Origin of the sequence: Halomonas jincaotanensis (assembly GCF_018448785.1) — a bacterium.
Classification (GTDB): Bacteria; Pseudomonadota; Gammaproteobacteria; order Pseudomonadales; family Halomonadaceae; genus Halomonas; species Halomonas jincaotanensis.
Window position 1 is genome coordinate 341937 of sequence record NZ_JAHCLU010000003.1, and the last position, 57671, is coordinate 399607.

Annotated in this window: 45 protein-coding genes (2 of these 45 cut by a window edge); 30 read left to right on the forward strand and 15 right to left on the reverse strand. The window is 62.0% G+C overall.

Annotated features, from left to right (window positions below):
- From KG088_RS04855 to KG088_RS04870, 4 genes are all read left to right on the forward strand, one after another.
- On the forward strand, positions 1-371 hold the 3' portion of the coding sequence (locus tag KG088_RS04855; RefSeq protein ID WP_213824360.1) for a phosphatidylglycerophosphatase A family protein. Its footprint begins 103 nt before the window's first position; the window shows 371 of its 474 coding nt (coding positions 104-474); its start codon lies beyond the left edge, outside the window; its stop codon occupies positions 369-371.
- 91 nt (positions 372-462) lie between these two features.
- Complete coding sequence (locus KG088_RS04860; protein WP_213824361.1) at positions 463-1704, forward strand: DUF945 family protein; 1242 nt, start codon at positions 463-465, stop codon at positions 1702-1704.
- A gap of 105 nt (positions 1705-1809) precedes the next feature.
- Entirely contained in the window at positions 1810-4254 is a 2445-nt protein-coding gene (lon, locus tag KG088_RS04865; protein WP_213824362.1) for an endopeptidase La, read from the forward strand.
- Positions 4255-4329: 75 nt separating this feature from the next.
- Positions 4330-5370 (forward strand): oxidoreductase, encoded by a 1041-nt coding sequence (locus KG088_RS04870; RefSeq protein ID WP_213824422.1) that lies wholly within the window; start codon positions 4330-4332, stop codon positions 5368-5370.
- 63 nt (positions 5371-5433) lie between these two features.
- Here the strand turns inward: KG088_RS04870 and nudE are convergent, their stop codons facing one another.
- Positions 5434-6045, reverse strand: a complete 612-nt coding sequence (gene nudE / locus KG088_RS04875; RefSeq protein WP_213824363.1) for an ADP compounds hydrolase NudE — start codon at positions 6043-6045, stop codon at positions 5434-5436.
- Between the two features lie 102 nt (positions 6046-6147).
- On the opposite strand from nudE, the gene yrfG reads away from it, so the two are divergent.
- The 13 genes from yrfG (at position 6148) to KG088_RS04940 (ending at position 21573) form a co-directional block, all read left to right on the forward strand.
- On the forward strand, positions 6148-6846 hold the full coding sequence (gene yrfG, locus KG088_RS04880; protein ID WP_213824364.1) for a GMP/IMP nucleotidase: 699 nt from the start codon (positions 6148-6150) through the stop codon (positions 6844-6846).
- On the forward strand, positions 6839-7225 hold the full coding sequence (hslR, locus tag KG088_RS04885) for a ribosome-associated heat shock protein Hsp15 (RefSeq protein ID WP_213824365.1): 387 nt from the start codon (positions 6839-6841) through the stop codon (positions 7223-7225). The genes yrfG and hslR overlap by 8 nt, the downstream gene beginning before the upstream one ends.
- A gap of 19 nt (positions 7226-7244) precedes the next feature.
- Positions 7245-8120: an Hsp33 family molecular chaperone HslO gene (gene hslO / locus KG088_RS04890; protein ID WP_213824366.1), complete on the forward strand. Its 876-nt coding sequence runs from the start codon at positions 7245-7247 to the stop codon at positions 8118-8120.
- 302 nt (positions 8121-8422) lie between these two features.
- A complete protein-coding gene (locus KG088_RS04895) occupies positions 8423-10009 on the forward strand; it encodes a phosphoenolpyruvate carboxykinase (protein WP_213824367.1) in 1587 nt (528 codons plus the stop codon).
- A 171-nt stretch (positions 10010-10180) separates the two neighbouring features.
- Positions 10181-10678 (forward strand): peptide-methionine (R)-S-oxide reductase MsrB, encoded by a 498-nt coding sequence (msrB, locus tag KG088_RS04900; RefSeq protein ID WP_213824368.1) that lies wholly within the window; start codon positions 10181-10183, stop codon positions 10676-10678.
- 56 nt (positions 10679-10734) lie between these two features.
- On the forward strand, positions 10735-13122 hold the full coding sequence (locus tag KG088_RS04905; protein ID WP_213824369.1) for a Tex family protein: 2388 nt from the start codon (positions 10735-10737) through the stop codon (positions 13120-13122).
- A 121-nt stretch (positions 13123-13243) separates the two neighbouring features.
- Complete coding sequence (gene gshA, locus KG088_RS04910; protein WP_213824370.1) at positions 13244-14854, forward strand: glutamate--cysteine ligase; 1611 nt, start codon at positions 13244-13246, stop codon at positions 14852-14854.
- Positions 14854-15387 (forward strand): disulfide bond formation protein B, encoded by a 534-nt coding sequence (locus tag KG088_RS04915; protein WP_213824371.1) that lies wholly within the window; start codon positions 14854-14856, stop codon positions 15385-15387. Before gshA ends, KG088_RS04915 begins: the two co-directional genes overlap by 1 nt.
- 99 nt (positions 15388-15486) lie before the next feature.
- On the forward strand, positions 15487-15984 hold the full coding sequence (gene rsd, locus KG088_RS04920; RefSeq protein WP_213824372.1) for a sigma D regulator: 498 nt from the start codon (positions 15487-15489) through the stop codon (positions 15982-15984).
- A 99-nt stretch (positions 15985-16083) separates the two neighbouring features.
- Positions 16084-16779: a hypothetical protein gene (locus KG088_RS04925; RefSeq protein WP_250148066.1), complete on the forward strand. Its 696-nt coding sequence runs from the start codon at positions 16084-16086 to the stop codon at positions 16777-16779.
- Entirely contained in the window at positions 16776-18269 is a 1494-nt protein-coding gene (locus KG088_RS04930) for a complex I subunit 5 family protein (protein ID WP_213824373.1), read from the forward strand. Before KG088_RS04925 ends, KG088_RS04930 begins: the two co-directional genes overlap by 4 nt.
- The gene (locus KG088_RS04935; RefSeq protein ID WP_213824374.1) at positions 18266-19771 is read left to right on the forward strand and encodes a complex I subunit 5 family protein; all 1506 of its coding nucleotides are present in this window, start codon (positions 18266-18268) and stop codon (positions 19769-19771) included. The genes KG088_RS04930 and KG088_RS04935 overlap by 4 nt, the downstream gene beginning before the upstream one ends.
- On the forward strand, positions 19768-21573 hold the full coding sequence (locus KG088_RS04940) for a complex I subunit 5 family protein (RefSeq protein ID WP_250148067.1): 1806 nt from the start codon (positions 19768-19770) through the stop codon (positions 21571-21573). The genes KG088_RS04935 and KG088_RS04940 overlap by 4 nt, the downstream gene beginning before the upstream one ends.
- A gap of 31 nt (positions 21574-21604) precedes the next feature.
- On the opposite strand, the gene KG088_RS04945 is transcribed toward KG088_RS04940, so the two are convergent.
- The 7 genes from KG088_RS04945 to KG088_RS04975 form a co-directional block, all read right to left on the reverse strand.
- Complete coding sequence (locus KG088_RS04945; RefSeq protein WP_213824375.1) at positions 21605-23014, reverse strand: PhoH family protein; 1410 nt, start codon at positions 23012-23014, stop codon at positions 21605-21607.
- A 328-nt stretch (positions 23015-23342) separates the two neighbouring features.
- The gene (locus KG088_RS04950) at positions 23343-24374 is read right to left on the reverse strand and encodes a patatin-like phospholipase family protein (protein ID WP_213824376.1); all 1032 of its coding nucleotides are present in this window, start codon (positions 24372-24374) and stop codon (positions 23343-23345) included.
- A gap of 76 nt (positions 24375-24450) precedes the next feature.
- A complete protein-coding gene (gene nirD, locus KG088_RS04955) occupies positions 24451-24876 on the reverse strand; it encodes a nitrite reductase small subunit NirD (protein WP_213824377.1) in 426 nt (141 codons plus the stop codon).
- 14 nt (positions 24877-24890) lie between these two features.
- Complete coding sequence (gene nirB, locus KG088_RS04960; RefSeq protein ID WP_213824378.1) at positions 24891-27392, reverse strand: nitrite reductase large subunit NirB; 2502 nt, start codon at positions 27390-27392, stop codon at positions 24891-24893.
- A complete protein-coding gene (locus KG088_RS04965) occupies positions 27389-28753 on the reverse strand; it encodes an NAD(P)/FAD-dependent oxidoreductase (protein WP_213824379.1) in 1365 nt (454 codons plus the stop codon). The genes nirB and KG088_RS04965 overlap by 4 nt, the downstream gene beginning before the upstream one ends.
- 284 nt (positions 28754-29037) lie before the next feature.
- Positions 29038-30096 (reverse strand): CmpA/NrtA family ABC transporter substrate-binding protein, encoded by a 1059-nt coding sequence (locus KG088_RS04970; protein ID WP_213824380.1) that lies wholly within the window; start codon positions 30094-30096, stop codon positions 29038-29040.
- Between the two features lie 10 nt (positions 30097-30106).
- On the reverse strand, positions 30107-30706 hold the full coding sequence (locus tag KG088_RS04975) for an ANTAR domain-containing response regulator (RefSeq protein ID WP_213824381.1): 600 nt from the start codon (positions 30704-30706) through the stop codon (positions 30107-30109).
- Between the two features lie 402 nt (positions 30707-31108).
- On the opposite strand from KG088_RS04975, the gene KG088_RS04980 reads away from it, so the two are divergent.
- Both KG088_RS04980 and cobA read left to right on the forward strand, forming a co-directional pair.
- Positions 31109-33874, forward strand: a complete 2766-nt coding sequence (locus tag KG088_RS04980) for a nitrate reductase (RefSeq protein ID WP_213824382.1) — start codon at positions 31109-31111, stop codon at positions 33872-33874.
- Complete coding sequence (cobA, locus tag KG088_RS04985; RefSeq protein WP_250148068.1) at positions 33831-34757, forward strand: uroporphyrinogen-III C-methyltransferase; 927 nt, start codon at positions 33831-33833, stop codon at positions 34755-34757. Before KG088_RS04980 ends, cobA begins: the two co-directional genes overlap by 44 nt.
- 161 nt (positions 34758-34918) lie before the next feature.
- Here the strand turns inward: cobA and KG088_RS04990 are convergent, their stop codons facing one another.
- On the reverse strand, positions 34919-35731 hold the full coding sequence (locus KG088_RS04990) for a formate/nitrite transporter family protein (RefSeq protein WP_213824383.1): 813 nt from the start codon (positions 35729-35731) through the stop codon (positions 34919-34921).
- 242 nt (positions 35732-35973) lie between these two features.
- Here KG088_RS04990 and KG088_RS04995 point away from each other — a divergent pair, with 242 nt between their 5' ends.
- Entirely contained in the window at positions 35974-37881 is a 1908-nt protein-coding gene (locus KG088_RS04995; RefSeq protein ID WP_319941382.1) for a bifunctional protein-serine/threonine kinase/phosphatase, read from the forward strand.
- 28 nt (positions 37882-37909) lie between these two features.
- Here KG088_RS04995 and KG088_RS05000 read toward each other — a convergent pair whose 3' ends face one another.
- From KG088_RS05000 to KG088_RS05020, 5 genes are all read right to left on the reverse strand, one after another.
- Positions 37910-38632, reverse strand: coding sequence for a Crp/Fnr family transcriptional regulator (locus KG088_RS05000; RefSeq protein WP_213824384.1), 723 nt, complete (start codon positions 38630-38632; stop codon positions 37910-37912).
- Positions 38633-39132: 500 nt separating this feature from the next.
- On the reverse strand, positions 39133-39819 hold the full coding sequence (locus KG088_RS05005; RefSeq protein ID WP_213824385.1) for an SDR family oxidoreductase: 687 nt from the start codon (positions 39817-39819) through the stop codon (positions 39133-39135).
- A gap of 132 nt (positions 39820-39951) precedes the next feature.
- Positions 39952-41304, reverse strand: a complete 1353-nt coding sequence (locus tag KG088_RS05010) for a NarK family nitrate/nitrite MFS transporter (RefSeq protein WP_213824386.1) — start codon at positions 41302-41304, stop codon at positions 39952-39954.
- Positions 41305-41593: 289 nt separating this feature from the next.
- A complete protein-coding gene (locus KG088_RS05015) occupies positions 41594-43444 on the reverse strand; it encodes an ABC transporter ATP-binding protein (protein WP_250148069.1) in 1851 nt (616 codons plus the stop codon).
- A 95-nt stretch (positions 43445-43539) separates the two neighbouring features.
- Positions 43540-45237, reverse strand: coding sequence for a peptidoglycan DD-metalloendopeptidase family protein (locus tag KG088_RS05020; protein WP_213824387.1), 1698 nt, complete (start codon positions 45235-45237; stop codon positions 43540-43542).
- 366 nt (positions 45238-45603) lie between these two features.
- Between KG088_RS05020 and KG088_RS05025 the strand changes: the two genes are divergently transcribed.
- From KG088_RS05025 to KG088_RS05035, 3 genes are all read left to right on the forward strand, one after another.
- Positions 45604-46518, forward strand: coding sequence for a LysR family transcriptional regulator (locus KG088_RS05025; protein WP_213824388.1), 915 nt, complete (start codon positions 45604-45606; stop codon positions 46516-46518).
- An 81-nt stretch (positions 46519-46599) separates the two neighbouring features.
- Positions 46600-47613 (forward strand): glutathione S-transferase family protein, encoded by a 1014-nt coding sequence (locus tag KG088_RS05030; RefSeq protein WP_213824389.1) that lies wholly within the window; start codon positions 46600-46602, stop codon positions 47611-47613.
- Positions 47614-48038: 425 nt separating this feature from the next.
- Positions 48039-49745: a DEAD/DEAH box helicase gene (locus KG088_RS05035; RefSeq protein ID WP_213824390.1), complete on the forward strand. Its 1707-nt coding sequence runs from the start codon at positions 48039-48041 to the stop codon at positions 49743-49745.
- A 159-nt stretch (positions 49746-49904) separates the two neighbouring features.
- Here KG088_RS05035 and argE read toward each other — a convergent pair whose 3' ends face one another.
- Positions 49905-51062, reverse strand: coding sequence for an acetylornithine deacetylase (gene argE / locus KG088_RS05040; protein WP_213824391.1), 1158 nt, complete (start codon positions 51060-51062; stop codon positions 49905-49907).
- A gap of 136 nt (positions 51063-51198) precedes the next feature.
- Between argE and KG088_RS05045 the strand changes: the two genes are divergently transcribed.
- The 7 genes from KG088_RS05045 to KG088_RS05075 form a co-directional block, all read left to right on the forward strand.
- Positions 51199-51936, forward strand: coding sequence for a FadR/GntR family transcriptional regulator (locus KG088_RS05045; RefSeq protein ID WP_213824392.1), 738 nt, complete (start codon positions 51199-51201; stop codon positions 51934-51936).
- 164 nt (positions 51937-52100) lie between these two features.
- Entirely contained in the window at positions 52101-53051 is a 951-nt protein-coding gene (locus KG088_RS05050) for a Bug family tripartite tricarboxylate transporter substrate binding protein (RefSeq protein ID WP_213824393.1), read from the forward strand.
- Positions 53052-53151: 100 nt separating this feature from the next.
- Entirely contained in the window at positions 53152-54699 is a 1548-nt protein-coding gene (locus KG088_RS05055; protein WP_213824394.1) for a tripartite tricarboxylate transporter permease, read from the forward strand.
- Positions 54696-55151, forward strand: a complete 456-nt coding sequence (locus tag KG088_RS05060) for a tripartite tricarboxylate transporter TctB family protein (protein WP_213824395.1) — start codon at positions 54696-54698, stop codon at positions 55149-55151. Before KG088_RS05055 ends, KG088_RS05060 begins: the two co-directional genes overlap by 4 nt.
- A gap of 23 nt (positions 55152-55174) precedes the next feature.
- Entirely contained in the window at positions 55175-56344 is a 1170-nt protein-coding gene (locus tag KG088_RS05065) for a mandelate racemase/muconate lactonizing enzyme family protein (protein ID WP_213824396.1), read from the forward strand.
- 106 nt (positions 56345-56450) lie between these two features.
- Positions 56451-56810 (forward strand): DUF1428 domain-containing protein, encoded by a 360-nt coding sequence (locus KG088_RS05070; protein ID WP_213824397.1) that lies wholly within the window; start codon positions 56451-56453, stop codon positions 56808-56810.
- 178 nt (positions 56811-56988) lie between these two features.
- A protein-coding gene (locus KG088_RS05075) for a class I SAM-dependent DNA methyltransferase (RefSeq protein WP_213824398.1) crosses the window boundary here: on the forward strand, positions 56989-57671 show its beginning. 823 nt of this gene lie beyond the right edge of the window; 683 of the gene's 1506 nt are visible here — the first part of the coding sequence; the start codon lies at positions 56989-56991; the stop codon falls past the right edge of the window.

Below are 57671 nucleotides of genomic sequence, written 5' to 3' on the forward strand. Positions count from 1 at the left end.
TGGCGGCGATTCCTTTCTACTGGCTCATCTCCGAATTACCGCTCAACTGGTACATGGCCTTGCTGGTCGTAACCTTCGTTTGGGGAGTCTGGCTTTGCGAAAAGACCTCTCAGGACATGGGAGTACACGATCATTCCGGCATCGTCTGGGATGAATTCGTCGGCTACTGGATCACCATGACCGCTGTGCCTTTTTCCTGGGAGGCGGCACTTTGGGGGTTCGTGGTCTTCCGGGTCTTTGATGTCTTCAAACCCTGGCCGGTTCGCTGGGCTGACCGGCGAGTGGCCGGGGGATTCGGCATCATGATCGATGATGTTCTTGCAGGCATATATGCCTGGAGTACGATGCATATCTGGTTCTGGCTACACTGACTTCGCTAATGCAGGCCGAGTTAGATGACTCACTGCGATGTCAGGGTTGTGGTGCCGTCGATAAGCGGTGCCGTCGAGAATGAGGAAAAGCATGGTACGCAAGGAACGTTTGATCGTCCCGGCCTTGATCGTCGTTGCCATGATTTGGGCTGTGGCCCAATACCTTTCCGGGCTGTTGTTCGAGCGTGAGCTTGAGAGAGCCGTCAATGATCTGGAGGCGCGAGGTGAGCTGGTGGTCGAGCGCAGCGACGTCAGACACGGCTGGCTGACGTCCCGCGGGACCATTCATGTAGCGCCAGTACTGGGCGATGCCTGGCATCTTGCGTTGAGCTATGAGGCCGACCACGGGGTATTGAGCACCCGCGTCGAGGGGCTGGCGATGCCGCTGATGGGGCCACATCAGATGCCCGTGTTTGGCGATGCGCTGCCGTCGAATCCGCCGAGTTGGCATGCGCTATATCACACACTCAGCGGGACCCTGGAGGGCTCGATTCAGCTGGCTCCTTTCCTTATCCGCCAGGGCGAGCGTGAGCTGGATTTCCAGGGCGGTGAGTTGGCCTTCAACGGCGAGTATGGCGACTGGCGCGGACGTGCCCGTATTTCTCCCCTGCGGCTCACCGACGGCAGCGCAAGGCTCGATATCGGCCCGGTCATGCTCGAGAGCCGTTACGCCTATACGCCGGGGGCTTATCACTTTACACAGCACGATCTGCTGCGCGTCGAAGCGCTCAGCTGGCAACAGCCAGACCTCGGCATAACGGCGCACGATCTCATCTATCAGAGCCAGATGACCCTCGATGAACGTGAATTACGCATCGATAGTGAGCTGACCATCAGGGAGGTGCTGGCCGCTGAAGAGGTGCTGCTGACCGGCCGGGTGGCGTTGTCGCTGTCGCGAGTCAACGCGGATGCCCTGCGCCAGGCGCTGGGCGTCCTGCGCAGCGAGGCGGCACAGGGGGACACGGCTCGGCAGGGGCGCGAGCTGCTGGAAACGCTCGAGCCGTATCTGGTTGACATGCTGCATGACTCTCCGCGCCTGGATGCCACGGCGGTGGAGCTCGACAGTCCCATGCTCGGTATCGGTGTTCAGGGCAGTGGTGCCCTGTTCTTCGATGCGCGCGACCTCGGCGAGCTGAGTCTGCTGCGACTTTCTGACGAGACGGAGCAGCAGCGCTGGATGTCGCGTCTGGACGGCGACTTCGACTGGCCTGATGTGCCCACGGTGGTGGCGCTGTGGCTGGGGCTGCCACTCGATACCCGCGATCTTGAAATCGACGTGATACGGGGCAGGGTGCGAGTCAATGGCCGGCCTTTACCGCCGCTGTGGCGTTGATGTCCCCTGTTAAAACAGCCGTATGGCTTGAACTCGGTACTGGCTGCCCGCATTGACTGGTTAGTTTGCTAAATTGCAGTCACATCGGATTAGGATGATTAGCCTATGAGCGGCGAGCAGGATAGCTTCCAGGACCCGGAGAGGCAGGACTGGGTTCGGGAGTCCGACGACACCGGCGATGACTTCGCTTACCGAGAAGGGCCCCAGGAGCGTAAAGCCATGGTGCCCGCACGAGACACACTGCCCGAGCGTATCTACCTGCTGCCGATCCACAATCGGCCTTTCTTCCCCGCCCAGGTACAACCGCTGGTGATCAATCGCGAGCGCTGGGAAGACACCATGCGCCGCGTCGCCGATACCCCGCACCAGGTGGTCGGGCTCGCTTTCGTTGGTGAGGCGGGCGTCGAGGAGATCGGGCCGGGGGATTTCCCCGAGATCGGCACAGCGGTCAAGGTACACAAGCTTCAGGCCGAGGATCAGCAGTTCCAGTTCATCGCCCGAGGCGTGCAGCGCTTTCGCATCCAGCGCTGGCTGTCCAAGACCCCCCCTTACCTGGTCGAAGTGTCCTACCCACGCGAGCCGATCAATGTCGAGGCAGACGAGGCCCGCGCCTATGCCATGGCGCTGATCAATGGCATCAAGGAGCTGTTGCCGATCAACCCGCTCTATGGCGAGGAGCTCAAGCACTATCTCAATCGCTTCAGCCCCCACGAGCCGGGGCCCTTGTCCGATTTTGCCGCGGCGATCACCTCGGCCAAGGGCCATGAGCTGCAGGATGTGCTGGAGACCCTGGCGGTCATGCCGCGCATGCAGAAGGTGTTGCCGCTGCTGCGCAAGGAGATCGATGTCGCTCAGCTGCAAAGCGAGATCAGCGACCAGGTCAACGCCCAGATGCAGAACCGCCAGCGTGAATTCTTCCTGCGCGAACAGCTCAGGGTCATCCAGCGTGAGCTGGGTATCTCCAAGGACGACCGCGAGAACGATGTCGACACCTTCCGCGACCGACTCGAGGGGCTGACGGTGCCGCCCAAGGTGCTGACGCGCATTGAAGAGGAACTCGACAAGCTTTCGGTGCTGGAAACCGGCTCCCCCGAATACGGCACGACACGCAACTATCTCGACTGGCTCACGTCGATGCCATGGGGCGTGCGCAGCGTCGACCAGCTCGACCTCGCCCATGCGCGCCAGGTGCTCGATCGCGATCACGACGGCCTGACCGATGTGAAGGAACGGATTGTAGAGTTTCTCGCCGAGGGCACCTTCAAGGGCGATGTCGGCGGGTCGATCCTGCTGCTGGTTGGCCCACCCGGTGTTGGCAAAACCTCGGTGGGGCGCTCCATCGCCGAGGCGCTAGGCCGCAGGTTCTATCGTTTTTCGGTGGGCGGCATGCGCGATGAGGCCGAGATCAAGGGGCACCGGCGCACCTATATTGGTGCCATGCCGGGCAAGCTGGTGCAGTCCCTCAAGGAGGTCGAGGTCGAGAATCCGGTGATCATGCTCGACGAGATCGACAAGATGGGGCAATCCTTCCAGGGCGACCCGGCCTCGGCGCTGCTTGAGGTGCTCGACCCTGAACAAAACATCGACTTTCTCGATCACTACCTGGATGTGCGCCTCGATCTTTCCAAGGTGCTGTTCGTGTGTACGGCCAATACGCTGGATTCGATTCCGCCGGCGCTGCTGGATCGCATGGAACAGATTCGTCTCTCGGGGTATATCGCCGAGGAAAAGCTGGCCATTGCCAAGAATCACCTATGGCCCAAGCTGCTCAAGCGCGACCGGATACCCAAGAAACGCATCAATCTGTCCGATTCGGCACTCAAACAGGTGATCGAGGGCTATGCCCGCGAGGCTGGGGTGCGTCAGTTAGAAAAGCAGCTGCATCGCATCGTGCGCAAGGCGGCGGTCAAGATGCTCGAAAATGATCAGAAGTCGGTGCGGGTGTCGGTGAACAATCTCGAGAATTTTCTCGGGGCTCCCCTCTTCCGCAAGGATAAGGTGATGAAGGGCCAGGGGGTGGTGACCGGGCTCGCCTGGACCTCGATGGGCGGTGCGACACTTTCCATCGAGGCCGGCAAGGTCCACTCACTGGATCGCGGCTTCAAGCTCACCGGCCAGCTCGGCGAGGTCATGAAAGAGTCGGCCAATATCGCGCACAGCTACGTGCTGGGACACCTTAGCGAGTATGGCGCCGACAGTGACTTCTTCGACTCGGCGTTCGTGCATTTGCATGTGCCCGAAGGCGCCACGCCCAAGGACGGCCCGTCGGCCGGGGTCACCATGACCACCGCCTTGCTTTCCCTGGCGTTGCATCGTGCCATCGAGCGGCCGCTGGCCATGACCGGCGAGCTGACACTCACCGGTCAGGTGCTGCCGGTAGGAGGGATCCGCGAGAAGGTGATCGCCGCTCGACGCAGTGAAATCTTCGAGCTGATTTTGCCCGATGCCAATCGCCGGGATTACGATGAGCTACCTGATTACCTCAAGGAGGGAATGACGGTCCACTTCGCTGGCCGTTACCCGGATGTCGCGAAGGTGGTCTTCGGATGACGGCACTCGTCAGGTTGGGGTGCCGTCACCCGGGGCCTGACAACGGCGAGATAGCGTAACCACAGGGAATCGATGATGAACCAGACACTCAATGTCGGCCTGGTCGGCTATGGCATGGCGGGGAAGACCTTCCATGCCCCGCTGATCGAGGCGACCCCGACCCTCGAGCTGACGGCTGTCGTCAGTGGTGATGCTGACAAGGTCAAGGCCGATCTGCCATCGGTCGACGTGCTGCCCAAGGCGGCCATGTTGTTCGCCCGAACGGACATCGACCTGGTGGTGATCGTGACGCCCAACAGCACGCACTTCTCACTCGCCAAGGCGGCCTTGGGGGCGGGCAAGCATGTGGTGGTCGACAAACCCGTGACGATTTCGTTGTCCGAGGCCAGGTTGCTGAAAAGCCTCGCCATCAACGCCGAACGGATGCTGAGTGTCTTTCACAACCGGCGTTGGGACAGTGACTTTCTGGCCCTGCAGGAGGTGATCGCCTCAGGCGAGCTGGGGCGGGTGGCGAGTCTGGAATCACGCTTCGATCGATTTCGCCCTGTGGTACCGGATCGATGGCGAGAACGCCGTCAACCGGGCAGTGGGCTCTGGTATGATCTGGGCCCCCACCTGCTCGACCAGGCAGTGTTGCTGTTCGGCATGCCCAAGGCCATTTTCGTGGAGTTGGGTTCGCTTCGCGATGGCGCCCAGGTCGACGACGATTTCCTGGCCATGCTGGCTTATGAGCGCAAACGAGTAGTGCTCCAGGCGGGCACCCTGATCGCCGAAGAGACGCCGCGGTTTCGCGTGAACGGCACCCGCGGCAGCTTCGTCAAGTTCGGTCTCGATCCTCAGGAAAGCTGGCTCAAGGAAGGCCGCAGACCCACGACGTACTGGGGCGTCGACCCCTGGCCGGGTCGCTTGATGCTGGAGAATGGCGAGGCCGGTTTCATTGAGCGCCGGGCACCAACGCCACCGGGGGATTATCTCGCCTACTATGCGGGAATCGCCTCGGCCCTCCTGGAGGGCACCCCACCCCCGGTGAGCATCGATGACGCCATCGGCGTGATGACGCTGCTCGAACTGGGGCTGGACAGCTACCGTCAGAAACGCTGGCTTAATCTCAAGTAGCGACTTTCCGGGGACAGGACACGCGATCGATGCGTCGGTGTCGATGTCATTCAAGACTCTGCGTTACCACAGGGTCGGAGTGGATTCTTCATTGCGTAACCGGTCTCGCGCGATGTACAGGGCCGCGATGGCCCGGGCCTCATGGAAGTCCTCGCGAGCGAGCAGGGCTGGCAGCTCCTTGATGGCGTGGGTCTCGACGATCAACGGCTCTGGCTCGTCGCCGGGTAGCCGCTTGGGGTAGAGGTCGGACGCGAGCATGACCTGCATGCGATGGCGCATGTAGTTGGGGGCCAGGGACAGCTCCACCAGCGGCTCGATACGTCGGGCACCGAAACCGCATTCTTCCATGAGTTCGCGGTTGGCGGCGCTGATCACGTCCTCGCCGGGATCGACCAGCCCCTTGGGCAGGGTCAGCACATAATCCTCGAAGCCCGCGGCGTATTCCCGAATCAGTAATACATGCTCGGGGTCGGGCATCGCGACCATCATCACCGCACCATGATCGCTGCCGGTAAGACGCTCAAAGCTGCGCTCCTCGCCGTTGGAGAAACGCAGTTCCAGCGACTCGATATGAAACAGCCGACTGCGGGCGACGGATTGGCGCGACAAGACCTTGGGTTTTTCCAGCCAGTTTGCGGTGCCTTGTTGGCTTTCCGGGCCGCTCGTTTTCGTCATGATGGCTCCTTGTCAATGAGGTAACAGGCCGGCATGCGTCGCCGTCCCGGTTTGAGTACAATATTACGCTTCACGCCCTCAACGATGCCATCCGGAGATTCGATGATCGACTGGCGCGCCATCGACACCGTCCTGCTGGACATGGACGGCACCCTGCTTGACCTGCACTTCGACAGCCATTTCTGGCTCGAACATCTGCCGCGACGCTATGGCGAACTTCATCGGCTCGATGAAGCGACCCAGGCGCAGGTACGCTCGCGAATCATCCACGAAAAGGGCACGCTCAACTGGTACAGCCTGGCGTACTGGAGTCGCGAGCTGGATGTCGACATCCTCGCCCTCAAGCGCGAGATCCAGCACCTGATCGGGCTGCGCGGCGATGCCCTGGATTTTCTCAAGTGGCTACAGCAGGCCCATCCTCGCGTGGTCCTTGCGACCAATGCCGACCGGGCCAGCCTCGAGCTCAAGCTGCCGCTCACAGGCCTGGAAGCCTATCTCGACGCCATCGTTTCCTCGGCCGATCTGGGGGTTCCCAAGGAGGATCAGGCCTTCTGGTTCGCCCTGCAGGATATCGAGCCTTTCGACCCCGAACGTACCCTGTTCATCGATGACAACCCGTCGGTACTCGAGAGTGCACGCGAGTTCGGTATTCGCCATTTGCTCGGCATCAAGCAGCCTGACAGCACGCGGCCAGAGAAGGAGCTCGAGGAATTCATCGTACTTGACCGTTTCGCCTCGATTTTGCCGCAGAACCTGCCGCCGCTGGTGGACGATGACCGGGGAGACGGCACCTATGGATAGCGTGCGTCTCGACAAGTGGTTGTGGGCGGCACGCTTCTTCAAGACGCGGGCGTTGGCCAAGAAGGCCCTCGAGGGAGGCAAGGTGCAATACAACGGCACCCGAGCGAAGACCAGCAAGGCCGTCGAGGTGGGGGCGCTGATTCGTGTGCCGCAGGGCTGGGACATCCTCGAGGTCGAAGTGCTGGCGCTCTCCGATCAGCGACGCGGGGCCCCCGAAGCCCGGGCCCTGTACGCCGAGACAACCGAAAGTGTCGCGCGTCGTGAACGTGAGGCCGAGGCGCGTCGTCTGACCAATCAGGTCATGCAGCACCCCCTCAAGCGCCCCGACAAGAAACAGCGACGCGATATTCGTCGCTTCAAGGAAAGCGGGGACGAGTAATGGAGAGTGAAGAGCCTTTATGTCAGATCAAATTCAGCGTTTCCTATTCGATCGCACCAACGTGCGCGGCGAGATCGTTAGCCTCGAGCAGGCCTATCAGGACGTGCTCGACCGTCATCGCTACCCGTCGGTCGTCAATCATTTGTTGGGCGAGTTGCTGGCTGCAGTGGCACTGCTTACCGACACCGTGAAGCTCGATGGCACCTTGAGCATCGAGGTGCGCGGCAAGGGAGCCTTGGCGCTGCTGATGGCCGAGTCCAATCCCGGCGGGGAATTGCGGGCGATCGCCCGAATGGCCGACGACACCGAGATTCCAGCCAATGACATGAGCTTTCATGAACTGATCGGCGACGGCCAGATCATGATCACCCTGGACCCTGCGGAAGGACAGCGTTACCAGGGCATCGTGGCATTGGAGCACAACAGCCTGGCGGAATGTCTTGAGGCATATTTCGCCCAATCCGAGCAGTTGCCGACACGCTTGTGGTTGGCGGCGAGCGACAGCCATGCCGGGGGCCTGCTGCTGCAGCGCCTGCCCGATGGCTCGCAGAACCAGGATGACGATGCCTGGGGGCGGACCGTCCAGCTAGCGGCTACGCTGACCACAGACGAATTGCTCGGTCTCGAACAACGCGACATGTTGTATCGGCTGTATCACGACGAGACGGTGAGAGTGTATGAGCCCAAGTCGTTGCGTTTTGCGTGCACTTGCTCGCGCCGGCGAATCGGCGAGGGGCTTCTGACGCTTGGCGAAGCGGAGCTGCGTGAGGTACTGGCGGAGCAGGGGAGTATCGAGACCCAGTGTCATTTTTGTCATAGTCGCTACCGGTTTTCGCCCGCCGATGTCGAGGCGCTGCTGGTCGCGGCGGAGGACGAACCGCCGGTCATACACTGATTAGTTCTGTCGTTGATTCTCATCGAGACACATCAGGCGCAAGATGTTCATTTGTGAACCTTTGTAAGGTAAGCGAAGATCGCCGATGTAGTAGTAAAACTACAAGATCTTCGTCCAAAAACGCCGTTCCACGCGACAGATGTTTTTGTCATAATGGCCCCCGCTTCCGCGACACAACACCGACACGATCACCACGGAACAAGACGGGAAGATCCGCACCTGGTGGTTCGAAGGCATCAGCTTAGCTGCGTCGACGACGCCCGGCTCACGAGAGAGAACGGCCGCCAGGCCAAGGAATTCATATGACAATGACCCAAGCCGCATCCCAGGCTGCCAGCGTGCAGCCAGCCGCCACTCCCCGCACTTACGTCAATCTCAGTAGTGCAGAGCTTATTGAGCGCGCCGTGATCAATGGCGAAGGCCGCCTGGCCGCCAATGGTGCACTGGTGGTGAACACCGGACTGCGTACCGGCCGCTCACCCAAGGACCGGTTCATCGTCGATGAGCCTTCCACCAGCGGCCAGATCGATTGGGGCAACGTCAATCTCCCTTTCGATGCCGACAAGTTCGAGGCTTTGTGGCGTCGCGTCGAAACGTATCTCGGCAACGGCGAGCAGTATGTGTCGGAGCTGCATGTGGGCAGCGACCCCGAGCACTATCTGCCCGTGCGCGTGACGACCGAAACGGCCTGGCATAATCTTTTCGGTCGTACCATGTTCGTGCGTCCCGAGCCGTTCAATCCTGCCTTGAAGCGTGAATGGACGATTCTCAATGCGCCCTACTTCGAATGCGATCCGCAGCGCGACGGTACCAACGCCGACGGCTGCGTGATTCTCGATTTCGCCGGTCAGCGGGTGCTGATTGCCGGCATGCGTTATGCCGGTGAAATGAAGAAAGCCATGTTCTCGGTGCAGAACTTCCTGCTTCCCGAATCCGACGTCCTGCCCATGCACTGCTCGGCCAACGTCGGTGAGGATGGTGAGACCACCTTGTTCTTCGGCCTTTCTGGCACTGGCAAGACCACGCTCTCCGCCGACCCGGCGCGCTACCTGATCGGCGACGATGAACACGGCTGGGGGCCGGGCACCGTCTTCAACATCGAGGGGGGCTGCTATGCCAAGTGCATCGAACTCTCCGAGAAGAACGAGCCGGTTATCTGGCGCGCCATCAAGTTCGGCACGGTGCTGGAAAACGTGGTGCTGGATGATCGTCGCGAACCCGACTACGTCGACGGAAGCCTGACCCAGAACTCGCGCGCCGCCTATCCCCTGGAACACGTCGAAAAACGTGTGCCCGAGAATCGCGCCGGGGAGCCCAGCGCCATCGTCTTCCTGACCTGCGACATGAGCGGTGTGCTACCGCCGGTCTCGGTGCTCTCCAAGGAGGCGGCGGCCTACCATTTTCTCTCCGGCTACACCGCCAAGGTCGGCTCGACCGAGATGGGGTCTTCGAGCGGCCTGGAAGCGACCTTCTCCACTTGCTTCGGTGCACCCTTCTTTCCCCGCCCGGCACGAGAATATGCAGATTTGCTGATAAAGCGTGTTGCCAAGCAGGACGCTCAGGTCTACCTGGTCAATACCGGCTGGACCGGTGGTGCCTTCGGTGAGGGGGGAGTACGTTTCTCGATCCCCACCACGCGGGCCATCATCGCCGCGATCCAGGCCGGTGTGCTGCGCGATGTCGAAACTCGTCACATCGATGGCCTCAACCTGGAAGTGCCGGTAGCGGTACCGGGTGTGGACGCGAGCTTGCTCGATCCTCGCCGGACCTGGCAGGACCCAGCCGCCTATGATCAGCAGCGACAAGCGTTAGCCGCCAAGTTTGTCGACAACTTCCAGAAATTCGCCGGTGTCGATTCAGCCATTATCGCGGCGGGGCCGCAGCGTTGATGAGCTGACACTCAATCGATGAGCGAACCCCGTGGCAGACACAGGGTCGAAACGGGGTGAGTCCTGCGACTCGCCCCTTTTTTATGCATCCAGCAGGCGGGGAACTGCGTAGTTATATAAGAATCGCGGCGGCTTTACCGCTCGATGTCATTTACGCAAGGGAGGTCAACAATGAAGCGTCGTCATTTTCTAGGGTTATTGAGCGCCGGAGCACTGGTGGGCCTGCTGCCCAGCGTGGCCAGCGCCAGGCCCAAGCCCGACCTCAAGCGCGCCGAAGGGATCGAGACCCTGGAGCTTTCTGAGGCCGAGTGGCGGGAGCGGTTGAGCGAGGCGCAGTTCGAGATTCTGCGCGAGGAAGGCACCGAGCCGGCCTTCTCCAGTCCGCTGGACAAGGAAACCCGCGAGGGGGAGTTTCGCTGTGCCGGCTGTGACCTGCTGCTGTTCACCAGCGCCATGAAGTATGACTCCGGGACTGGCTGGCCGAGTTTCTTCGAGCACGTGGAGGGTCACCTGCTCAGCAAGGTCGACTACAAGGCCATCTGGCCGCGTACGGAATACCACTGTGCGCGCTGCGGTGGTCATCAGGGTCACGTGTTCGACGATGGACCCGAGCCCACCGGCCTGCGCTGGTGCAACAACGGTCTGGCGCTATCATTCGTCCCCGCCTGATGGCGGTTTGTGATACCTTGTCGCGATTCGTTTCCTGAAGCAGCGACAGGGGTTACATGGACGCCACCAACCGAATCATCACGCGTCTCGCTGACGAACTCAGCGTCAGGACTCAGCAGGTCACCGCCACGGTCGAACTGCTCAACGGCGGGGCCACCGTGCCCTTCATCGCCCGCTATCGCAAGGAAGTGACCGGCGGGCTCGATGACATACAGCTTCGCCAACTCGATGAACGCCTGCGTTATCTCCGTGAACTGGAGGAGCGCCGCGCCACTGTGCTTGCCGCCATTGAGGAGCAGGGCAAGTTGACCGACGACCTGGCGGCGCGCCTGCAGGCCGCCGATACCAAGCAGCGCCTGGAAGATCTTTACCTGCCCTACAAGAAGAAGCGGCGTACCAAGGCGCAGATCGCCAGGGAAGCAGGGCTCGAGCCGCTGGCCGATGCGCTGATGGCCGACCCGACCCGCGACCCGCAGACCGAGGCGCAAGCCTACCTGCGCCCGGCAGAGGGTGACACACCGGGCGTCGAGGACACGAAGGCGGCGCTGGACGGCGCGCGCCAGATCCTCATGGAGCGTTTCGCCGAGGATGCCGAGCTGGTTGGGCAACTGCGCGAACGCCTGTGGAGCGAAGGCGAGTTGAGCGCTCGGTTGTTGGCGGGCAAGGAGCGCGAGGGCGCCAAGTTCTCCGACTATTTCGAGCATGACGAGTCGCTGGCCAAGACGCCATCGCACCGCGCCCTGGCGATGTTCCGGGCCCGCAACGAGGGGGTGATTGCGCTGTCGATTCGCCTGCCCGGCGAGCAGGACACGCCGATCCATCCGGCCCAGGTGATGATCGCCCGCCATGTCGCAATCCGTGACGAGGGGCGTGCCACCGATGCCTGGTTGCGTGACGTGGTGCGCTGGACCTGGCGGGTCAAGCTCTATACCCAGCTCGAAACTGAATTGATGAGTCGCCTGCGTGAGCGCGCCGAGCAGGCCGCCATCGACGTCTTCGCCGCCAATCTCAAGGACCTGTTGCTCGCGGCACCGGCGGGCCAGAAGGCGACGCTGGCCATCGACCCGGGCCTGCGCACCGGCTGCAAGGTCGCGGTGGTAGACGCGACCGGCCAGTTCCTCGCAAACGCCACGATCTATCCCCATGCGCCCCAGAACCGCTGGGATGCGTCGCTTGCCGAGCTCGCCGCGCTGGTCGAAAAGCACGACGTAGCGCTGATCGCCGTCGGCAACGGGACCGCCAGCCGCAAGACCGACCGGCTCGCCGGCGAACTGGTCAAGCGCTTCGCTTCTCAAAAAGAGCATGGCAAGCGCTCGCTGGCCAAGGTGATGGTCAGCGAGGCGGGCGCTTCGGTCTATTCCGCTTCGGAGTATGCCTCACGCGAATTCCCCGATCTCGACGTCACCATCCGTGGCGCGGTCTCCATCGCCAGGCGACTCCAGGATCCGTTGGCCGAGCTGGTCAAGATCGAACCCAAGTCCATCGGCGTGGGCCAGTACCAGCACGATGTCTCCCAGCTACAGTTGTCGAAGAGTCTGGAGGCGGTGATCGAGGACTGTGTCAACGCGGTGGGGGTGGATCTCAATACCGCCTCGAGCGCGCTGCTCTCCAGAGTCGCCGGCCTCAACCCGGCGCTAGCCGAGGCCATCGTCGCGCGTCGCAACGCCGAAGGGGCATTCCGCAGCCGCCGCGCGCTGCTCGACGTCAGCCGACTGGGCCCCAAGACCTTCGAGCAGTGCGCCGGGTTCCTGCGCATCATGAACGGGTCCAACCCGCTGGACGCCAGCGCCGTGCACCCCGAGGCCTACCCGCTGGTGGAACGGATTGCCAAGCGTAGCGGTCGCGACCTTGGCGGCCTGATCGGCGACAGTGTCACCCTGAAGGCGATCGAACCCGTCGAGTTCGCCGATGAGCGCTTCGGCTTGCCCACCGTCAGCGATATTCTCAAGGAACTGGACAAGCCCGGCCGCGATCCGCGTCCCGAGTTCAAGGCCGCGGAGTTTCGCGAGGGTGTGGAAACGCTCAAGGATCTTGAGCCCGGCATGATCCTCGAAGGGGGCGTCACCAACGTCACGCATTTTGGGGCCTTCATCGATATTGGCGTTCACCAGGACGGCCTGGTACACATCTCGGCGCTCTCCGAGCGTTTCGTCGAGGACCCTCGGACGGTGGTCAAGGCCGGCGATATCGTCAGGGTCAAGGTGATGAGCGTGGACCTCGAACGTTCACGCATCGCGCTCACCATGCGTCTCGATGATCCACTGGACGATGCCGGGGCCGAGCGGCCGCGCCGCGGCAGCGCCGAAGGCCGCCGAGGAGGCCAGGACAAGTCGGCACGCAAGGGCGGTCAATCCAAGACCCGGCGTGGCCAGCCGGACGGCGAGTCGAACGGTCAGATGGGCGCGCTCGGCGCCGCTCTTTTGCAGGCGAAGAAGGGCCGGTGACGTTGCATCGGTGCCCGACGGCACCATACTCTGAATTTTTACGGGCGCCCCGGACGGGCGTATTCAACGCGAACCGTGAAGCACGGCCCTTTGGCGGCTTCCACGACATGGGGTGTTCATCTTGTCAGACTCACTCGCCACCCGTATCGAGCGACTCGAAGCGTCGGCACGACAGGGATTGTTCGGTCGCTTGCGTCGCGGCATCGAGAAAGAGGGCCTGCGCGTCGATCCGGCAGGACACATCGCCGCCACGCCGCATCCCGCCGCTCTGGGTTCCAAGCTCACCCATCCGCATATCACGACGGATTATGCCGAGGCACTGCTGGAGTACATCACCCCGGTCACCTGTCTCCCGCGAGATGCCATGGCGTTTCTGGGCGACCTGCACCGCTTCAGCTATCGCCACCTGGGCGACGAGCTGATCTGGCCGGCCAGCATGCCGTCGCGGTTGAATGGCAACGATAGTGTGGCCATCGCCGACTTCGGCCACTCCAACGTGGGTACCATGAAGCGCGTCTATCGCAAGGGGCTCGACGTGCGCTACGGGCGGATCATGCAGTCGATTGCGGGAGTACATTACAACTTCTCGCTTCCCGATGACCTCTGGCGCCACCTGCAGAAGATCGATGGGGTGAGCGAAACACCGTTGAGCGAGTACCGTTCGGCGCGCTATTTCGGGCTGATTCGCAATTTTCGTCGTCATAGTTGGCTGCTGCTCTATCTGTTTGGCGCGTCCCCGGCACTGGATCGCAGTTTCCTGCCTAGCGGCAAGATCCCCAAAAAGCTCGAGGCCCATGCCGACGAGTCGCTGGTGTCACCCTATGCCACCAGCCTGCGCATGTCGGATCTGGGCTACCAGAACAAGGTTCAGGAGCAGCTCAAGATCTGCTTCAATTCGCTTGCCAATTACGTGAACACCCTGCGACACGCCATTTCCACGCCATGGCCTCCCTACGAGTCGCTGGGCGTCCGTGAGCCGGACGGCTGGCATCAGCTCAATGCCAACATCCTGCAGATCGAGAATGAGTATTACAGCGATATCCGCCCCAAACGGGTGACGCGTCACGGCGAGACGCCCAGCCAGGCGCTCGAGGCCCGCGGGGTAGAGTACATCGAAGTGCGCTGTCTCGACCTCAACCCACTGCTCACGCTGGGCATCGATGAGACGCAAATCCGTTTCATGGATACCTTCCTGGTGTGGTGCCTGCTGTCGGAAAGCCCGTGGATTCCCGATGAGGAGTGTGACCGACTGGATGACAATCGCCGCCATGTGGTCGAACGCGGCCGCGACCCCGAGCTGCGTCTCGAGCAGCATGGCCACTTTCGCTCCATCGCCGACTGGGGCGGCGAGATGTTCGCCGAGTTCGGCCAGGTTGCCTCGCTGCTCGACCTGCTGGAAGCGGGCGAGCCGCACCAGGCGGCACTGACAGCGTTGGCGCCACGGCTCGTCGACCCCTCGCGCACCCCCTCGGGACGGCTGCTGGCGCGGTTGCGCGAGAGCGGTGCGGAATTCAGCGATGACATGCTTGCGCTCGCTGCCGAGCAGGCCGCCCGTTTGCGTGAAACTCCGATGGACCCTGCAAGGGAGGCACTCTTCGACCAGCTCGCCCACACCTCCCACCAGCAGCAGCGGGATATCGAGACAGCCGATCCGGCACCTTTCGATGACTTTCTTGCCGATTATTTCGATCGCGCACGGCAAGCCCGATTGATCGATGAGGCGGCTTCCTGATGACGACCCTTTCACGTGTCTCGGTTCGGCAATGGAGCCTGGCGGGTCTAGCCTTCTGTATCGTCATGATGGCGGTGGCTCTAGGGCTCGAGCATCTCGGCGGGTTTGAGCCTTGTCCGCTGTGTATCTTCCAGCGCATTGCCGTGCTGTCAGCCGCTCTGGTGTTCGCCGTGGCGGCCATTCACAACCCCCAGGGCCGTCTCGGCGCCGGCATCTATGGCGGACTGTCGCTGGCCGCTGTGCTGGGCGGAATCGGCATCGTGTCACGCCATCTATGGCTGCAGTCGCTGCCAGCGGATGAAGTGCCGACCTGCGGCCCGGGCCTGGACTACATGGTGGAGATCATGCCGCTGCAGGAGGTGTTGGCCACGGTGTTCACCGGTTCCGGGGAGTGCGCCGAGATCGATTTCGTACTGCTCGGCATCTCGTTGCCGGGCTGGACCCTGGTGGGCTTTGTGCTGCTCGTGCTGGCCCCCCTGGGTATGCTGCTACGCGTGTTCTTCAGGCCGTATGTCTATCGCTGGGAAGGTTAGCCGTCTTCAGGATTGACACCATTCGTGGCAGGGGTGAATCTGTGTGGACGCGGTCGGGAGGCGCTTCGCTGCCGGCCTCATGGAGTCAGGGAGTCTCCTATGCTGGAAGATTGCAAGAATGCACTGGAACGCTGGGGTGGCGTGCACAGCCTGATCGACCGCTGGCTTGATGAGCGGCGCGAACTACTGGTTGACTTCGTCGAACTCAAGCAGGCTTGCGATATCGAGCTCGAGGCAGTGAGCAAGTCACGCATCGATGCCTTCAGCGAACTATTGATGGACTACATCAGTGCAGGCCATTTCGAGGTCTATCCGCAACTACGCGAGGAATCGAAGGCCTTTGACGACCATGAAGGCCTGTTGCTGGCCGATAAACTGCTCGAACGGCTGGAGATGTCGACCGAGTTGGTACTCGATTTCGACGCTGACTACGCAAGTCCTGTGCGCTGCAAGCAACATCTGGCGCGGCTTCCCGCCTGGCTCGATCGTCTTGCCAAGGGGCTTGCCGAGCGCTTCAGCCTCGAAGATCAGTTGATCGCTCGTTTGCACGCCGCCCACGCCCCCGAGGCCGCCCGTACTGAGGAGCGGCAGATATGAGCCAGCAGCTCGGCTTGGCGCCAGGTTGCTGTATTCCTCACGTCGAGCCAAACGCTTAGCCTGGCGGCGTCTCGCTTCGCCGGCTGAGCCATTCTTTCCATGGCAATGCTTCCTGAAGCCGTGATGGTGGCTTTAGACGTCATGCTTGCGGTGCTGCTATTGGTCATGGCGCTAGCCTGTCTTGTCGATCGCTGCCTTTGGCGTGCCTGTCGCAATTTCGTCTGCTTTGCCGTGCTGATGGCGCTGACCTGGTGGCAGCTTGGCTCGCCCTTGCTGGCCGTGGTCGAGGCCGTGCTGGGGGCTATGTTGACAGGGCTCAGCCTCTTTTTCGCGCTGGGCATCGACGCGCATCATCGCCTTCCTCGCCGCGACACCCTACCTGGCTCTCCGCCTTCCGGCCTGAAGTCATGGCTGCTGCCGCTGGCCTGGCTGGTCATGGCCACCACAGCCAGCCTGCTGCTACTTGTCGACGACGCCGGGACGAGCTTTTCGGAAGCTCTCATGGTACTCGATCTCCCCACCATCGTCGGACTGGTGATTATCGGACTGGGGCTCTGGGCGTTTACCCGGCATCGTCACCTGCTGCGTCGCCTGCTGGCTTTCAATGTGCTGGGCTCTGGCGTGTTTCTGGTGTTGGCGGGGGTGACCGGACCGCGCATAGAGGCCCAGGCCCTGATCCTGGCGGGTTTGATCGTGGCACTGCTCGGTTCGCTTCTCGGGGCATCCCTCATCCGGCGTCTTTTCCTTCTTGACGGGCGCCTGGCGCTTGGCAGCGGGCCCGGAGGCGCGGAATGAACGACTTGGCCGCCCTGGGCGATGAAGCGCTGAAGCTAACGCCATCGCTATGGGCCGCCGTGTGGCTGGTGTTGGGGGGACCTTTGCTGCTGGGACTAGTGGCGCTGTATTGGCCGCCGCGTCGTATGCTGACGGTAGTGGCAGCCTATCTGCCGGTGATGGCGGCCACCGGCTGGCTGATCGTCACGGTCGCGGCATCGGGGCCGCGACATGCCAGCCTTGCCCTCGGCGAGCTGACCCTGACCTGGTATCTCGACGGTCTCGCCACCCTGCTGATGTTGTTGACGCAAACGGTGCTGCTGGCAAGCGCTGTCTTTGCCGTCGGGTATTGCCGTGCGGCCGAGCTTCCGTCACGGCCCGCTGCCTGGTTATGGCCGCTGCTGGGGGGGTTGAGTAGTGGGTTGACGTTGATCTGGATCGCCGCCGACCTGCTCTCCCTCTATGTGGGGCTCGAGCTGATGGGGCTATGCGCCGTGGCATTGATGCTGCTGCCCGGCGAGGCCGACGCCCTAGCCGCCGGCATGCGTTATCTACTTTATGCGCTGGTCGGCTCACTGGCCTGGCTGCTGGGCGTGTCGCTGCTGCTGGGTGCCTGGGGGCGGCTGGATCTGGCGGGCCTGGCCGCGGTGGCCGAGCCCGGTACAGTCACCACGATCGCCGTGGCACTGCTCTCGGCGGGATTACTGCTCAAGGCCTCCATCTTTCCGCTGCATGCCTGGCTTGCCCCGGTGCACGGTGCGGCCTGGATACCGGTGAGTGCGGTCCATGCGGCGCTGGTGATCAAGGCCTCGTTCGTTATTCTGCTCAAGTTGTGGTTGCTGCTGGTGCCGGGGCAGGTGGTCGCTGCCTGGGGGCTCGGGGGCCTGGGCAGCCTGGCGGTGTTGTGGGGTGGGTTACTGGCCTGGCGCGCCAGTGGCCTGAAGGCGCTGGTGGCGTATTCCACGGTCGGTCAGCTCGGCTACCTGATGCTGGCATTTCCGTTGCTGATCGGCACCAGCGACGCGGTCGCCACACTTGCCTGGCGGGGCACTTGGCTGCATCTGGCGGGGCACGCGCTGGCCAAGGCCGCCATGTTCATGGCCGTGGGCAGCCTGGTGCTTGCTACCGGACGTAGCAAGCTGAGCGAGCTGGCCGGTACCAGCCGGCGCCTGCCGCTACCGTTATTGACCTTCGGCCTGGCGGCCGTGACCTTGATGGGACTGCCGCCGAGTGCCGGTTTTACCGCCAAATGGTTACTGTTGCAGGCAGCAATGCAAGGGCAGCAGTGGATCTGGATCCTGGTGCTGGTGCTCGGCACGATGCTGACCGCTGCCTATCTCTTCCGGATGTTTCGTCACTCATTCGATGAACAGGCACCGCCGCTGACGTATCGTCGCTTGCCGCCCGGTATGGATCTGGTGCCCCTGCTGCTCGCGCTGGCGGCTTTGGCATTAGGGCTGGTGGCCGACTTGCCGTTGAATTTCCTGAGCGCCCAGGGAGCCAGTTCATGAGCGGTGCCGTGTTTCCGATCGCCACGCTGGCAAGCTCCCTGCTGGTGGCGGCACTGATCTTTCTCTTGCCGGAACGCGCCTGGTGGGCCCGGACCTCGCTCAACCTGGGCGCGTCATTGATCAAGCTGGGTCTGGTGGGGTGGATGGTCTGGGGTCTTCACCGTGGGCTCGACTATGCCGTCGAGTTTCCGGTGGTGGCCGGGGTGAGCTTCGTGCTGCGTGCCGATGCATTGGGCATCATGTTTGCCGGACTTTCATCGCTGCTGTGGCTATTCACCACGCTCTATGCGATCGGTTATCTAGAGGATTCCCCCAATCGCAAGCGCTTCTTCGGCTTCTTTAGTCTTTGCGTCGCCAGCACGCTCGGGATCAGCCTGGCCGGCAACCTTTTCACCTTTCTCATCTTCTACGAGATGCTCACGCTCTCGACCTATCCGTTAGTTGTTCATCGGGGAACACCCAAGGCATTGGCTGCCGGGGCCGTGTACCTTCGCTACACCCTGAGCGGCGGTTTGGCGCTGTTGCTCGGTGTGGTCGCCTTGCACGTGATTGCCGGCGACATCCATTTCGGCGAACGTGAAGTTCTCGCCGACCTGGGGGCCGAGTGGCATCCGCTCCTGGTGAGTATTTTCGTGCTCATGATCCTGGGGCTGGGCGTCAAGACGGCGTTGGTGCCGCTGCACGGCTGGCTGCCCAAGGCCATGGTGGCGCCGGCGCCCGTCAGCGCCTTGCTGCATGCCGTGGCGGTGGTCAAGGCAGGGGCCTTCGGTATTGTGCGGCTGGTCTACGATGTCTACGGCATCGAGCTGAGTTACCAACTGGGACTGATGCACGGGCTCGTCGCCATCGCAGCGGTAACTATCATTTACGGTTCGTTGCGCGCCCTGGCCCAGCAGGAGCTCAAGGCGCGACTGGCCTTCTCGACGGTAAGCCAGGTTTCCTACATCGTGCTGGGTGTCGGGTTGTTCGGCCCGCTGGCCACCGTTGCCGCGCTGTCGCATTTGCTTCATCAAGGGCTGATGAAGGTCACCCTGTTCTTTTGCGCCGGCAATTATGCGGAAGAACTGGGGATTCATCGTATCGACGAACTCGACGGGGCGGGGTGGCGAATGCCCTTGACCAGCTTCGCCTTCACGGTGGGAGCTCTGGGCATGATCGGCCTACCGCCGACGGTGGGCTTTATCAGCAAATGGTATCTCGGAGTTGGGTCCATCGAGGCTGGCATGCCCTGGCTGCTCGCCGTGTTGGTTACCAGCAGCCTGCTGAATGCCGCCTATTTCCTGCCCATCCTGCATCGTCTGTGGTTTCGGGTGGGCCCGGCACATGGCTATGGCGACTGGCCGGATGAGCGTCGGCTCGGGCGTATGGAAACCAGTGGCTGGCTGCTGTGGCCGACGCTTGCGACCGCCGCCTTCAGCCTGCTGGCCGGGCTCCTGGCCAGCATGCCGTTCAGTCCGCTGGAGTGGGCGGCCCGTGTTGCCTCCCAGGAATACGTGCTATGAGCAATTTGCTGTTTCCCAGCGTTATCATCGTTGCAATGCTCTGGCCGTTCGGGCTGGCGATGCGCGTGCCAGTGCGCGGCTGGTTGTCGTCATCGGGCCGGTCGCGGGTATGGCTGGACGGCTGGTGGTGCACGGCACCGCTGCCGGCGCTGGCCTTGTTGCTGCCCTGGTCCGAGCCGTCATTAACGCTCTCCTGGTGGCTACTCGGTGGTGTCTGGTCGCTCGATGACCCGCGCCGTTCGCTGCTTGCCCTGACGGTGTTGCTGTGGGGCCTGGCCGGGCTTTATGCGCGCGGTTATCTGGCCAGCGAGCAGCACCGGCAGGAGGCCGGCGACGACAATGCCGCACGACGGCTTCAACGCTTTGCGCTCTTCTGGCCGCTGTGTCTTGCCGGCAATCTGCTGTTGATTGTTGCCGAGGATATCGCCAGCTTCTATCTGGGCTTCAGCACGATGACCTTTGCCGCCTATGCCTTGGTGGTACATGCCGGCACGCGCGATGCCCAGACTGGCGGCCTTGCTTATCTGGTGATGGCGGTGCTGGGGGAGGGCATGATCCTGGCCGGACTGCTATGGGCCGCGGGCAGTGCCGAAACGACCATGCTCGACGAGCTGCGCGAGGGTCTGGTCGAGGCCGAGCAGGGCGTCTGGATGGCCGCTCTCCTGTGGCTCGGTTTCGGCGTCAAGGCGGGGGTGGTAGGGCTGCATGTCTGGTTACCGCTGGCCCACCCGGTGGCGCCGACGCCTGCCAGCGCCGTGCTTAGCGGCGTAATGATCAAGGCCGGCCTGCTGGGCTGGCTGATGACCCTGCCGCTCGGGCATGCCGATCCGGGTGAAGCCTTCGTCATGCTTGGTCGGGTAATGTCGGTGGCCGGCCTGGCGGCAGCCTTCGGCGCGGCGGTTTATGGGGCCTGCCAGTCGCACCCCAAGGCGGTGCTGGCCTATTCAAGCGTCAGTCAGATGGGCATGCTCACGGCGCTGGTGGCTATGGGGTTGATCGTCCCCGAGCAATGGCCGGCGCTGCTTGCGGCGGTGGTGCTGTTTGCCTGTCACCATGGGCTGACCAAGGGCACGCTCTTCCTGGGTGTCGGGATCAGTGAGCACCCGCCGCGCATGCCGAGCTGGCTGCTGTGGGCCTTGTTGCTGCTACCGGGGCTCTCGCTGTCGGGGGTGCTGGGCTCGGGGCTTGCCAGCAAGTGGGGCTACAAGACGGTACTGTACGACGCCGATCACAAGGATCTCGTGCTGTGGCTCAGCCTGGCGGCAGTTGGGACGACCCTGCTGATGGCTCGCGCCCTGTGGTGCCAATGGCGGGCCGCGCGACAGGCCAGCCACGACGACCCGGTGGCGCTGACCGGCGCGATGCCGGTGGCCTGGCTGGGTACCCTGCTGGCGGCGGCCTCGTTGCCGTGGTGGCTGCCCATGGGGCGGCCCGACTGGCCACCGCTGGGTGAGCTGGTCGGGCTCTGGTGGCCGGCGGCACTGGGCGTGGTGCTGGCCGTGTCGATCGGCCTTATGGCCCGCCAGCACCTCCACGAGGTCATCAAAAAGCTGCCACCGGGCGATCTCTGGTGGCCGTTGATGCGGGGCTATCAGGCGGTAGCGGGCAGAGTGGCGCGCGGCGTGTCGCGACTCGGCGCGTCAGTGGCGGCAGTCGTCAGGCGCCTGCAGGCGCTGGAGCGCTGGCTGGTCGACGGCCTCGGCGTGTTGGCCCGCGGCGAGCAGTGGCTGGGACGCCACGGCGCGGTGTTGATGATGGCCAGTGCGCTGCTGCTGGCCATCATCATGCTGGTCGCACCCTGATTGGTCGGGGGCGAAGTGGTAGAGAAGGGCGCTAGAGGAGTTCTTCTCCCGCCAGTGCTAGCCGTGAGCGCTCGACGCTTTTCAGGGTGACGTGACCGGCGTAGGGCCAGTCACGGAAGCGTTGCACCACCGCCGCCATGCCGCAGGTATTGGCGGTCAAGTAAGGCGTATCGATCTGGCCGACATTGCCCAGGCAGACGATCTTGGTGTTGCGCCCGGCGCGGGTAACCAGTGACTTGAGCTGCTTGGGCGTGAAGTTCTGGGCCTCGTCGATGATCAGGAAGGTGTCGTTGAGCGTGCGTCCGCGCATGAAGCCGGGCGCACGGATCTGCACTCGGGAGCCGAGCAGTTGACGAGTGGCACCATTGTCCCAGCTGGAGCCTCCTTCCTCGTCGCGCAGCAGATTGTCCATGTTGTCGTGGAAGGCACCCATCCACGGCGACATCTTTTCTTCCTCGGTGCCCGGCAGGAAGCCGATGTCCTCGCTCATGGTGATCGGCGCCCGGGTGAAGACGATCCGCTCGAAGCGTTTGCAGTCCAGGGTCTGCTGGAAGGCGGCCGCCAGCGTCATGAAGGTCTTGCCGGTACCGGCGCTGCCGGCGATGGTGACCAGGTCGACATCGTCATCCATCAACAGGTTGAGTGTGAAGTTCTGCCGGCTGTCGTGGGCATGCACCCCCCAGACGCTGGCGCCGTGCCGGTAGTTGGTCAGCAGTTCCAGATGCGCATGGCGTGGGCCCACATCGCGAACGATGGCCTCGAAACTCGCGCCGTTGTCGCTGTCGGAGACCAGCATGCCCAGGTGCCACTCGGGAGGGATGTCGCCGGCGAGCCGGTAGATGACGCGATGGTCCTGGCGCTCGACGCGGACGTCCACCTTCAGGCTGTCCCATAGCCCACTACCGTCGTGTCCGGCATCCGGGTAGACCCGCGCCCCATCGATCATGGCGTCCGAGTCATCGAACACTCGGTCGTTGAGGTAGTCTTCCACCGGTACGCCTAGGGCCGCGGCCTTGACCCTGAGATTAATGTCCTTGGTGACCAGTATCACCGAAGCGTCGACGCGCTCATCACGCAGCCGGCAGGTCTCGGCGAGGATACGGTTGTCGGGGGTGTCCGCCAGCGGGTCGAGAGGCTCGAGGTCGCGATAGCAGAGCAGGCGAAGCATGCCGTCCGGACCGGCCATGCGCTGAATGGGAATACCGTTGCGAATCCGTTCGATGTCGACATTGGCGGTGAGATCCGACAGGGTGCGGCTGACCTGGCGGGCGGTGCGGGCGATTTCGCGGATGCCATTCTTGTGCTTGTCGAGCTCTTCGAGAACGGTCATGGGGATGACCACTTCGTGCTCGTCGAATTGATAGAGGGCAGTGGGGTCGTGAATCAGAACGTTGGTGTCCAGCACGTAGAGTCGAGTGGCTTTCTTGTCGATGCGTACCATCGGCGCAGCTCTCCTGATTTTCACGTCGGAGACGTCACACAAGCGTCTCGTATTCGACACTGTCAGCGCGCGATGTCAGGCAGGTGACAGGGGCCCCAACGGTGCCGTCTGGCTCGGCGCGGTCTTCACCTCCTTTCTTGGTCAAACCTGTGGTGGGTAAACGTTGGTCATCCATCCCTGTGAACCAACCCCGGGGGAGCCAGGAAACCTCCTGACCTGGCTCTGAGCTTAGCATGGACACAGACTTGTCATGCGGCAACGCAGTGCGGGGATTTTCTTTTCCACGATGCGCTAACCGCCAGGCGGTGGGGCCGGTGCCTGATACTGACTAGCCCGTTTCGGTTTCCCGATAGACACTCTCCACGTCCAGCGAGGAATGATTCCCCAGCGCCGCATAATGCTCATCGAGCCAGGCTGAGGTCGCTTCACGCCCTCGATCGCGAAGATAGCAGAGGAAGGCCCACTCGGCGTTGAGCTTGCTCGAGACCGAAAGTTCCGACACGGTGTCGTCGGCACTGATGCGATGAAACAGGGTCTCGGCGAAACAGCCGATGTCGTGGTCGGCGTCGACGAGACGGCGTTGCATCATGGCCACCATGCGTACCTCCTTGATCAGGGAGGCGTTGAAGGTGATCTCGTTCAGGCGGTTCATGATCGCCGCGGCGCTGGTGGGCAGTTCCTCGCGATAGATGGGGTTAATCTGCACGATCACGATATCGCGTGAATCGCAGTGTTCCATTAACGGAAACAGGGCGGGGTTGCCCGTGTAGCCGCCATCCCAGTAAGCCTCGCCATCGATTTCCACCGCCTGATAGACGGTCGGCACGCAGGCGGAGGCCATGACCGCATCGAGACTCATCTCTTCCCGCGTGAAGACCCGTTGCTTGCCGCTGCGCACGTTGGTGGCGGTGACGAACAGCTTTAAATCCTGGCACGCGCGTACCCGTGCGAAATCGACATGGTTGTCGACGATGCTGCGTAGGGGGTTGAGGTTGAGCGGATTGAATTGATAAGGCGATACCAGGCGGCTCATCAAATCCATGGCGATATAGCCAGGTGAGGTGTCCAGGCTCCAGTTGCCGGTCAGTATGTCCCAAGGCATGCGCTTGACAGGGCTAGACATGCCGGCTTGGCTGACGGCGCGCCAGAAACCTTTCAACGCCTCGCGTGCGGTGGTTTCGTCGCCACGGGTCAGGGCGTCGGCCATCACCACGCCGTTCATGGCGCCGGCGCTGGTGCCGCTGATGCCTTCTATCTCGATGCGTTCATCTTCCAGCAGACAGTCCATGACGCCCCAGGTGAAGGCGCCATGGGCACCTCCGCCCTGGAGCGCCAGGTCGATGCGTTTCTTGTCGGTCATGCCACACCCTCGGTCGCGATTTGCTGCGATGCATTAGAGCAACCAGCATAGAGGTCGCGACCGGCAGCGGCCAGCATCAAGCCTTTATCAGTACCTTTTCGCCGTCGAAGCGCAATGGCCAGGTGCGCAGCTTAACGGCTTCATCTTCGAGGCACTGGCCATCCTCGAGCCGAAAGTGCTGCTTGTAGATCGGCGAGGCCACCACCGGCTGGCCCTTGAGATCGCCGACAATGCCGCGGGCGATGACATTCGCCCCGGCGATGGGATCGTGGTGGTCGATGGCATAGAGCTCCGGGTCATGGTGGGAAAGCGCCGGCGTGTTCGGGCCGGCTGGCCGCGGCGTGTTCGGGCCGCATGGAATATAGAAAATGGCGACCTGCGCCGGGCCCTCGGCGGTTTCCACCCAGGCGGCGACGCCGGAATAGGGCACCAGGTCGGCGCGGGTACAGACCACTAGCCAGTCGGGAGCCGTGGATGTCGCGGCGGCGGTTGCAGAGGTCATGGCAAGCTCCTTGTTCAGGCTGGGCGCAGTTGGCCGCGCTCTTCGGTGACGATAATGTCCGGATCGGGGCGGCTGTCGTTGACGAAGCTACGGAAGCGCTTGAGCTTTTCCGGGTCGTTCAGCGCATCGGCCCACTCGCACCGGTAGTTGTCGATGACCGTCTGCATCTGGGCTTCCAGTTCTGTGCCGATCGACAGGCTGTCGTTGATGACCACCTCCTTGAGATAGTCCAGGCCGCCGTCGAGGTTCTCGCGCCATACCGAGGTACGCTGCAGGCGATCGGCGGTGCGGACATAGAACATCAGGAAGCGATCGATCAGTTGGATGAGACGCTCGTCGTCGAGGTCGGTGGCAAATAGCTCGGCATGCCGCGGACGCATGCCGCCGTTACCGCAGACATAGAGATTCCAGCCATTTTCGGTGGCGATCACGCCGATGTCCTTGCCCTGCGCTTCGGCGCATTCGCGGGTGCAGCCCGATACGCCGAACTTGAGTTTGTGGGGCGAACGCAGGCCCTTGTAGCGCTCCTCCAGACGGATCGCCATGCCCACGCTGTCCTGAACGCCATAACGACACCAGGTGCTGCCGACACAGGACTTCACGGTACGCAGCGACTTGGCATAGGCGTGTCCGGTCTCGAAGCCGGCGTCGAGCAGTTCGCTCCAGATGTCCGGCAGGTCTTCCAGGCGGGCCCCGAACAGGTCGATACGCTGGCCGCCGGTGATCTTGGTATACAGACCAAAGGTCTCGGCCACCCGGCCCAGCACGATCAGCTTGTCGGGCGTGATCTCGCCACCCGGGACACGCGGAACGACTGAATAGGTGCCGTTCTTCTGCATGTTGGCCATGAAGGTGTCGTTGGTGTCCTGCAGCGGGATGTGCGCGGCGTCGGTAATCGGCTCGTTGAAATTCGACGCGAGAATCGATGCCACCGCCGGCTTGCAGATGTCACAGCCGAGTTGGTGAGTGTCTTGATTGCCATGCTTCTCGATCAGCGCGCCGAAGGTCTTGATGCCCTCGACAAGCACGATGTCATAGAGCTCTTGACGAGTATGGGCGAAGTGCTCGCATATCGAGCGGTCGACCTCCACGCCACGCGCTTCCAGTTCATGATCGACCACACTCTTGAGCAGCGCCGCGCAGCCACCACAGCCGGTACTGGCCTTCGTCTCGCACTTGACGGTCGCCAGGTCCTCGGCTCCGGCGTCTAGCGTGGCGCAGATATCGCCCTTGCTGACGTTGTGGCAGGAGCAGATCGTCGCCGTCTCGGGCAGGGCGTCCGGGCCCAGGGTCGGCGCTCCTTCGCTGCTGGGCAGGATCAGCGCGGCCGGGTCTTCGGGGAGGTCCAGGCCATTGCTGTAGTACTGCATCAGGGTGTCGTAAACGCTGTTGTCGCCCACCAGCATGGCCCCGACCAGCCGCCTGCCGTCGCTGGAGACGACCAGCTTGCGGTACTGCTGCTTGATCTGGTCCAGATAGCGGAACGTCTTGGCGCCGGGCGTGCGGTCGCCGTGGGCATCGCCGATGGCGCCGACATCGACACCGAGCAGCTTGAGCTTGGTGCTCATGTCGGCGCCACGGAAGCTTTCCCCGCCTTCCAGCAGGGTGGCGGCGGCGACCTTGGCCATCTGATAGCCGGGTGCCACCAGGCCGAAGATGCTGTTGTTCCATAGCGCCACCTCGCCGATGGCGAGGACGGCCGGGTCACTGGTCAGGCATTGGTCGTCGACGACGATGCCGCCGCGCTCGCCCATCTCCAGGGCACTGTCACGGGCCAGCTCGTCGCGAGGCCGGATGCCCGCGGAGAAGACGATCAGGTCGGTCTCCAGCACCTTGTCGTCCTGGAAGACCATGCGATGCGCGGCGTCCACGCCATCCTCGATGCGTTGGGTGGCGCGGTCGGTGTGGACCTGTACGCCGAGTGCTTCGATCTTCTCGCGCAGCAGCTCCCCACCCTCGCTGTCGACCTGCATGGGCATCAGGCGCGGGGCGAATTCGACCACTGCGGTGTCAAGCTCGAGCCCGCGCAGGGCGTTGGCGGCTTCCAGGCCGAGCAGGCCGCCACCCACCACCACGCCGGTCGAGGCGCTCTTGGCGGCCTCGCGGATGGCGTCCAGGTCGTCCAGGGTGCGATAGACCAGACACCCCGGACGGTCGCTACCGGGCATCGGCGGCACGAAAGGGTAGGAGCCGGTCGCGAGCACCAGTCGCTGATAGCCGTAGCGGCCCTGGTCGGTAACAACCTCGCTGGCATCGCGGTCGATGGCGGTGACCGCCTCATGCAGGCGTATTTCGACGCCATTGGCGGCGTACCAGTCGGCATCAGAGAGGGCGAGGGAGTCGGCGTCACGACCGGTGAAATATTCGGAGAGATGGACACGGTCGTAGGCACGATGACGCTCCTCGCCGAAGACGGTGATGGTGTAGCGCTCGGTGGCGTCTTGCTCGATCAGCTGCTCGACCAGATGATGGCCGACCATGCCGTTACCGATGATGATGAGATTGGGCTTGTTCATGCGGCCTCCTTCTGAGGGCGTGCGTGTTCGTCTAAGCGGGTGTCGTGGGCGTCGAGCAGCGCATCGGCATCGGCACTACCCAGCAGCAGGGCCTGGCGGCAGGCGCTTAGGTCGCGTCCCGACTGAGCCTGGGCGAAGTACCAGGGGCCCATGGCAGTGTCGCCATAGAGCACGACGCCTTCGAGTCGGCCATTGCGCAGCAGCAGGCGGCGATAGTCGCCCTGGGCGGGGTCGTGGTAGCTGAGGACGTCGTGGTCGTCGTCGGGCTCGGTCGGGCCGAAGGCATAGAGCGAGATGCCACTGATCTTGAGCTGGGTAGCGCTGGGTCTTTCGACATAGCGGGCCTGACTGTCAGCGCCGGTGGCCTTGTTCGCGAGATACTCGGCGAGCACCTCGACCTGGCGCCAGATGGGCTCCACCAGACCATAGGTCTTGCTCTGGAACTGACAGCATTCGCCGAGGGCATGGATGGCCGGGTCGGAGGTGGTCAGGGTGTCGTCGACGACGATGGCCCGGTCGACATCGAGACCGGCCTGGCGTCCCAGTTGGTCGTTGGGGGTAATGCCGGCGGCGATCACCACGCAATCGGCGGGCAGGCGCCGGCCATCCTCCAGGCGTACCGCGACGACATGACCGTTAGCATCGCCCTCCAGGGCGGCCAGGCGGGCCTCGGTGTGGACCTCGAGACCGCGGCCGACAAGCTCGGCTTCCAGCAGGCTCGCGGCGGTAGCGTCGAGTTGGCGATTCATCAGGCGGCCGGCGCGTTGCAGCACGCTGACCTGCAGGCCTTGCGTGTCCTGGTTCTGCTGTTGAGAGCCCTGCTTGCGAAAGGCTTGTTTACGCAGCCCCTCGGCGGCTTCCAGCCCGAGCAGGCCACCACCGACGACCACGGCATGTCCGCCCTTTTCGGCGGCAGCCGTCAGCGCGGCAGCGTCCTTGAGATCGCGAAAGCCGTGGACGCCTGCAAGGGTGATGCCCTCGATATCCGGCATCGATGGGCGTGAGCCGGTGGCCAGTATCAGTCGGTCAAAGGCGAGCTGGCGGCCGGTGTCGGTGGTCAGGTATTTAACCTGGCGATCGAGCTTCGCGACCCGTTCGCCGAGGATCAGCTCGATGCCCTGTTCGGCGTACCACTCGTCATCGCTAAGGGCTACGCCCTCGCGGTCCATCTCGCCCGCCAACAAGGGCGACAGCATGATGCGGTTGTAGGCGGCGGTGCGCTCATCGCCGAGCACGGTAATGGGCAACGGGCCATCGAGTCGCTTGCGCAATGCTTCTATCAGCCGGTGGCCGGCCATGCCGTTGCCGACGATCACAAGGTGTTCATGGGCGCCGGCGACTCTGGGAAGTCGGTGATGCATTGGGCTCACCTCTTTTTCGTCAACTTTTCCGTCGACTTTTCAGTCAACTGACACGAACAAAAAGGCGCCTCGTCACTGCCCTGCAGAGAGGGAGAGACAAGACGTCGTTGTCCAATTTGATAAGAGATCCGGGGATCATGCGATCGCCGTTGATCGCGGGTTACCGACTAGTCATTCAAGAAGCGGGCCCATTCGCCGATAAACCATGGTTTATTGTTTATTATCAGTTGGTTGTAACTTGCATGGTTGACGCCAACGCTGTCTAGAAAACGTTAATTTGCACGCTATGGGTGCGTTGCAGCATCGAAATGCACGGGGCTGTAGCACTCCGTCAGGGTGTTCTGATCCAGAGACCGGCCATAACTCAGCATGTGCCGAGCGATCGGGTCGGAGAATCGCGTTGTGAACTGGGCGTCGGGGCGCAGCATGGTGGTGCCGGTGAGTCGTTGATGTATCGGTGGAGCGTCTAGAGGCAAGGTCGCCAGGTGGGAGACGGCTTGATCCAGGTAAGGCGGCAAGGCGAGCCAGTGGCGCGCCTGTAGACAATGCTCGGGTGACGCCGCAAGCCACTCGGCGGCTTTCACCAGGGCGCGAATCATGGCGGCGAGGGTGGCGGGGTAGCGATTTGCCCAGGAGCGTGTCACGCCGAGCACCTTTTCCGGGTGATCCGGCCATAGCTGATGACCTGTCGCTACGATGCGTCCGATGTCACGGTATCTGGCCAGGCTGCCCCAGGGCTCGCCGGCGCAGAAACCGTCGATCTCCCCCGCCTTGAGCGCATCGACCATGCGTTGCGGCGGCAGCGCGACCAGGGTGGCGTCGCCGTCGGGGTCGAGATCACCCAGGGCCAACCATTCGCGCAGCAGATAATGTTGACAGGAGAAGGGATAGACCATCGCCAGACGCAACTCGCGATTAACGGTTGTGCGACGTTGCCAGTTACCCAGTGCCTGAGCGCTCTTGGCAGGATCCTCGGTCAGGAAGGCGCCGCTGGCGTCAACGAGGGTCGGCGAAAGGGTCAGGGTGTTGCCGTTACGGCTCAATGTGACGGGCGCCAGGGTGTCGCAGGGCGCTCGGCCGAGGCCCAGGCTCATGGCCAGTGGCAGTGGCGCGAGCATATGGGCGCCGTCGAGCAGGCCGGCGGCGACCTTGTCGCGTAGGGTCGACCAGGCATTTTCGCGTGACAGCGAGACGTCCAGGCCTTGCTCGGCGAAGAAGCCATGCTCGCGGGCGATGACCGGCAGCGCGGCATCCAGCAACGGAATGAAACCCAGGGACAGACGTTCGAGTTCCGGCGGTGATGTCTCGTTGGGTGAGGATTCGGCTAGCGATGGAGTCGTCATATAGGGGCTCTTATTCTGGCGATCGAAGATCCAGGCGTTCGAGAATGTCGATGACGCTGTCGGCGACCTCGGCGATGCGCTGGCCGCGGTCCATGGCCAGCTTGCGGAGCATGCGGTAGGCCTGCTCCTCGTCGCAGTCCTGATGTTTCATCAACAGGCCCTTGGCGCGCTCGATACGCTTGCGTTCGACCAGCTGGTTACGCGCGCGGTCGAGCTCCTGACGCATGGACTGAAACGCATCGAAACGGGCGATCGCGACTTCGATAATCGCCTTGACCCGCCCGGCCACCAGGCCATCGACCACATAAGCGCTAACGCCGGACTTCAATGCCGCCTGCATGGTGTCGGGGTCGTGCTGGTCAGCGAAGAAAACCACCGGCCGGGGGTTTTCGCGGTTGAGCAGCGCCATGCTGTCGAGGGTGTCGCGGTCCGGCGATTCCATGTCGATGATCACCACGTCGGGCTGATGACGGGCGACCATCTCATTGAGGCTCGCGGGACTCTGCAGGCGACAGACGACCGAGTGACCGTCATGGGTCAAGGCTTCCTCTACCATGGCGGCGCGGACGACTTCATCATCGACCAGCAGGATCTTCAGGGGTGTGGGCATGGGCTTTTATCGCTTGTCGGGTTGTTGCGTCCTTGGCCTCCCGGGCTTGCAAGATGCATTCCAGTGTTGTCTTTATGCAGCCGCCAGCGGGTTTGGCATAGGGTGTCGGTTGTTGATCGGGCCAATATTGCACCGCAGCAGTGCATTATGCGTCTTACGGCTGGCGCTTGTGATGCAGAGGTGGTTGGGCGGCGGTCCCCTGGTGAGACCAAGACTGCCTGGGAATAGGGTTTGGGCACTTTTGGCACATATATTGCTTTCTTTCAAGTAGCGGTACATCAGAGAGGCGTTGTCGTCTCTCCCAGGCAATGACGCCCACCACAGGACTCCTTCGGGAGTCGTGGTGGGCGTTGTCGTTTGCACCCCGGAAAGATAACCCTGCAAAACCTCGAGGAGGTCGTCATGCATCAGGCCCGAACCACCTGCCCCTACTGCGGCGTTGGCTGCGGCGTGCTGGCTGAGGTCGACGGTGACCGGATCACTGGCGTCGCCGGCGACGATGAACATCCGGCCAATTATGGCCGACTGTGCGTCAAGGGCTCGGCCCTGCACGAGACGCTTGGCGACCAGGGCCGTCTGTTGAAACCCCGGGTCGATGGTGTGGAAGTGGACTGGGATACGGCCCTGGAAACGGTGGCCGAACGCCTCTCGAGTGTACGTCGTGCCAATGGCGACCAGGCCGTATCGGCCTACCTCTCCGGTCAGTTGCTCACCGAGGATTACTATGTCGCCAACAAGCTCTTCAAGGGCTTTCTGGGCACGCCGCATCTGGATACCAATTCGCGGTTGTGCATGGCCTCGGCGGTGGCGGCGCACAAGCGTGCCTTCGGTGCCGACGCCGTGCCTTGTTGCTACGAGGATCTCGAGGAAGCCGAGCTGGTGGTGCTGGTGGGCTCTAACCTGGCCTGGAACCACCCGGTGCTTTATCAACGCCTGCGCACGGCCAAGAGCCGCAATCCGTTATTGCGCGTGGTGGTGATCGACCCTCGCGTCACCGACAGCTGCGAGATCGCCGATCTCTACCTCGGCCTGGCGCCGGGCACCGATGCTCGACTGTTCAATGGCCTGCTGGCCTGGATGGCCGACAAGAAGCGGCTGGATACGATCTATCTGGAAAAGCATACCCGGGGATTGGCGGACGCGCTGGCCGCGGCACGCGAAGATGATACCTCGGTGGCGGCCATCGCCGCCGACTGTGATGTCGACCCGGAGCGGCTGGAAACCTTCTTCTTCTGGTTCGCCAGCCAATTGCATGTGGTGACGCTGTTTTCCCAGGGCATCAACCAGTCTTCGAGTGGCACCGACAAGGGCAACGCGATCATCAATTGCCACTTGGCGGGCGGCAAGATCGGCCTGCCCGGCGCCGGCCCCTTCTCGATTACCGGACAGCCCAACGCCATGGGGGGGCGTGAGGTCGGCGGGCTTGCCAACCAGCTCGCCGCGCACATGGATTACCACACCCCGGGCGCCGTCGACCGGGTCACGCGTTTCTGGACCACGCCGACGCTGGTGCCGAACTTGCCCGACGGGCCCGGCCACAAGGCCGTCGAGCTTTTCGAGGCGATCGAACGGGGAGAGGTGAAGGCGGTATGGATCATGGCCACCAACCCGGCGGTCAGCCTGCCCGACAGCAATCGCGTGCGTCGCGCCCTGGCCCAGTGCCCGGTGGTGATCGTCTCCGAGTGTGCGGCGGCGACCGATCTGCTGCCTTACGCCGATATCGTGCTGCCCACTTCCGGCTGGTCGGAAAAGGATGGCACCGTGACCAACTCCGAGCGCTGCATCTCGCGCCAGCGGGGGCTGCTGCCACCGCCGGGCGAGGCACGGCACGACTGGTGGATCATGGTCGAGGTCGCCAAGCGGCTGGGCTTCGGTGAGGCCTTCGCCTATGACCATCCCGGCGATATCTTCGACGAGCATGCTCGCCTGTCGGGCTTCGAGAACCCTCCCGTCGCCTCATCCGGCAACCCGTGCGACGGGGCGCGGCTGTTCGATATTTCCGGCCTGGAAGGGCTTGGCCGTGAGGGCTACGACAGCCTGACACCCATCCGTTGGCCGGTAACGGTTGATGCGCCTGGCGGTACGTCTCGGCTGTTCGAGGATGGCCGCTTCGCCACCCCGGATGGCCTGGCCCGTCTGGTGTCGGTTCGTCCCTGCGGTCCCGTTCAGTCGCTTGGCGCAGCGCGCCCGCTGCGCCTCAACACCGGCCGGGTGCGCGACCAGTGGCACACCATGACCCGCACCGGTCGCGCGCCACGGCTGATGAACCATCGGGCCGAGCCGTTCATCGACGTGCACCCGGACGATGCCGCCGCACATGGCGTCAATAACCGGCAGCTGGCCCGCCTCCAGGGGGCGGGAGGCGAGTATGTGGCGCGGGTTCGCCTTGCCAAAGGGCAGCGACGGGGCGAGGTCTTCGTGCCCATGCACTGGACCGACCAGTTCAGTGGCATGGCCCGCATGGGTGCGCTGCTTGAAGCTCATCTGGATCCGGTGTCCGGTCAGCCGGAGCTCAAGCACGGTGCCGTGTCGCTCGCGCCCTGTCATCCCCACTGGGAAGCCACGCTGATGGTGGCCACCGATATGCCGGTCGGCGATGCCATCCTCGATCACAGCGCCTACTGGGCGCGTATCCCGCTGGCGCATTGCCAGCGCTGGCAGTTGGCCGGCGCCCCTGAGGCTCCCCGTGATTGGTTGGCCTGGCTGGAAGAAAACATACCCGACCCCGTTGCCCTGTGGAGCGAGGACCCGGCGAGTGGCCGGCTACGCGCCGCCGGCCTCGACAATGATCGCCTGCGCTGGTGGTTGATGGTCGGCCCCCCTATGGAACTGCCGGGGCTGGCCTGGCTGGATGAACGCTTCGCCGAAGCCGAGCAGGGCGAGGCCTTGAGTGTCGAGCGTCGCCGTCGGCTCCTGGCCGGCTGCGACGATGGCAATGCCGATAGTGGACCGCTGGTATGCAGCTGCCATCAGGTCGGCCAGGCCGCCATTGTCGCTGCCATCCATGCCGGCGACGCAAGCGTCGAGGCCCTGGGGGCCCGGCTGGCCTGCGGCACCCAGTGCGGCAGCTGTATTCCTGAATTGAAATCCCTTATCGAAGAAAGTGCTGAAGAGGAGGGGAGTCATGCGCATTCTCAATCGAAGCCCGAAGCCATCGATGTCGCTTGAACCCTCGAGGGGACTGGGAACGGGGCTGGCCCGACTCGCCACGGGGGCCAGTCGTTGGCTGGCCGGACTGGCCGGCACACCAGCCCTGCCGCCGAGACTGGCGCTACGTGGCGAGTGTCGCCACGGCAGCGTTTATCTGGTCGGCGCCGGCAGCGGGGACGCCGAGCTGTTGACACTCAAGGCCGCCCGCCTGCTCGCCCGCGCCGATGCGGTGGTCTATGACCGCCTGATCGGTGATGACGTGCTGGCGCTGATTCCGCATGGCCGCGAGCGCTACTACGTCGGCAAGGCCCGCGGCCACCACAGCGTGCCGCAAGCGCAAATAGGCCGCCTGTTGGTCGAACTGGCTAGGCAGGGCAAGTCGGTAGTGCGCCTGAAGGGCGGCGACCCCGGCGTCTTCGGCCGCATGGGCGAGGAGCTGGCCGCGCTCGCCGAAGCCGGCGTGCCCGCCGAGATCGTGCCCGGGATCACCGCCGCCTCCGCGGCGGCGGCCTCCATGGGCATTCCGCTGACCGACAGGGCCCACGCCCAGCAACTGCGTTTCGTGACGGCCCAGCTATGCCGCGAGGACGGCGCGCCCGATTGGGCCTCATTGGCCCGTCGCGACGAAACGCTGGTGTTCTACATGGGGCTGTCGAAGGTGACGGCCATCTGTAACGGGCTTCGCTCGGCCGGACTGCCCGACGACTGGCCGGTCATGCTGGTCGCCAATGCCAGCCTGCCGGAGCAGCAAGCCCTGACCGGCACGCTTTACGACATGCCAGCCAAACTGGCCGCTTACCCATTGCCCTCGCCTTGCCTGATCGTCGTGGGCAGCGTTGTGGGTATGGTCGAGACCGGCCCGGCGGCGGCAGTAGTCGAGAGGCACGGGGAGGCGTTATAAAAAGCATCCCAACTCGAAGGCTCGGCTACAAATTAACCTTATGTCGGGATATGGCGCCTACTTTACAGGCGATTAGACAAAATAAAATACTCGCTGATGACATGTTGGAATAATGAGTCAGCGAGTATTTTATGAGATGCATTTATTATTAAACGTGGCGATCAGGCAAAGGTCTTCTTGGCCTGGGTACGCACGTGGGTGGTGTAGAGCACGAGTCCCACCAGCGTTAATCCGCCTACGAGATTACCCAGCACGGTCGGGATTTCGTTCCACATGACGTACTGATACAGGGTGAAATCAGCGCCCATCATGAGGCCGATCGGGAACAGGAACATGTTCACAACGGAGTGCTCAAAACCCAAGTAAAAGAAGACGATGATCGGCATCCACATCGCCATGATCTTGCCCGAGACATGGGTGGAGATGGCCGCACCGACAACGCCCATCGAGACCATCCAGTTACAGAACATACCCCTGAGAAACAGGACGATCCAACCGGCCACGCCAGCATCCTGATAACCCACGGTGCGGCTCTCGCCGACATTCATCATGGTCTGGCCTACCTCGTTGATCGCTTCGGTCCCCCCCATCGTGAAATTCATATAGCCGAACACGGCAATGAACAGCGCGCCGGCAAGATTACCGACTCCGACCAGTCCCCAGCACTTCAACATTCGAGGCAAGGTCACGCCCGGTCGCTTGTCGAGCCACGCTATTGGCACGAGCGTAAAGACACCGGTAAGCAAGTCATAGCCCATGAGATAGAGCATGCAGAAGCCGACGGGGAACAGAAGTGAGCCGAGGAGAAACGACCCGGTGTTCGTGGCGATGGTGACGGCGAAGATCACCGCCAGCGCCAGGGTGGCACCGGCCATGAAAGCACGGATGAGCGTATCCCTTGTGCCCATATAGACCTTGGCTTCGCCTTGGTCTACCAATTTGGTTACGAATTCAGAGGGCAGAAGATAGGACATAATGCTGTCTTCCTGTTTCAGTTGGGTTAACTTACGCAATGCCCCAGAATCCTTCGGTCACTGTTACCTTCGATGGCAATCCTGGGGCAGCGAAGGCATGTCGAATGCCGCCACTATTTATAAGCATTCTTCATGCCAACTTTTGTTACTGTTACGCTTCAGATACGCAACGCTCCCCGTAGGATTCTATTTTTTATTTGTTCACGACGTCAGGCTCTCTGTTGCTTTGAAAAATGCCGGTAATGAGCGATTTAAGCGGCGCGCTTTGCACCATATATGGGCGAATAGTTGAGAGTCTTGCGCTAAATTTGAGCATCCGCCAACTCGACGAACACGCCGAATCTCGCCCGGAAAATAGAATACTGACTGGCGATGAGGAGGGTGGCGGTGTCGTCCTCGCGGATTCATGGCTTATTCAAGGGGTCACTATGTCCAGCCAACTGCAAATAGCTGTCGGGCAGCATTCCGACAAGGGCCGCAAGGCTATCAATCAGGATTTTCATGGCATGTACATGCCCGAGCAGCCACTATTGAGCACCAAGGGCATCGCCATTGCCCTGGCCGATGGGATCAGTAGTAGCGAAGTTAGCCAGATCGCCAGCGAATCGGCGGTAAAGGCCTTTCTGGAAGATTATTACTGTACCTCGGAGACGTGGACGGTGAAAAAGTCGGCACAGCGGGTGCTGTTGGCCACCAATTCATGGCTTTATTCCCAGACCCGTCAAAGCCAGTATCGTTATGACATGGACAGGGGCTATGTATGCACCTTGAGCGCCATGATCATCAAGTCGACGACTGCGCATTGCTTTCATATCGGTGACGCGCGCATCTATCGTTTACAGGGCAAAACCCTTGAGCAATTGACCAATGATCACCGTCTTCGCGTGTCGCCCGAGAAATGCTATCTGAGTCGAGCACTGGGCATCGACGATCAGGTGGAAATCGATTATCAGGCGTTCCAGGTGGTGCGAGGCGATATCTTCTTGTTGGCGACGGATGGCGTCTATGAACATATCCGCCATGGGGAGATAATCAATGCCATTAGCGATAACCGTGACGACCTGGATGCTGCAGCAAGACGCATCGTGCAGAATGCCTACACGAACGGCAGCGACGATAACCTCACGGTTCAGCTAGTTGTTATTGACGATATTCCGGACCAGGACGCGCACGCGCTGTATCAGCAATCCATGCAGCTCTCGCCTCCCCCCGTATTGAACGCCGGCATGGCACTGGATGGTTTTACCATCATCAGGGAACTGCATGTCAGTCACCGCAGCCATGTCTATCTGGCCATCGATGAGGCGAGCGAAACGCAGGTCGCGCTCAAGACGCCCTCCGTCGATATGCAGGACGACCCGGTCTACCGTGAACGGTTCTTGATGGAGGAATGGGTAGCCCGGCGAATCGACAACCCCCACGTTGTGAAGGCCTTTGCCCACAATCGACAACGCCATTACCTGTATACCGTTACCGAATTCGTTGAAGCGCAAACTCTCACTCAATGGATGATCGATAATCCCCGGCCCTCGCTCGAGACGGTAAGGGCTATCGTGGAGCAGATCGCCAAGGGCTTGCAGGCATTTCATCGCCTGGAGATGGTCCATCAGGATGTCAGGCCGGGCAATATCCTGATCGATGATAACGGGACCGTGAAACTCATCGATTTCGGGGCGACGAGAGTGGCGGGAATCATGGAAATTGCCGCTTCACTCGATCAGGATACCCTGCTGGGTACTGCAGCATATTCGGCGCCGGAATACTTTCTCGGCGAGAGTGGCTCGGCCCGTTCCGATATCTTCTCCCTGGGCGTCATCACCTATCAGATGCTGACCGGAAAGTTGCCCTATGGCACCATGGTGGCGCAAACAAAAACCCGAGCTGCACAGCATAAGTTGAAATATCGATCAGCGTTGACGGCGAATCAAGATATTCCCGCCTGGCTGGATGAGGTGCTGAAAAAAGCGGTGCATCCGAGCCCCCTCGGACGATACGAAGCGCTGTCAGCGTTTATCTTTGAGCTGCGTCATCCCAACAGGGCATTTCTCAACAAGACTCGCCCCCCCTTGATCGAGCGCGATCCGGTCAGTTTCTGGAAGGGTGTTTGCTTGATCCTGATGATTGTCATTGTTGTTTTGTTGATAGTTTAGATGTTGACATGGCCTCCATGCCGGCGGTTTACAGGTCATTGACCAGGCTCGCTTCGGCATTGTCTAGATGGAGGTAGCGCGCATCGAAATCGGCGTATTCCTTGATCCCTTGCCAGTCGGTAATAGTCAACATTCTGTCATCGAAAGTGATCAGTCGCTCGGCTTGCAGCCGCTTCAGAACGCGGTTGGTATGGATTTGGGTGATGCCCATAGCCTCGCCCAACTGGGTTTGCGTGAGTGGCAAATGTAAACGGTGATCTTCCGTGAGCCCGGCGGCCCGGGCACGTATGAGTATCTCGCAGAGCAGGTGCGCGAGACGCTGGTGGGAGGGGCGTGAGCCTACGTTGAGCAACCATTCCTGAAGGATGGAGATTTCATTCAGCGCCAGCCAGTTGAATGAGCGGGTCAGGCGAGAATGGTGGGTGTAGATGTCATCAATCCTGCCGTGCGGAATATACGCAATCACAGAGGGCACGAGGGTGGCGATGGAATATTCGATTTTCTGGGTAAGGGTCGTGTGGAGATTGCAGAAATCGCCGGGTATCTGGTAGTTGAGTATCTGTATCTTTCCGTCAGAGTTTGTCCTGTAGCGACACGCCCAGCCTTTGACCACAAGGTAGACATGATGCGTCCTGTTACCTTCCCGGATCACGTCCTCACCTTTGCCAAAAGACCTTTCATCGCTCACTGCACTTTCAAGTAATTTAATATCTTCTGGTGTATGGGCCTGAAAATTGTTCAGCTTTGTCACGAGAGGCTTGATGGAGTCGTTTATGTAAACACCTGCTTGTTTAACGTTGGTTCCATCAACTGTGAAAATGTAAAAAATTATAACCTGTGTTAATAGTATAGTGTAAAAGCACCGCGACGGCTCGGAAATTTTTCCGTAACGAATCACTCGTAGGGGATGCTAGGCAATAAGATTTTTACACAGAAAACAAGAAGTTATATCATTGTTGTAAAGCATTTGGTTTAACCAATAAAAGGCCCGGCCTTCGGGGAAGACCGGGCCAACGCTTCCAACATGCCTCCCTGCCCTCCTTTCGCGGACATCCTGTCCGTGCTCCCTGGCACACTGGGCCTTCCTGGCCCGATCTTCCCTGTATGAGCATTCCTTGCTCAACGAATTTCAGTATGATCGCTATAATGGCTATGTACGTTAATGCACATTAACTTTCGGCGTAAGTTACTAAATAATTAGTCGAGCTAGTCAAATGTCTAATATATTGATGCAGGTCAAGTTTTAAAGTATTAGTCGATGGGTGGCGTCGGACGGATCAATATTTCGTTGACGTCGACATGAGATGGCTGACCCAGCGCATACAGCACTGCATTGGCGATATCACGATCCTGAAGAGCGTGGTTTGGTCGCTCGTCGAAGAAGGGGGTGTCGACCATTCCGGGTTCAATCAGCGTGACACGGATGCCGCTGCCACGAAGCTCTTCGCGAAGGTTGTAGCCGATGCCGGTCACGGCCCACTTGGAGGCGCTGTACATCGAGCCCGGGATGGTGGCTCGACCCGCTGCCGAGCCGGTAAGCAATATATGGCCGCGGCTCTTGCGCAGGGCGGGGAGAGTGGCCTGCAGTGTCAGTCCGACCCCATAGACGTTGGTCAGGATCATCGCCCGCCAGGCATCGGGATCAGCGTTGCTGAAACCACCCGGCGAGCCACCGCGACCGGCATTGGCAAAAACGCCATCAATGCGGCCAAAGCGCTCCAGTGCCTGTTCCACCATGGCTTCTTGCTGCGCCATGAGGGTGACATCGACGCTGACCGTAAGCACATTTTCTGGCCCGAGTTCCCTGGCCAGTGCCTCGAGCTTGTCGTTGGAGCGAGCGGCCAGCACTAGCTGGTAGCCTTCACGAGAGGCGGCGCGAGCCGTCGCAGCACCGATACCACTCGAAGCACCGGTGATCAATAAGACGCGATCCTGCATGAAGCCTTCCTCTTGCGGGTTAAAGCTATCAGCATGGTCAGTCGTCGTCGGTGACGCAAATATTCCATAAAGCAAAGGAGCGCCCCTCGGGGCAGTCCTTTGGCCATGATCTGTTAACAATGGCGAGGCGGGTTAGCGCAGCGAGAAGGCGCCGGCACCGGTGTCTTCTCCCACGGCGTCTGTGTAGGCCTTGGCTTCTTCGGTTTCCACTTCCGTCGAGAAGCGCACCACGAGGACGCACAGCGAGGCGATCATCACCGCGATTCCCAGGTAGAAGAGCCCTTGCTGGTAGCTGAGCGACTCGGAGCGGAACAGGAACCCGGCCGCCACCGCCCCGGCGTTGCCACCCGCGCCGACGATGCCGGCCACAGCGCCCAATGCTCGCTTGTTGATGAAGGGGACGATGCCGAACGTGGCGCCCTCGGCCATCTGCACGAAGAGGCTGAAGACCAGCATGATCGCGATGGCCAGCGTCAACACATGCATTTGCGAGAAGAACAGCAAGGCGATGCCTTCGCAAAGCATGGCGATGAACAACCAGCGCACACGACCCTTCAGGCCAGCCTTCTTGGCGAAGAGGTCGGAGAAGATGCCGCCCAGCGTGCGGGCGAAGATGTTCATCAACCCGAACAGGCCGGCGATCATGCCCGCCGTGGCCAGCGTCAGGTCGAAGTTGTCGAAGAAATAGATGGCGGCGATGTTGTTGATGGTCAACTCGACGCCGAAGCAGGCGGCGTAGACCACGAACAGCGCCCAGACGCGGTAATCCCTGGCGGCAGCCATGAAGGTCTGGGAAGCGCCGCTGTCACCGCTCGCCGACGGCAGTTCCCCCCTGGCACGTAGATCTTCGAAGTTGCCATTGGGCGCGTCCTGGGTGAAGAGGTAGTAGCAGACACCGGTAACGAACAGCACGATGCCCGGCACTATCATGGCCAGGCGCCAGCCGAAGGCTTCATTGACGCCAAGCATCAACAGTCCGGAAAAGATCAACGGCATGAGAATCTGGGTGGTGCCGCCGCCGAGATTGCCCCAGCCCGCCGAGGTGGCGTTGGCCGTTCCCACCACATTGGGCGCGAACATGATCGAGGTGTGGTACTGGGTGATGACGAAAGAAGCGCCAATGGCACCGATGGCCAGACGCGCGAGGAAGAAGGATTCGAAGCTGTCGGCGAAGCCGATGCCCATCACCGGTAGCGACCCCAGGCAGAGCAGCCAGGTGTAGGCCTTGCGCGGCCCGATTCGGTCGCAGAGCACGCCAATGAGCAGGCGCACGACGATGGTGATCGCCACCGAGGCGATGATGGTGTTGCCGATCTGGGTCTTGGTCAGGCCGAGGTCGTCACGTACCACCGCCATCAGGGGGGCGATGCCGAACCAGCCGAAGAAGCAGATATGGAAGGCGAACCACGAGAAGTGGAAGGCGCGCATTTGCGGTGTGTTGAAACTGAACAGGCGAATCCTGTTCGCTTTATTGAGGATTTCCATAGGGCAGGCCTCGCGTGGCGGAGTAGCGAATCCGAGAACGTGTCCTTCAGCGTTGAAGGTCAGGTTCGACGCACTCGTACTCCCGTCATTCGACGCCTAGGGAGCCTGGTCCACGCCTACCGTTATGTATCTTCTTTTAAGCAGTATTTCGGCCAGTTTTATGAAAAATATTTAATATCAGTATGTTGTAAGGCTTTATGGTCGGGCGCGTCTATTGTAAAGCGCGCTCGCAGGTCTGCTGCGCTGCAAGATGATGCACGCCAGCCAGGCCCGTGCGCTGCCCTGGTGCTTATTGATAACCCCGCGCCTGAAGGCGAAATAGCCGTGCATAGCGGCCATTGGTCGCCATCAGGTGGTCATGGTCGCCCTGCTCGAGGATCTCGCCGCCATCCACGACTAGAATATGATCGGCGGCACGCACCGTGGAAAAGCGATGGGAGATGAGCACCGTCATCTTGTCGCGACTGTGCTCACGGAAGTCGGCGTACACCGCTGCCTCGGCGGCCGCATCCATGGCGGCGGTGGGTTCATCGAGTACCAGAATGTCGGCACTGTCGCGCATCCAGGCCCGCGACAGGGCGATCTTTTGCCATTGGCCGCCGGAGAGTTCCTGGCCGCCCTTGAACCAGCGGCCGAGTTGCGTGTGATAGCCCTCGGGCATCGCGTTGATGAAGCCATCGGCCAGCCCGCGCTGGGCGGCATCCTTCCAGCGGGCTTCATCGGTAAAGGCCTCCACGTCACCGGCGCCCAGGTTTTCGCCCACCTTCATCTGGTAGCGCACGAAGTCCTGGAAGATCACCCCGATGCGTCGACGCAGACAGCGGATGTCCCAGTCGCCAAGATCACTGCCATCGAGCAGGATGCGGCCTTCTCCGGGGGCGTACAAACGGGTGAGCAGCTTGATCAGGGTAGTCTTGCCCGAGCCATTGGCGCCCACCAGCGCCAGGCTGTGGCCGGGCATTAGATGAAGGTTGACGTGTCTGAGAGCGGGGGTCTGAGCCCCGGGGTAGGTGAAGCTCACGTTCTCGAAGCGGATACCGTCGCCGGGCCTGGCGCCATGAGTGAGGGTGCCTGACTCCGCTGCCACAGGCTGCTCGAGATACTCGTAAAGGTTCGATAGGTAGAGGTTGTCTTCGTACATGCCGCCGATGGCCGTCAGGCTTGCCGACAGGGCCGCCTGACCCTGCTTGAAGACCATCAGGTACATGGTCATCTGCCCGAGCGTCAGTCGTCCGGTGACCGTCTCGATGACGACCCAGGCATAGGCGCCATAGAAGGCTAGGGTTCCCAGCAGGCCGAGAAGGAAACCCCAGCTCTCGCGGCGGAGCGTCAGGCGACGGTCCTCGCCGTAGAGCGTCGTGAAGATGTCGCGATAGCGACCCAGCAGCAACGGCTCCAGGCCGAATAGCTTGACCTCCTTGATGCTGTCCTCGCGGGCCAGCACGGTTTCCAGATACATCTGCATACGCGTCTGCGGCGAGCGCCAACGAAACAAGCGGAATGCATCGCCGGAGAATTTGGCTTCAGAAAGAAATACCGGTAGCGCGCCGATCGTCAGAACCAGCAGTGCCCATGGCGAGAAGCCCACCAGCAATACGCCGAAGCTTGCCAGCGAGATGGCATTCTGTGCCAGCGCGAAGGTCTTATTGACCAGGCCGAGCGGACGCGTCGAGGCCTCGCGTCGTGCACGGGTCAGCTTGTCGTAGAACTCCGAATCCTCGAATTGCGTGAGCGACAGTTCGCCGGCCTTTTCGAGAATCATGACATTGACCTTCTGACCCAGCAGGGCGCGCAGTAGCGATTGCTGAGCCGAGAGGCCGCGCTGGGCCAGGGCGATCAGGGTAATGACGCCGGCCTCGGCCAGCACATAACGCAGCACGCTCCACCATTCCACCTGCCCTGTTTCGCGGTGCACCTCCATGGCGGCGACGACAGCATCGACGATCAACTGCCCAATCCATGCCGCGACCGCGGGCAGTACGCCGGCGACCAGCGTGCAGAGCGCCAGGCCCAGCGTCAGCGGACGCGAGGTCTGCCAGACCAGTCCCAGAGCCCGGCGGCTGTAACGGAACACGCCGAGAAAACGGGCCAGACGGCCACCCTCGGCGGGTGGGGCAGGGGACGAGTGCGATGAGACCAAACGGAAGACTCCCGGCTTAAAGGGACAACACACACCTAGCGCCCCGCTTCGATGAGCGGGGCGCTAGGTGTGTCGTGAGTTACTACTTCGGGCGCTTAGCCGTCGTCGTCCTCGGCGGAGCGAGCGCTTGCGACCACGGTGCCGGTCTCGCCACTTTCCAGCACAGCCAGGATCGGTTCGACTTCGCCCTTGAAGGCCATCAGGCGCTCGCCCTCGAGACTCTGGCTTTCGGGCAGGGCGACCTTCATGGCGTCCACCTGGCTGTTGTTGACCAGGACCTCGTAATGCAGGTGAGGACCGGTGCTGCGTCCGGTGTTGCCGGAGAGCGCGATCCGCTGGTTCATCTCGACCCGCTCGCCGCGTTTGACCAGCGATTTGGAAAGGTGCAGGTAACGCGTCTTGTAGCCATTGTCGTGGCGAACCACGAGATAACGCCCAGCCAACGGATGGTTGCCGACCTTCTCAACACGCCCGTTAGCCGGCGCTTGCACCGGCGACCCGATGGGCATGGCGAAATCGGTTCCCTTGTGAGGACTGACGCGACCAGTAACCGGATGCTTGCGATTGGGGTTGAAATTGGAGCTTAGCCGGTAGCGGCCTTCGAACGGGTAACGGCTGAAGGCCGGGTCGAGACTCTGTCCATCCGGGGTGTAGAAGTGGTTGTCCTCGGCGTTGCGCACCACGGTCAGGTCCATTCGATCGCCTTCGTACTGTATCGCCAGCACGCGCGAATCCAGCGTCTCGCCATCAATGATGTCGGACTCGATCAACACCTGAAAACGATCGCCGCGACGGGTGTCGCGGCGAAAATCGAGCTTTTTCTCCAGCACATTGGCCAGTTCTGCGACCTCTGTGCTGTTGAGACCGGTCGACTGGGCCGATCGTGCAAAGCTGCCGCTGACGGTGCCGGCGAAAAGACGCTGGGTCGGTTCGCCAGAGCGCTCGATAGACGCTACTTTGAAGGCGTCTTGCTCGCGCTCGATCAACAAGCCACTGCGAGCATTGTTCATCATGCGCAGCGTCAATAGCTTACCCTGTTCATCGAGCTGGTACTCGAAGTGGTTGCCGGCATGCCAATGCGTCAATATCCGCGGATCGTCGGTGGCTTCAAGCAAGTTCAAGACTTCCCTGTAGCCCAATCCCAGGCGATTCTGGGCGAGGATGGCAAAGATATCGCCCTGCTTGACTTCGTAACTCTGCCATTCGGGGACGAAGGCATCACTGGAGGCGATTTCTTCCTCGAGAATGATGGGGCCATCCGCAAACAGATCCAGCTCCTGCTCGGAGACATCTTCATACGAAGTGGCAGCTGCCACGTCCTGCGTGTCTTGATCGAGCATGCCGCTGGAGATGGTGCCGACGATGATGGCCATGTGCAGCGTTCCATCCTCGATGGCGGCTTGCTCGCCTGCGGCGGCAGCGAAGGTTGGCTCATCCGTCGCTGCCGGCAAGCCAGCTTCACCGCCGGCACTGGCCGATTCAATGAAGGAAAGCTCGACCACTTCAGTGGGCGTCAGGCGGGAAAGCGGAACATGCTCGCGGGTGGCGTCCAGGGCCTGGGACGCGATCTCGATGGCGTCGGCAACGGGGCTTCTGTCAAGATCCAGAGAGGGAAGGCCAGGGCGAGCATTGGGGGCGAGGGGAACAAATACGCTGTCAGGCGATTGAACTTCGCGCTGGGCATCCTGCAGCGATGAGACGATTTTTTCTGCACCCAGCACGGTGACCATGGTGGCAACCGGTAACAATAAAAATTTGTGCGTGCGGGGCAGCGAATGAAGGATTCGCAACATGGGGTAATGGCCAGTGACTGATGAAAGAAAACTAAGGGCACTAGAACCATAACCTATGACGTTCGGCATGCCTAGGCTGTACCGATGTACAGGGCAGCAGGAAGTCGTCACGCAACGCCAAGCTTGCGTGATGTTACTTGTTGTATGAACAGTGTTTGTTAACAACCGTAACCATGATAGTCCTAATAAAGGGGAGGTTGCAAGGCTCCCTTCGGCTACTTTTCCCCCTTCAGCTTGGAACAGGGCCTTCAGATCACTCGCTCCAGACAGACGATAGGGGGCAAATGGTCGAGATGGCTGGCATCTGACGTCTGATTTCTCGAAGATTAAGCCCATGCTTCGCTTTACTGATTCGAGGAAATCGAAATGTCTCGTGTCACCCTGGCCCAATGGCAGATGCTTGCGGCGGTGATCGACCATGGTGGTTTTGCCAGGGCCGCCGAAGTGGTTCACAAGAGCCCTTCGACCCTCAACCATGCGGTCCATAAACTGGAAGAGCAGCTTGGTGTGGCAGTACTGGAGCCTGTGGGCCGCCAGGTGCGGTTGACCGAGGCGGGGGAGATGTTGCTGCGCCGGGCGCGCCAGTTGATCGAGAGTGCCGCGTCACTGGAAGAGGTGGCGAATCGCTTGTCGGAGGGGCTGGAAGCCGAGATTGTGCTGGCCATCGATCAAATATTTCCTCCCGATGCTCTGGCCCAGGCCCTGGCGACCTTCTCGGAGGCTTTTCCCTACGTGCGGGTACAGCTTCACGAGACGGTGCTCAACGGGGGGATCGAGATGCTCCACGACGCCAGCGCCGACCTGGTGGTGTCGGCACTCTCCGCCCAAGGCTTTTTGGGCGAGCCATTGGTCACCATCAATTTCATTGCCGTGGCGCACCCCGATCACCCCTTGCATCGTTTGGCGCGCAAGCTCGACCTGCGCGACCTGGAACAGCATCGGCAGCTGGTGGTGCGGGACTCAGCGCTGCGCCAGTCGATGGATGCCGGCTGGCTCAAGGCGGAGCAGCGCTGGACGTTGAGCCATCTCGAGTCCTCCATTGATATGCTCGAGCGTGGGTTGGGCTTCGCCTGGATTCCCGAAACCCGCATCAGCGAGGCCCTCGAAAAGGGCCATCTAGTGGCGCTGCCGCTTATCGCCGGGGGTATCCGCGAGGCGCCGATCCAGCTGATCTTTCGTGATCGCGACAGGGCCGGGCCGGCCACCCATGCCATGGCCTCGGCGTTGAAGGACGCGGTGAAGCAGTGCCACGTCGACAGCTCGTTCGATAAGGTCGAATGAGTGCGCGCAAAACATGCGCTTGAGCCATGAGGAATTCGGCTTACCCTGAGCGACATTATTCTTATCCAGAGGAGTCGACTCATGGGTTTGTTGATCGAAGGCGTCTGGCACGACCAGTGGTACGACACTGCCAAGCACGGCGGTGAGTTTGTGCGTGAATCTTCCAAGCTTCGCGACTGGATCACCGCGGATGGGCGCGCCGCCCCCGGCGGTCAATCGGGCTTGCCGGCCCAGGGCGGGCGCTACCATCTCTACGTCTCGCTGGCCTGCCCCTGGGCGCATCGCGTGCTGATCATGCGCAAGCTCAAGGGGCTCGAAGACGTGATCGGGGTCTCCCACGTCAGCCCCCTGATGCTCGACAAGGGCTGGACCTATAACGTCGAGGAGGGATCGAGCGGCGACCCGATCAACGGCGTGGACTATCACCACCAGCTCTACACCCTGACGGACCCGCACTATACCGGTCGCGTCACGGTGCCGGCCCTGTGGGACAAAGAGCAGCAACGCATAGTCAACAACGAGTCTGCCGAACTGTTGCGGATGCTGAACGGCGCCTTTGATGAGCTCACCGGCAACCACCTCGATTTCTATCCCGAGGCGCTGCGCGAGACCATCGACGCGGTGAATGCGGATGTCTACGACCATATCAATAATGGCGTCTACAAGTCGGGGTTTGCGACCGAGCAGGCGGTCTACGAAAAGCACGTGGTGGCGCTTTTCGAATCACTCGACCGCATGGAAGCGCGGCTTGCCGAGAATCGTTACCTGGCCGGGGAATGGCTTACCGAGGCCGACATCCGCTTGTTCACGACACTGGTCCGCTTCGACGCTGTCTATTACGGCCACTTCAAATGCAATCTGCGGCGGATCGAGGATTATCCCAACCTCTCGAACTACCTGCGCGAGCTCTATCAATGGCCGGGAGTGGCCGAGACTGTTTCGCTGGACCATATCAAGCGCCACTACTATGTCAGCCATGACACCATCAACCCGACGCGAATCGTCCCCAAGGGACCGGTGTTGGATCTAGACCGCCCCCACGACCGAGAGCGTTTGACGGGTCGAGGCATTCGTGGCGGGACGCTTTCAGATTAAAGGGCAGGTTGGGACTGAGAGGCACGTTCAGATAAGGCTGGCCAGTAACATTCGCCGATGGTAGTATACGCCCTCCTCGCATGTGTTGACCCCGCCATCATGACGACGCGGCCTCTTCTCCTGCTGATACAGCGCCGAGAAAGAGGCGATCGCGGCAACGCCGAGCTAATCGCTTCGCGCGTTCGAAATTGTGTAGATGGAGCGCCTTTAGATGTCTTGCGATTCTCGCAGGACCGGCGCAGACGGTCGCCACAGCGGTATCGGGCCATCAGCGTTGATGGCGTGTGCCGTATGCCAGGTGCGACCGGCGTCCCCGACTCCGATGTTCTGCTCTGCCTCTGGCAGGGCAACTGACCGTATTGACCGCGTCAGGGGATGCCATTGATGTTTTATGCCGGATAGACCGGCTTACCAAGGTGTGATTCATGACCTCGACTTCCGTCGCTTCGCCGACTTTCAGCGATCTTGCCCTGCTGCCTGATGTTCTTTCCGCCGTCGTGGCGCAAGGCTATGAAGTGCCTTCGCCCATCCAGGCGCAGACCATTCCGGCACTGCTGGAAGGACGCGACATGCTGGGCCAGGCCCAGACCGGTACCGGCAAGACCGCTGCCTTCGCCCTGCCATTACTGTCGCGTCTGGATCTGACGCGTCGTCAGCCACAGGTGTTGGTGCTGGCGCCGACCCGTGAGCTGGCCCAGCAGGTGGCGGTTTCCTTCAGCAAGTACGGCCAGAACCTCAAGGGTCTGGAAGTGGCGACGCTGTGTGGTGGCCAGGAATACCGCGAGCAACTCGGCGCACTGAAGCGTGGCGCACAGGTCGTGGTCGGCACCCCGGGCCGGGTGATCGATCACCTCGACCGCGGCAGCCTGAAGCTTGACGGCCTCTCCGCCCTGGTGCTGGACGAAGCCGACGAAATGCTGCGCATGGGCTTCATCGACGACGTCAAGCGCGTGGTCGCCGACACCCCCAAGGAGGCGCAGCGCGTCTTCTTCTCCGCGACCCTCCCGGCGGAAATCGAGCGTATCGTCAATCGCTACCTGGTCGACCCGGTCAAGGTCGCCATCGCCTCGGCGGTGGGGACGGCAGCGAGCATCGAGCAGCGCCTGGTCCGTGTAGACGGTGGTGCCAAGCTGGAAGCGCTGGCCCGTATCCTCGAGGTAGAGCCCGTCGACGGCGCCATCGTCTTCGTGCGGACCCGTGCCGCCTGCACCACGCTGATGGAGCAGCTGTCGGCTCGCGGCTTGAATGTGGCAAGCCTCTCGGGCGATCTGGACCAGAGCCTGCGCGAGCGCACCATCACGCGTCTCAAGCGCGGCAAGGTCGATATCCTGATCGCCACTGACGTGGCCGCCCGCGGGCTGGACGTGTCACGCCTGACGCATATCATCAATTATGACCTTCCCCAGGACAGCGAGGCCTACACCCACCGCATCGGCCGCACCGGCCGTGCCGGCCGCACGGGCGTCGCCATCACTTTCGTTGGGTTCCGTGAAGGCCGCAAGGTCGGCTGGATCGAGCAGGCCACCGGCCAGAAGCTCAGCGAAATGGCCGTGCCGGATGAAGCCGCCATCCGCGCCCATCGCGACGAGATCTTCCGTCTGAGCGTCACTGCCGCCTTGACAGCGGGCGCTGAGGAACAGCGTGCGCTGGTCGAGCGTCTGGTCGAGGAAGGACACGATCCCATCGAGCTGGCCTGCGCCTTTGCTCGTCTGGCGCGTGCCGACGAGGCGCCGATCGGTCGCCTGCAGGCACCGCGCAAGGAGCGTGCGCCTTCCGACCGTGATGGGGCCAAGCCGGCCCGCCGTGAACGCGGTAGCAGCGAGGGCATGACCCGCTATCGTGTCGCTGTCGGCCACAAGGACGGCGTCAAGCCGGGCCAACTGGTCGGGGCGCTGGCCAACGAAGGTGGCATCGAGGGCGCGCGTATCGGCCGTATCGATATTCGCAACGCCTTTTCGGTCGTCGAGCTGCCCAGCTCGTTGCCGGCCAGCATCCTGAGCAAGATGGGCCGCGCCCGGGTGGCCGGACGTCCCCTGGAGATCAGCGAGGATGGCGGTGCCTCCGCCGAGCGCGCGCCGCGTCGCCGCCGTGATGAGGGAGACGCGCCGATTCGTCGTCGCGAACTGGCCTGATCGCGGCCGGGCCAGTCTGAGGCCCGGTATCGAGTGAGCGGAAAGTCAACCCCCCCGCCCCGAAGCAACACGGTGCGGGGGTTTTTGCGTGTGGGTGTTGTCCAGGGTTCAAGGCTGTCCAGGGTTCAAGACTGTTCAGGGTTCAAGAGTGTCCAGATTTCAGGGCGTGCGCTGCAAGCGCTTGCTCAATGCCTGCATGAAGCGCACGCCTTCCTCGAGTTGGGCGATCTCGAGATACTCATCCGGCTGATGGGCCTGGGCGATACTGCCCGGACCGCAGATCAGCGTGGGCAATCCTTCACGCTGGAACTGTCCGGCCTCGGTGGCATAGGCCACGGCACCGGCGGGCCCTTGGCCGAGTAGCGCCTGGCACATCGCCAGTATCTCGGCGTTGTTGTCATCGGCCAGCGCCGGCACCGTGGTGTTGAGCGTCTCCGTCACGATGCCTGTCTCCGGCGCACGCTGGCGCATTTCGGCTTCCAGCTCCGCGGCGGTGTCGTTCACGCGGCCCAGCAGTTCCTCGAACCGGTCGCTGGGCAGATGTCGGATCTCCCAATCGAAGCTGCACTCCCGGGCCATGATGTTGATGGCCGTGCCGCCCTGGATCTTCCCTACGTGGAGGCTGGAATGGACCACATTGAAGGCCTCGTCCACGCGCCCCTCGGCGCGTAGCTCGGTCATGACATCCTCGATTCGGGTCACCAGCCGCGCGGCGACATGAATCGCCGAGATGCCTTGGTTCACCTGGCTGGAGTGGGAGGCCCGACCGGTCACGGTCGTGCGCAGGTTGGTGGCACCCTTGTGGGCCACCACTGGTTGCATCAGCGTCGGTTCGCCGACGATCACCGCGGCAGGCCGCGGATGGTCGGCCAGTAGGCGCTCGATCATGCGCGGCGCCCCGATACAGCCAACTTCCTCGTCGTAGGAGAGCGCCAGCGTGATCGGCACCTTGAGATTCAACTTCACCCAGGACGGCACTTCGGACAGCGCACAGGCGATGAAGCCTTTCATGTCGCAGGTGCCGCGGCCGTAGAGTCGGCCTTCGCCCTTGTCGACCAAGGCGAAGGGGTCGCTCGTCCATGGCTGACCGTCCACCGGCACCACGTCGGTATGCCCGGAGAGCACCACGCCGCCCTCGACGGCAGGGCCGATGCGGGCCAGCAGATTGGCCTTGCTGCCATCGTCGTTCTCGATGCGCCAGTGTTCGACACCGTGGTCGTCGAGATAGGCCTCGACCCATTCGATCAAGGCAAGGTTGGAGTCACGCGAGACGGTGGGGAAACCCACCAGGCGTTCGAGCATTCGTGCAGCGGTCATGGTTGGGCTCTCGATGGAAGTTCTGCTGAAAAGCCTATCATGCCTGATGCCCCGGCAGACGTGCACAGGCCGAGCCGTTGATGGCGTATGCTGTCGATGGGTTGGTGCTGACGGAACATACACCATGGGGAGGCGCATGCGTTCATCTATGGAGCAGGGCTTGCCGACGCAGACGTCTGGCGGAAGACCGGACGGCAAGGGACAAAAGCTAAGTGACCGGGTCTACGGCGATATCGTCGATCGGCTCATCCAGCGCGAATTCGACGAGGGTGAGCGCCTGCCCTCCGAGGAGCAACTGGCCACCCACTACGGCGTATCTCGACCGATCGTACGCGAGGCGTTGGCCAGGCTGCGCGATGACGCGCTGGTTCGCTCGCATCGCGGCGCGGGCAGCTTCGTGCAACGCCGGCCCGATCGGGCCATGCTCGAGTTCGCGCCGCTGGAAAGCCTGGCGGATATCCAGCGCTGCTTCGAGTTTCGCATCGCCGTGGAGACCGAGGCGGCGCGACTCGCGGCAGCCAAGGCGACGGAAGAGGATCGGGCGACATTGACGCGAGCGCTGGCCCTGCTCGAGCAGCGCATTCGCGACAATGCGCTGGGGGTAGACGCCGATTTCAGTTTTCATCTGTGTATCGCCCATGCCACGCATAACCGGTTCTTTTCCGACACCCTGCTGTCGCTGCAGACGGCCATCAACTATGGCCAGAATCTGGCGCGCGGACTCGGCTTGCGCCGCCCCGAGCACCACGTGCCGGAGGTGCAGGTCGAGCACCGCGACATCCATGATGCCATCCTCGCCGGAGACGCCGAGCGTGCCGCGCTCTGCATGCAGCGTCACTTGAGCAATTCGCGACGCCGCGTCTTCGAGGGATAAACCGTTTGACAACTTTTACAACTTGGCTAGCTTGAAGGGTGAGGCTACCCACGCTGGTCGAAGGTGGTGCGACTCGGTAGACCCACGCCAGAGACAACAAGCTGGCACGGCTACCCTCAACGACGAAGACAACGCGACACACTACAAACAAGTCGGAGCATGCCATGACGTTCACCTACAAGACGCTGGCGATGTCCGTGACGGCCGTCGCCGCCATGGGCCTTGCCGGTCTGGCCCAGGCCGAGTACCCCGAAGAAGACATCACCTACATCATTCCCTTCGATCCAGGCGGCGAGTCCGATGTGACGGCGCGTTTCCAGGAGCCGATCCTGGAAGAGGAGCTTGGCGTGTCGGTCAATGTGACGCACCGGCCGGGTGGCGGGGGCGCCGTGGCCTGGAGCGAGTTCCAGAACAGCGCCGAGCCCGACGGCTACGAGATCATCGGGGTCAATATTCCGCATATCATCGGCCAGCCGATCCAGCGTAACGATGCCGGCTACGAGACCGACAACTGGCGGATCGTGACCTTCTTCCACTCCACGCCCAACGCCTTGATTGTCTCCGACGACAGCCCCTACGACACCCTGGAAGACCTCGTCGAGGACGCCAAGGAGAATCCCGAAGCCATCACCCTGGGCGGCAGCGGCACCTACAGCGCCAACCATCTGGACATGCTGCGCTTCGAGAAGGAAGCCGGTATCGATCTGACCTACATTCCTTTCTCCGGCACCGGGCCATTGAAGGGCGCGCTGGAAGGCGGCCATGTCGCCGGCATCTTCAATTACACCATGCTCGGCACCGAGATGGCCGATAGCGTCAAGGTACTGGCCGTGGCCGCCGAGGAGCGCGTCAAGGCGCTCCCCGACGCACCCACCTTCAAGGAGCAGGGCTACGACATCGTGGGCGGTGCCTACCGCGGTGTCGCGGTGCCCAAGGACACCCCCGACGAGGTGGTGGAAACCCTTGAGGAAGCCTTCGCCGAGGCCAATCGCCAGATCACCGAGAAGCAGGAGCCGCTGGGCTTCGTGATGGAATACATCACCGGTGATGAAGTCGACGAGGTGATGGCCATGCTACGTGAGGCCTACGGCCCGATCCTCGAAGACGCCGAGTAACACCTCTCCCTCCACGGGGCTCCTGGGCGGGGCCCCTTTTCTTGGCACCATGTCTTGACACCATGATGGCCACGCGCATGGCCACAAGGGAGGGTGATCCATGGAGATGTTACTGGAGGCGTTGACCTCCCTTCTGACCTTCGAAAGCATTCTCACAGTGTTGGTAGGGGTATCGGCGGGACTTTTCATCGGCGCCATGCCGGGGCTCACGGCCACGATGGCGCTTGCCATGCTGCTGCCTTTCACCTTCTCGATGGAGGCCCTGCAGGGGTTGATCGCGCTGGGCGCGGTCTACATGGGCTCCATCTATGGCGGGGCGTTTACCGCCATTCTGATCAACACGCCGGGGACCCCCTCGTCCATTGCCACCACCTTCGACGGCTACCCCATGGCACGCCAGGGCCGAGCCTATGAGGCGTTGGCCGCGGCGACCATCGCCTCGGTGGTGGGCGGCATCGTCGGGGTCATTTTCCTGTTGATCCTCGCCCCACCCTTGGCACGGTTGGCAGTCGCCTTCGGGCCGTCCGAGATGTTCTGGGTGGCGATGCTGGGGCTGACCCTGGTCGCCAGCCTTTCAAGCGACTCACTGCTCAAGGGCCTGCTGGGCGGCTGTATCGGCATCCTGCTAAGTACGATCGGCGTGTCGCCGGTCGGTGGCGAGAGTCGCTTCACTTTTGGATATCCACCCTTGCAAGGCGGCATCGAGCTGATCGTGGCGCTGATCGGGCTGTTCGTGATTCCCGAGTTGCTGACCATGGCGGCGGAAGGGCGCGGGGCCTTGCCCGGCGGTGGCGAGCTGCGCAAGAAAGAGGTCTCCATCGCCAAGATCGCGAAGCATATCTTCAGCAAACCCGCCAATCTGATCCGCTCGTGTTTGATCGGCCAGGTCATTGCAATCATCCCCGGCGCCGGGGGCAATGTCACCAGCCTGGTGGCCTACAACGAGGCGCGGCGTTTCTCCAAGGACCCCAAGAGCTTCGGCAAGGGCAACATCGACGGCGTGGTGGCCTCGGAGTCGAGCAACAACGTGATGGTTGCGGGCAGCATGGTGCCACTGTTGACGCTCGGCATTCCCGGCGCGCCCCCCGATGCCATCATCCTCGGGGTGTTGCTGATGCACGGTCTGCGACCCGGACTCGATCTCTTCACCCAGTCGGGGTTGCTGACCAACGGCTTCATTCTTTCCATGGGATTGGCGGCGCTGCTGCTGTTGCCCGTCGGGCTTCTGGGTGGCCGTGTGATTCATCGCGTGGTGATTCGCACGCCCTATTATTTCCTGGTGCCGAGCATCGCCATGGTGACCATCCTCGGCACCTTTGCGCTGCGCAACAGCATGCTGGACGTCGGGATCATGCTGATCCTGGGCACAGCAGGCTATTTTCTGCGGCTGATCGGCATCCAGGCCGCGCCCATCGTGCTTGGGCTGATTCTCGGGGGAATTGCCGAGGAAGGGTATGTGCAGACGCTGATGGCGGCGGTCGTCGACCCGATTCCCTGGCTGCGGCTGGTGAGCAATCCGCTTTCCATGGTGCTCGCTGGAATGGTGCTGCTGGGCGCAGCTACCGCGCTGGTGCCCATGTGGCTGGCACGCAAGGGGTTGCTGGACAAGGTCGAAGAAGAGGACAGCGACAGCGGAGGCTCGTCATGATTGTGCGCCTCAATACCGATATCGCCGCGGGCGTTCTCGGCCTGGTGTTTGGCGCCGTGCTGTGGTTCCCGCGGGCGGACATCGGTCGGCTGAGCATCATCTTTCCGCGCGCCATCCTGTTGATTTTGACACTGATCTCGGTCGCCCTGATCGTCAAGGGCTTCATCAAACCGAGTGGCCGCCAGATCGAGATCACGGGCAGTCCGCGGCGGCTGGTCACGGTGATGGTCGGGTTCTTTCTCTGGTGGGGCCTGGTCGAGGTGCTGGGTTTCCTGCTGACCACGCTCATCGCCTTCTTTGCGCTCACTTGGTACCTGGCCAGGGTCGAGACGGTAGTCACCTGGCAGCGCATGCTGATGTGGTCCCCGATCATCCTAGCGCTGGTGGGCGGTTTTTACCTGACCTTCACGGAGGTGCTTAATGTGCGCCTGCCCACGGGTCTGTTCTTCTAGTCAATACCAACCAGGAGGCATGCATGAGAATTACCGATATACGTGAGGCGCGGGTGTCGATCGCCTCCGACATCGCCAATGCCTATATCTCCTTCGCCAAGATGGATGTGTCGGTGCTGGCGATCTACACCGATGCGCGGGTCGATGGCCGCCAGGTGGTGGGCTACGGCTTCAACTCCAACGGCCGCTATGCGCAGAGCGGCCTGCTGCGCGAGCGCTTCCTGCCCCGGCTTCGTGACGCCGAGCCCCAGGCCCTGCTCGACGACAGCGGCACCAACCTCGACCCTTTCCGGGTCTGGAACGTGTTGATGGCCAACGAGAAGCCCGGCGGCCACGGCGAGCGCTCGGTGGCGGTGGGCATCATCGACATGGCGGTGTGGGACATCGTCGCCAAGGTGGAAAACAAATCACTGGCGCAACTGCTGGCCGAGCGCCACGGCGACGGGACGACCGATGCGAAAGTCTCGGTCTACGCGGCGGGCGGTTACTACTATCCGGGCAAACAGGTCAGCGCCCTCAAGGACGAGATGCGCGACTATCTCGACCTGGGCTACACCTGCACCAAGATGAAGATCGGCGGGGTGCCCCTGGCGGAAGACCTCGAGCGGGTCGAGGCGGCAATCGAGGTCGTCGGTGATGCCTCGCGTCTCGCCGTCGATGCCAATGGCCGTTTCGATCTCAAGACGGCGCTGGCCTTCGCCGAGGGCCTGGCCCCCTATGGGGTTCGCTGGTACGAGGAGGCCGGCGACCCGCTCGATTACGCCTTGCAGCAGCAGCTTGGCGAGCACTATGCGCCGCCCATGGCCACCGGCGAGAACCTGTTCTCCCATCAGGATGCGCGTAACCTGCTGCGCTATGGCGGCATGCGCGCCGATCGCGACATCCTGCAGATGGACCCGGCACTCAGCTACGGCCTGGTGGAATATTTGCGCACGCTCGAGGTGCTGAACCAGCATGGCTGGTCACCACGACAATGCATTCCCCACGGCGGTCACCAGTTCGCCCTGAACATCGCCGCCGGCCTCAAGCTGGGAGGCAACGAGTCCTACCCGAGGGTCTTCGCGCCGTTCGGCGGCTTCGCCGACTCGACGCCGATCGAGGAGGGCGGCGTTGCCATGTCCGGAATGCCGGGTATCGGCTTCGAGGACAAGCGTGAACTGATGACGGTATTCGACGAGCAATTGCGATCTTAAAAGGCGATTGGCGGACCCGGTCGCACTGGCCCATTCTTCATTAACGACACGCGATGCAAGGGGGTAGCGCCGATGCGTTGCCACCGCGTTCTTGGAGATGAAGGCCATGAGCTATATCGACGGCTTTATCCTGCCGGTCCCCCTCGAACTGCTGGACGACTACCTGCGCTTTACCCGCCGCGCGGGAGAAATCTGGAAGGAATACGGCGCCCTGGAATACGTCGAGTGTGTGGGAGACGACATTCGGCCCGGTGAACACACTTCCTTCCCGCAGAGTGTCAAGCTCCAGCCTGGCGAGACCGTGATCTTCGCCTGGATTCGCTATGCCTCGCGCCACGAGCGCGATCGCATTCTCGCCGAAGTAATGGACGATCCACGCCTCAGCGACATGATGAACCAGGCCGACCTGCCCTTCGACAGCAAGCGCTTGTTCTGGGGCGGCTTCATGGAGCGCGTTCGGCTGTGAGCGATGTCCAGCCATCGACACGTCGCCTCGACATGTTCAAGAAATGCGATTTTTTCGACACGTCCGGTAAATATGTCGATGGCATCGACATGTGCCAATTGGCGACCTCTGCTGTTGCAGCGTAGCATTAGCCCAACGATTCTCATGCGGCCGCCGGCAATGCCCGGCGGCCGTCTGCATGCCAACCTTTGATAAGGACCTGCGAACCCCCATGTTCGAGCAGACCTTCAAGAACATCGACGATGTGTTGTGGAAAGAGGCCGGCTGCGCCACCGAGCTGGACTACACCGAGCAGACCTCCTGGCTGCTATTCCTCAAGTACCTGGACGACCTGGAGCAGCGTCGCGCCATGAACGCGACCCTGTCGGGCAAGGCCTTCGACTTCATCATCGCCACGCCCTATCAATGGTCGAGCTGGGCGGCACCACGCGACCGCGATGGCAACCTCGACCACGACAGCGCCCTGACCGGCGACGACCTGCTCGACTTCGTCAATCGCGACCTCTTTCCCTACCTGCAAGGGTTCCGCGAACGCGCCACCGGGCCGGATACCATCGAGTACAAGATCGGCGAGATATTCTCGGAGGTGCGCAACAAGTTCCAGAGCGGCTACAGCTTGCGTTACGCCCTCGAACTGGTGGACAGCCTTCAGTTCCGCTCCCAGGCGGAAAAACACGAGCTCTCGCACCTCTACGAAGCCAAGATCAAGAACATGGGCAACGCCGGGCGCAACGGCGGCGAGTACTACACCCCGCGCCCGCTGATCCGCGCCATGATCCGGGTGATCGACCCACGTATCGGCGAGCGCCTCTACGACGGCGCGGCGGGATCGGCGGGCTTCCTCTGCGAGGCCCACGACTA

Bases quoted from the DNA above. Each gene is read 5' to 3' on its own strand.
- msrB (WP_213824368.1), top strand. From the start codon at position 10,181: ATGAAGCGTCGTCATTTTCTAGGGTTATTGAGCGCCGGAGCACTGGTG.
- cobA (WP_250148068.1), top strand. From the start codon at position 33,831: ATGCGCATTCTCAATCGAAGCCCGAAGCCATCGATGTCGCTTGAACCC.
- argE (WP_213824391.1), bottom strand. From the start codon at position 51,062: ATGACCGCTGCACGAATGCTCGAACGCCTGGTGGGTTTCCCCACCGTC.
- hslR (WP_213824365.1), top strand. From the start codon at position 6,839: ATGGATAGCGTGCGTCTCGACAAGTGGTTGTGGGCGGCACGCTTCTTC.
- hslO (WP_213824366.1), top strand. From the start codon at position 7,245: ATGTCAGATCAAATTCAGCGTTTCCTATTCGATCGCACCAACGTGCGC.
- KG088_RS04965 (WP_213824379.1), bottom strand. From the start codon at position 28,753: ATGCATCACCGACTTCCCAGAGTCGCCGGCGCCCATGAACACCTTGTG.
- KG088_RS05020 (WP_213824387.1), bottom strand. From the start codon at position 45,237: ATGTTGCGAATCCTTCATTCGCTGCCCCGCACGCACAAATTTTTATTG.
- KG088_RS04915 (WP_213824371.1), top strand. From the start codon at position 14,854: ATGACGACCCTTTCACGTGTCTCGGTTCGGCAATGGAGCCTGGCGGGT.
- KG088_RS04995 (WP_319941382.1), top strand. From the start codon at position 35,974: ATGAGCGATTTAAGCGGCGCGCTTTGCACCATATATGGGCGAATAGTT.
- KG088_RS04970 (WP_213824380.1), bottom strand. From the start codon at position 30,096: ATGACGACTCCATCGCTAGCCGAATCCTCACCCAACGAGACATCACCG.
- yrfG (WP_213824364.1), top strand. From the start codon at position 6,148: ATGATCGACTGGCGCGCCATCGACACCGTCCTGCTGGACATGGACGGC.
- nirB (WP_213824378.1), bottom strand. From the start codon at position 27,392: ATGAACAAGCCCAATCTCATCATCATCGGTAACGGCATGGTCGGCCAT.
- KG088_RS05055 (WP_213824394.1), top strand. From the start codon at position 53,152: ATGGAGATGTTACTGGAGGCGTTGACCTCCCTTCTGACCTTCGAAAGC.
- KG088_RS04930 (WP_213824373.1), top strand. From the start codon at position 16,776: ATGAACGACTTGGCCGCCCTGGGCGATGAAGCGCTGAAGCTAACGCCA.
- KG088_RS05005 (WP_213824385.1), bottom strand. From the start codon at position 39,819: ATGCAGGATCGCGTCTTATTGATCACCGGTGCTTCGAGTGGTATCGGT.
- KG088_RS04940 (WP_250148067.1), top strand. From the start codon at position 19,768: ATGAGCAATTTGCTGTTTCCCAGCGTTATCATCGTTGCAATGCTCTGG.
- KG088_RS04935 (WP_213824374.1), top strand. From the start codon at position 18,266: ATGAGCGGTGCCGTGTTTCCGATCGCCACGCTGGCAAGCTCCCTGCTG.
- KG088_RS04980 (WP_213824382.1), top strand. From the start codon at position 31,109: ATGCATCAGGCCCGAACCACCTGCCCCTACTGCGGCGTTGGCTGCGGC.
- KG088_RS04895 (WP_213824367.1), top strand. From the start codon at position 8,423: ATGACAATGACCCAAGCCGCATCCCAGGCTGCCAGCGTGCAGCCAGCC.
- KG088_RS05065 (WP_213824396.1), top strand. From the start codon at position 55,175: ATGAGAATTACCGATATACGTGAGGCGCGGGTGTCGATCGCCTCCGAC.
- nudE (WP_213824363.1), bottom strand. From the start codon at position 6,045: ATGACGAAAACGAGCGGCCCGGAAAGCCAACAAGGCACCGCAAACTGG.
- KG088_RS05025 (WP_213824388.1), top strand. From the start codon at position 45,604: ATGTCTCGTGTCACCCTGGCCCAATGGCAGATGCTTGCGGCGGTGATC.
- KG088_RS05050 (WP_213824393.1), top strand. From the start codon at position 52,101: ATGACGTTCACCTACAAGACGCTGGCGATGTCCGTGACGGCCGTCGCC.
- KG088_RS04975 (WP_213824381.1), bottom strand. From the start codon at position 30,706: ATGCCCACACCCCTGAAGATCCTGCTGGTCGATGATGAAGTCGTCCGC.
- KG088_RS05035 (WP_213824390.1), top strand. From the start codon at position 48,039: ATGACCTCGACTTCCGTCGCTTCGCCGACTTTCAGCGATCTTGCCCTG.
- KG088_RS04950 (WP_213824376.1), bottom strand. From the start codon at position 24,374: ATGACCGACAAGAAACGCATCGACCTGGCGCTCCAGGGCGGAGGTGCC.
- KG088_RS04945 (WP_213824375.1), bottom strand. From the start codon at position 23,014: ATGGTACGCATCGACAAGAAAGCCACTCGACTCTACGTGCTGGACACC.
- KG088_RS05045 (WP_213824392.1), top strand. From the start codon at position 51,199: ATGCGTTCATCTATGGAGCAGGGCTTGCCGACGCAGACGTCTGGCGGA.
- KG088_RS04870 (WP_213824422.1), top strand. From the start codon at position 4,330: ATGAACCAGACACTCAATGTCGGCCTGGTCGGCTATGGCATGGCGGGG.
- KG088_RS04925 (WP_250148066.1), top strand. From the start codon at position 16,084: ATGGCAATGCTTCCTGAAGCCGTGATGGTGGCTTTAGACGTCATGCTT.
- rsd (WP_213824372.1), top strand. From the start codon at position 15,487: ATGCTGGAAGATTGCAAGAATGCACTGGAACGCTGGGGTGGCGTGCAC.
- KG088_RS05070 (WP_213824397.1), top strand. From the start codon at position 56,451: ATGAGCTATATCGACGGCTTTATCCTGCCGGTCCCCCTCGAACTGCTG.
- KG088_RS05010 (WP_213824386.1), bottom strand. From the start codon at position 41,304: ATGGAAATCCTCAATAAAGCGAACAGGATTCGCCTGTTCAGTTTCAAC.
- nirD (WP_213824377.1), bottom strand. From the start codon at position 24,876: ATGACCTCTGCAACCGCCGCCGCGACATCCACGGCTCCCGACTGGCTA.
- KG088_RS05030 (WP_213824389.1), top strand. From the start codon at position 46,600: ATGGGTTTGTTGATCGAAGGCGTCTGGCACGACCAGTGGTACGACACT.
- KG088_RS04905 (WP_213824369.1), top strand. From the start codon at position 10,735: ATGGACGCCACCAACCGAATCATCACGCGTCTCGCTGACGAACTCAGC.
- lon (WP_213824362.1), top strand. From the start codon at position 1,810: ATGAGCGGCGAGCAGGATAGCTTCCAGGACCCGGAGAGGCAGGACTGG.
- KG088_RS04990 (WP_213824383.1), bottom strand. From the start codon at position 35,731: ATGTCCTATCTTCTGCCCTCTGAATTCGTAACCAAATTGGTAGACCAA.
- KG088_RS04860 (WP_213824361.1), top strand. From the start codon at position 463: ATGGTACGCAAGGAACGTTTGATCGTCCCGGCCTTGATCGTCGTTGCC.
- KG088_RS05060 (WP_213824395.1), top strand. From the start codon at position 54,696: ATGATTGTGCGCCTCAATACCGATATCGCCGCGGGCGTTCTCGGCCTG.